Genomic DNA, 57,671 nt, shown 5'->3' on the forward strand with positions numbered 1-57,671 from the left:
CAACAAAGGTCTCCGGAGATACTATTATAAAATTCATTTCAAATTTTAATGTTCCGGGGGCGGTAATGAATTTTAACGCAAAGAGTATCTGCAATTATATTGCACTTCAAAATAAACATCATGAGTTAACCGAATGGACTATAGGTATTTTATCTCCGGAAGATAAAGAAGTGTTTGCTCAGATCGACGAGAAAGACTTTTGCTATACCCGCCGAAGTAGTGAGGTTGAAATAGAAAAGGATAAGATCAGGTTCGGCAAGGCCATTTTGAGTCCGACTCATGAGAAAATTGATTTGACAACAGAAGAGCGGTTAAGACTGGCTGAAACCGGAGGCACGCCAAAGGAAATCAGACAAGTGCGATCTGCAAAGAGAGGACTTTTACTGATCTATATTTTAAAAGGAGAGGATGAACAGGGGCATTCGTATGGTACCGAAGAAGATCCTGTTTTAGGCTTAGTCATGAGCTTTCCGAAAGGCAGGGAAACCCGCGAAGTGGAATATGTGATAGATGCGTTGATCGCTGAAAATATTTAATAATGGTATTAGACTACTTTAGAAACACCTGGGAAGAGTTATCAGGATTAAAAACCGATGAGCAACATTATGTTCTGAGCAAAATAATTCGTGAGGGTGTTCATTTGGGTATTGATAGTTATAAGGGCTCCCGGCTACTTGTGATTGAACTTGATCATGAGAACTCCAGAAATATTCTTATTACTGCACCTGCATGGAAAGGGATAAAATTTTCAGCATTTCCTTTCCAAAATAACAGGGGCGGTTTTTTTCTTGAACTCACCATTGATGGGTTTAGTGACATTTTTGAAGCCATAAGTTTAGACATTGTAACAGGTCTTGAAAATTCAGAGAAATCTGAAAGATATGAGATTGTCCGTTCGGTTATTGATAAGTGGAAAATGTTTTTCGACAGGAATAATGACGGAAGGTTGTCGTTGAGTCAGCAAAAAGGGCTATTCGGAGAATTATGTGGTCTGCATACCATATGTGATAAAATCGGAAGTATTGATTCGTTGAAGGCATGGGAGGGGCCTCTTAAAAAATTACATGATTTTAAATGTAAAGGAGGAAATCTGGAGATTAAATCAACGGCCTTTAATTCACCCCTCAAAGTCAGAATAACGAATGAAAAACAGCTGGATTCCGGGGGGCGTGATCTGCTTTTTCTGGCAGTGTATGTTTTACAGGAATCTGAGAATAAAGGAAAAACCTTAAAGGGCTTTATCCGGGAGCTTAGGGAGCGTTTTTCTGAAAACCCCATAGCCGCTCAGTTATTCGAAGATTTATTGGTAATGTCGGGTTATCATGACAGCAATGATATGCATTACGACATTAAACGCTATTTGGTAATGGATCCTGTTTTTTTTGAAATAAAGGAAGAGTTTCCGAAGATTACCGATGTGCCTGAAGGCATATTTGATGTGAAATACACCCTTGACCTGTCCGGATGCAGCGAATTTAAAACTGCGCCCGAAATGGTTTGGAACAAATTACTTAATTAGTTGTATGGAGAATATTGAAGAGTTTTATCAACACCTGATGCAGCGCATCTTTGCTGAATCCAATGTAGAAGAAGAGGAATTGTTTCAGGAACAGGTGTTTATAGATAATCTGATCGATGTTTTACATGATGCAGGGGAATTAAATAACGGTATCAGGTGTCAGCATAAAACCAGGGGCATAAAGATTGATGGTTATGACATCAACCCCGAACTTAATACTTTAGATTTACTCGTTGCCGATTTTAGGTCAGGAGAGGCTGCTATTGCTGTGGTAACCCCATCAGATTATAATCGTTCCTTCAAAAGAGCCCGGACATTTATTGACAGATGTATGAAAGATACGTTTGTTGATGGCATAGAAGAGTCGGCGGAAATACATGACCTTATTAGAACTGTCAGAGAGGAGTGGGACAACCTGAGACGTATAAGAATTATACTGATTACTAATGGGCAGGTTAAGAAGTTTGATGGATCGTCAGAGAGCCTTGAAGGGAGAATAGATGTATCTTATCAAATCTGGGATCTGAACAGAATGTATCGCTTTGTATCAAGCGGTAATAAAGGGGAGCCTATAAATGTCGATATATCTGCATTTATGGATCAACCTTTGAATTACGTCTCAGCGCCTTCTCAGGATGGTTCATATGATACCTATCTGTGTGTTATTCCCGGAACTTTTCTTTTTGACCTGTACGATAAATGGGGGACTAAGCTTCTGGAAAGAAATGTGCGTGCTTATTTGCAGGCAAGAGGTAAGGTAAATCGGGGAATCCGGAAGACCTTGAAAGAGGAAGGTCATATGTTTATGGCTTATAATAATGGCATAACCGTTACTGCGCAATCAGTGAAAATTATAGGGTCTCAGGATGGTAAATGTATTCAGGCCATTGAAGATTTTCAGATTGTAAACGGAGGTCAGACTACGGCATCCATATGGCATGCCAGATCAAAGGATAAGGCCAATCTGGTTGATGTTTATGTTCAGATGAAACTCACTGTAATTTCTGATGAGGAAACCTTGGATTCCATGGTTCCCTTGATCAGCGAATACTCCAACTCCCAGAACAAGGTAAATACGGCAGATTTTTCTGCTAATGACCCGTTTCATATCAATGTGGAAAAACTTTCCCGAAGGGTTTATGCGCCTGATACGGAAGGAGGGAACAATGAGACATTGTGGTTTTATGAACGGTCACGTGGTTCTTATGACGAGACCAGAAATCGTGAGAGAACCCCAGCAAGAATCAAAGCGTGGGATAAGATACATCCCAGGAGGCAAAAATTCGATAAGGTTCAACTGGCAAAACTTGAGAAAACATGGATGCTTCAGCCGCATGTAGTAAGTACCGGCGGTCAAAAGAATTTTTCTTCTTTCCAGTTGGATATCAAAGAGCAGGGTCTTCAGAAAGTAGATGAGAAGTACTTCAAAGAATTGGTTGCAAAGCTGATTATATGGAAGGAAGCAGAAAAAATTGTTTCAAGACAGGGTATTCCTGGCTACAGGGCTAATATCGTGACCTATACCTTGGCTTCCATTTTAAAACACACATCCAGAAGAATCAATTTGGCTGATATTTGGGAGAAGCAGGAGATCTCCCTTGCCTTTGAAAATACTGTTGATGCTGTGGCCTATAAAATAAGAGAGTTGATCACAGACACCGAATACAACGTGACAGAATATTGTAAGAAAAAAGTTTGCTGGGAAAAAATACAGGATAATAAGACCATTAAGGATACGATACCTACCAGCCTTAAAAAAGAGTTGATAAATGTGGCCCCTCCAACTTATACAAATACTACCACTTCTCCCATGATAAAAGTAAATGAAAAAGATGAACAAACTATAGAGCGGGTCAAACAGGTAGAATCGGCAATTTGGAAAAAACTATCAAGATGGGGAAAACAGACTGGGGCACTACAGACTTGGGAAAATGGCATATGTTATAGTGTTGGAAAAAGATTGTCGTATGGAAATGAACCAACTCTAAAACAGGCAAAGAATGCGGAGAAAATCTATGAGAAAGCTAAGAATCTTGGCTTTGATGCACAGAGTGAATTGGAATAATATAAATGAGATTTAAAGTTAATTAACTTGACTCATTCATAGTCATATCGGGAATAATGATTTCTTCCATATGACGATTTTTGAAAATGTTTGTAGAGTAATATCTGCATAATCGGGAGTGAACTTCCTATTCCATAGGAGGCAGAAATGAATTCTTTCTGGAGAAGGAAAAAATAGATAGCCATCGGAACAAGTTAAAATTGTTGAAGAAATGTATCGTATAGCAACCTGGAATCTGGAGCGGCCTAAACCGAATAGGGAAAAGACCCGGCTCGCGCTACATGCCATTAAAGTTTTGGATCCTGATATACTGGTGCTCACAGAGAGTTCAGATGCTGTTGATTTACCAGGTTACCATATGGTTTCTGCCGATTCTTTCCCGGATAAACCAGACGAGCAATGGGTAGCGATATGTTCCAAATGGCCCGTGGTGAAGCAAATTCCCACATTAGATTCCTGCCGAACCTGCTGTGCTGTTGTGAAGACTCCTTTTGGAAAAATAACGGTGTACGGCACAATTATCCCATATCATATGGCCGGAGTGAACGGGTCGAGATACGAAGACAGAGGGTATAAAGCATGGCAATGGCACTATAAAGATATTGCTGATCAAGGCATGGATTGGCAGCGAATCATCAAGGCTCACCCCGAATATCCGTTTTTTGTTGTCGGAGATTTTAACCAAACCAGGGATGGAGAGAAAGGAGGATATGGAACGATCAAAGGCAGAAAATTGCTTGCCGAAACCTTCGACAGTTTGGAGCTGAGGTGTTTAACTGAATTGAACTTAGCCAGGCTGGGCATGTTAAATGTTCACCCAAAGAAGGCAAAAGTCAGGAGAAATGTGGATCATATCGCAGTTAGCAGATTTTGGTTGGATAATATTGAAGATTTCCGCGTGGGAGCATGGGACGAGTTCACGGAAGGAGGGAAAAACATGTCTGATCATAACGGCGTGTATGTAGATTTTATTCCTTAGAACGTGCCGTTCCATTATTTTTCAGTTAGATGTTTCGTGTATTTTATCCTTTAATTCAGCATACTTTAAGGGGCTGGCAAGCTTCTCCAATTCTGATAACCCAATCTGACTTCTGTTTTCAAGAAGTGCGTTTAAGGTGTCTGTAGGGACGATATAAAACACCCACTGATCTAATGCCATGGGATTAATAGTTCGCTGATTCTTATGGGCCAGCAGGCAAAAAACATACATATCAGCTTGCCTTCTGACTTCCTCATCGTAAGTTTTAGTTTTATAATTATAGGCCTTACTGGGTTTTATAGAGAAGGACATTCTTGAAAAGCCATCCTGTTCCCATGATTGTATATAGGCTGAAGATTTCACTTCGATCTTTAATCCTTTATCGGTTATCAGGTCATAGGCATCCCATTCATTGCGAATCAGTGGCTCTTTTATTTCTAACGCCTGACGCACAATAAATTCTGCCAATATACCCCTTGTGGCATTCGAAAGGAGATCAGAGGAACTCCATTTCCAAAAATCCTGAATCTTCCAGTCTAAGACCTGGCCATTGTTCGTTGCTGTTTCTTCTCCGGTCTTTTGTTCGGCCTTTATGGAAGGTAAATGCTTCATATGATGAATATTTAATGCAGCAAGACCTCATTTTCAATAATCCAGTCTCTGATTCGATTTAGATTCTTTAATCCCTCTTCCGCTGCGGGTATTTGATCGTTAAAATTTTTTGTTCTGTCAATTACTGAAGAGTTCACTCTGATGGAAAAACTTTTGGTATGGGTTTTTATCTTAGCCCAATTGGGGAGTTGTCTGGTGAGGGTAGCTTTCACTTCCTCTGAATAACCGAAGAAAGTGGCATCGGTATTACCTTGCGCAAATTTGTGATAAAAGACGATGTTGTTCAATCTCCTGTCATACATCATAGGCCAGTCGCTTTGATGCGGAACAATGTCGGGACGTTTCATTTCCAGATCCGGATAATACTCCTCCCGGTACCGCCAGTAGGCATGCCAAAATGCCTGAACAGGCTCGGAGTTTACCGGATGATATCCACGTCTTAATTTTTCGATGGCAATTCTCAAAAGCTCACTCTTAAACCAGCTTCTACGGGTGCCAGTAGCTTTGAGTTGATCGGCTACTTCTTCATAGGTTACATAACTATCAAAATCATTTTGATTTTTACAATACAATTCAGGGGCGACTAAAATTGCAAAGGCAAGGTCACAGTCGTTTGAAGCAATATAGTTCTCAGATCTTTGTTTATAACGATGGTATTGTTCATCCTGAAAGCAGGCGTCGAGCTTATTTTCAATAAGAAGATATACCTTTTTATCATTTGAAAAATAGGAAAGAAGGATGTCTGTTTCTCCCAAGCCAAAGGCTGTTATGCTTTTCCAGGCACCTTCTGTTATTGTCAACTCAGGAAGATTTAACGAATGAACAAACCATTTCGCGAAAGCATCATGAGTGTTTAATTCCTCGAGCAAGAGTAAATCTATATCTCGTTCCTGTACAGATTCTACGGGTAAAATTGAACGATCCATGTTATAATTCAGATAGGGAAGCAGGACTAAGTATATGAGACTTCAGAAGGGATTTTAAATTAGGTATTATCCTTTATATTTCTGTTAATTTTCGGATTACCAGACAATATTTCGCTCCAACTGCTGCTCCTCTAATAAGGCAATGCAGCAAGTTAAAACAAGTTCCTTTTCATCACTCTCGTCAATCTTGATTATAAAAACCTATCCCTACTCCACTATCACCGTGTTTCTTTTAGGGTAGGTAACGGTATATTCCAATATCAATTCCTTTGTTTCAGATGGCGCCAGCGAGAGTTCCCAGGTGACGATTCCGGTAGATTCATCCAGTTGTCCGCCAGAAAGTTCTTCGATATCCACTTTGATCTCATCCAGGCGGGAGATCGGGGCCTGGTCTAATACCACCAGGTTGATGGTCGATGGTTTGTTGTTCCTGACTGTGATCTTCCAGCGGCGGGTCTCTTCCTTACGGCTGCCGATGAATCTTTTGTCGCTGAAATCCCGGTCTTTCTCCCGGTTCACCATGACATTTTTATCGCGCCCCAGCGACAGTTCCAGCTCTTCTGAGGCATATCGGGTGTCGAGCAGGGTCTTGCCCACATATGTGTTTTCAAAGAAGATGTTCGCCTCCCCGGCCAGGAGGTCATATTGTTCCCAATCTGAAATGCTGGCCAAAAGATAGGCTTCTCTTTCCACCTTGGGAACGGCATAGTACCGGTATGTAGCCGGCAAACTGTAGCGGGTCATCTCTACGGTCTTCCCCTGATTGTTCGAGGGTACCGAATAGGGCATATCGATCTTAAAATCGACCGTGGTCTGGTTGCGTACCGTTTCCAGCGGAATGCCCACAGCTTCTTCATCCTGAAGAATTAATCCCGCGGCCTTGCCTTCAAGAGCCCGGGCAATATCATTGTTTTTCCTGCCGCCATATCCCACTACCACTACTTCCTCCAGGGCCTGGGTGTCTTCTTCCAGGACCACGTTCTGCGTTGAGCTGCGTACCGGAAGATTCTTGGTTTGCATGCCGATAAAGGTATAGCTCAGGATGCTGTCGTCGCCGGGGATGGCCAGGGAGTAAAATCCGTCGAAATTGGTTTGGGTACCTATGCTGGTCCCCTTGACCACTACATTCGCGCCCGGTATGGGGTCACCATTCCGGTCTCTTACAAATCCTGATACCTCGTTGATATTGCGTTCGTAAGATGGGGGTCTGGAGTTATAATCCAGGTACCAGGTTTGCAGTTCCGGGGCTGTGCCTGAGGTGTTCGGATTGGCCGAAGAGAACTTCAGTTTCACATCCTTCCAGTCTACCCTGGTGTCCTGCCTTACGTTGGCATGGTAGACCAGGGTAACCGGCTCGTTCACATCCACCGCGCGAATGTCGTAACTCGGGTACCATCCGGCATTGTTCACCAGGTAGCTTACGGTGATCTTGGTACTTACCGGCTTATCAGATTTCACAACAACGTTCACTTCTCCGGGGGCGAAATCCTTATTGCTGAGAAGGGCGCGCAGCTGGTCTTCCACAGAGCGTTTTTCGTTTTGCAATTCCTCCAGCTTTTCCTGTCGCTTCAGTTCCTCCATTTTTAAGGAAGTCAGGGAGTTGCCGTAATAGTCAGAAGCGGTTCTCAGATCGGCGGCAGATACAGGTTGGTTCTTTCCGCCTATATCGCGGTTGTCTTTCAGAAAGCCCAGTTTTTCAGCAATGATCTCCAGGTGTGTGCTCTGCGTTTTGATCCGCCCGATGATATCGTCCAACTGCTTTTCCAGCTTTTTCAGATTCTGAGACCTCTCGATGGTATCGAGGAAGTTCTGCCGGTGTTCTGCTGACAAGATCATGATTTTCCGGTCTGCTGTAACCTGCAGGCTTTTCCCCTGAATAAAAGGCGAAAGGCCCACAAAGGAAATGTGGGTTGTTCCCGCCGGCAGTTCGATCTGCTTTTTACGGGTGATCTGGGCTCCTTCCATAAATACGGTCACCTCGCTGATCTCTGAAGTCACCTTTTTTTCGTTCGGATTTTGTGACAGCACCTGGAAGCAGGCAAAAACAGTGAGGCAAAGGAAAAATTGTTTCATAGGTTGATTAAAGTTTTGATAAGATAATGGATGGTAATTACGCCTTGAAAGAACGGCTTCAGGCTGAGATTTTCTCATTTAACTGCCTCCTCCCCATAATGAAATACAACAGGCTACCGAAGAAATTCGCAAAAAGCACAATGAGCACCCAGATCAGTTTGTCTTTGGAGTCAAAGGGTTTGCGAATGATGTCGATCAATGCGATGATGGGAAGAATAATACTTACGATCGTTAAGATAATAATGAGGCTTACTTGCCAGGGGCCGATCATTCCTAAGAAATGGGTCATGATTTTAAGTTTTAGGTTGTTGGTTTTAAATATAGAAAATTTTACGCAGAGAATGGAGAGTAGAGAATGGTTATTAGTGAGTGGTGAGTGGTGAGTAGGGAGTGGGTTTGTTGATTTCGTTTTTCAAATAAGACTTAGTAGAATGAATGGGGTTTTCATAAATGGTTATTTACTTTTTGCCATTGCCGCAAAAAGTAACAAAAAGGTCTAGTCCTTGAGTCCTCGGCCTTCCACAATTGGTTCGTCAACTAAACCAGCTGAACTCGGTATTCTAAGAATACCTCAAACAGCACCTGGTTTTTAACGTTGACCTCACCATGTGGAACCTGGCCTACAGACTCTAAAGGACCTGACTTTTCTATTTACGTGTTACTTCGCTTAGCGGATACCCTGCCACGTCAGGCAGGCTCACCTACGAAGCTAATAGGCGGGTCACGATACGTACTGTTTATCTGAAGGAAAAAATAATCCAACATCTATAACCTATCATTAATCCCTGCTGGCTCGATTTTGCTGGAAATATTACAGAAGGTCGGTTGCTTTCAAATTGTCTATTGAGGTAATTTAACAAAGTGGATCCTGGCTTGCGGAGCCTCAATGCGCCTAGCGCTACGTTTTGTTTATCTGAAGAAAAATCATCTAAAATCTATAACCTACAATTTACCATTTAAAATTCATCATTAATCCCTGCTGCCTAGATTTTGCTGGAAATACTAAAGAAGGTCGGTTGCTTTCAAATTGTCTTTTGAGGCAATTTCACAAAGTGGATCCTGGCTTGCGGAGCCTAATGCGTCTAGCGCTATGTTTTGTTTATCTGAAGAAAAATGATCCAACATCTATAATCCATAATTTATCATTTACAATTCATCATTAATTCCTGCTGCGGTGATTTCGTCGGAATTACCATATGGGTGATGATTTTTGGATCAAAAAAACCTTATTCCAATCCTGCTCGCAGCATGGGTGTTTCATAGGTATAAAAACCTTTCGGGGCGGTCACGGGACGGGTAAGACTTTTGCCTTTTCCGGTATGTGCTTCTATGTAAAACTCAATTCCAGAGCTTTCAGGTTTTAAAGGCAGTTCTGAATACCAGTGATTGTTCCCTTGCCATGGCTGCATTTCTTTCTGATTCCAGGTGCTTTCTCCCGATGTTCGCCATTGAAGGGTCAGGCTTAAAGTCTCCTGTTCACCTCCATAATCTTTCGCGCTGGCATAGACTATGGGTAAACCGGAAGAGGTTTCAACCGCAGGAGCATTTACAGACAGAAAGATCATCTGCTCATCCCAAACGGCACGGGTTCGGCAATGAATGGCATCTTCATAGCTCCATCCATGGTTCACGCCCCACTCCCGATAGCGGTCAAAAGGAAATTCAGACAGATAAGCCTCCTGATCCAGGAAGAAAGGAAAACCCTTTACTGTATACCCCGGCAGAACGGAACGCCAGGTATCGAGAGCGAGGGAATCTGATTCCAACCCATAGAGTGGCACGTATACATTTTTATTCAATATCAATGAATTGCTGTAGGCGGTCAGATATTCCACTCCATCGTCAGTCAGAAACGGTTCAGTTTTAATTCGTCTGATGGTGTAGGGTTGTCCGTAACTGTTCTTCAGGTTCTTCAGCGTATCGTTCACGATCTCTTCGATAATCGGGTGCGAAGGATGGTCTTCCGGTGGTTCAGCTACCAATAGGGTTCTTTCATCCACCAGCTTCAGCAAACAATCAATATGTTGTATCCCGTCTTTCTCAAAATTTGGGATAATCTGATAATTGGTTATGCCCAGTAAAGAATCAGCCCGCTGAAAGAATTCGTTATCCGAAACTCCGTTATACCGGTTCTCAGTGGTGAGAATACAGGTGGAAATCGCCGTGCCTGCGCCGTCAGTCAGCATATTTCCACCGGTGAGGGTGATCGGTACCTGATGGGTTTCAAAGCCCAGTTGCTTTGCTAAACTGTCGATATTGTGATCAGATATTTCACTGTAGTAAGTAGACCCATCCTCGTTTTGCTGCAGCTCCAGGGAATCATTACAGGCAAGATCAGAATACGGGTCAGAATTTTTAAAGGTGACATCTGCCAGTTTCATTTCTTCTTTATTGTTGAATACTGCCGATGGTCCCCAGTCCCTGAGCCAGAAGACGTCGTCATCAAAAGGCAGTTTAATAAAAGTCACCTTGTTCATGTCGATACCCCATGAAGTAAACCATTTACGGGCTTCAGCCTCACTGCTGTCATTTTCCACCACGGGATAGATATGTGTGTCTTTGGAAAGCTCGATGATAAGCGCCTTTGGAATAACCGGCGGACAAGCGAACATGACACCCTTGGCGGGTTCCCATTCGGCAGGAACACGGTAGGTGGTAAATTCATAGAAATTTTCTGCTGCCGGAAGCGCCTTTTCCTCCTTCTTCTCGCAGGAAATGAGAAGGCTCATCGCCAGGAGTATCAAACTCAGTCTTGAAATAGAAAGTATCATTGGGTTGGTTGTTGATTATTAAATATAGAAAATTTTACGTAGAGAATGGAGAATGGTTATTAGTGAGTGGTGAGTAGTGAGTAGGGAATGGGTGAGATGATTTCGTTTTCAAATGAGACTTAGTAGAATGGATGGGGTTTTCATAAATGTTCTTTTACTTTTTTGCATCGCCCAAAAAAGTAACAAAAAACGCTAGCCTTCGCTTCTCGGCGATCCGCTTAACGCTTGAACCCTAAATTAAAAGAACTCGTTCGCTTCGCTACCTCAAACAGCTTTTAATTTTACGGATTACTTCGCTTAGCGGATACCTCGCCTACGAAGCTAAAATGCAGGTCACGATACGTTCTGTTTATCTGAAGGAAAAAATAATCCAACATCTATAACCTATCATTAATCCCTGCTGGCTCGATTATGCTGGAAATATTACAGAAGGTCGGTTGCTTTCAAATTGTCTATTGAGGTAATTTAAAAAAGTGGATCCTGGCTTGCAGAGCCTCAAGGCGCCTAGCGCTACGCACTGTTTATCTGAAGAAAAATGATCTAACATCTATAATCTACCATCTAAAATCCCTCCTGACTTTCCTTTGTACTACTAACGACTCCCGATTCACGACTAACCAATTTTCCGTAACTTAATAGAGATCAACACCTTTATTATGAAATCAATCTCACTAACGGTTAACGGAACTTCCCAAACCCTGGAACTCGATCCGGGTACGCCCTTGCTGTATGTGCTGCGGGAGGAACTGGAGCTCAACGGACCGAAATTCGGGTGCGGACTCCAACAATGCGGAGCCTGTATGGTCATACTCGACGGAAAGGCTACTCCCTCCTGCGTGTTGCCGGTTGCTGCTGCGGAAGGAAAGGAGGTGGTGACCCTGGAAGGACTTGCGAAAGAAGATGGCACCCTCCACCCTGTACAACAGGCCTTTCTCGATGAACAGGCAGCCCAGTGCGGGTACTGCCTCAACGGAATGGTTATGCATGCCGTTTCGGTACTTGATGAAAATCCGGCTGCCGGGGAGGAAGAAATACGGGAAGCCCTCGATATCAACATCTGCCGCTGCGGAACCCACTCGCGTATCCTCAAAGCCATTCTTAAAGCCCGGAAGTCATGAGTACACGAAGAACTTTTATCAAACAGGCAGGAAGTATCACCGTTGGGTTTTCCCTGCTCGGCCCCCTTGCCTGTACGACCGAGGCGCAGAATAGCGCGCCCATCATTCCCGGAGGTCAGGTTGATGAAAATAAGATCGATGCCTGGATCAAACTACTGGATGACGGAAGTATACAGGTGATCACCGGGAAGATGGAACTGGGGCAAGGTCTTTCCACCGCCATCTTACAGGTAGCTGCAGAAGAACTCAACACTCCTTTTGAAAAGCTATCCCTGCAACTGGCCGAGACCGGGGTTACTCCCGATGAGGGGATCACCGCAGGAAGCCGGTCGATGGAAACCAGCGCTATGAGCGTACGACAGGCGTCAGCCTGCCTGCGGGAGATCCTGCTTGAGAAAACCGCTGAAAAATATGCAAACGAGATTGCCTCCCTGCAGGTGGAGAACGGACAGGTCTCAGGGGCCGGAAACACCTATTCCTTCAAAGAGATCCTGGACGGGGAGCAGGTGGAAAAGTCCGTTTTTGAACCTACGGAATACTACGGGAAGACCCGCCGGAAGTTTGTCGGACAACCCCTGAAGCGACCCGACCTGGAAAAGATGGTCAGGGGAGAGGCTTTTTATGTACAGGACCTGCGTTTTCCGAACATGGTGCATGCCCGCGTGGTGCGTCCGCCTTCTTATACCGCCTCTCTTAAAAGCATCGATGACTCAGGCCTGGCCGATAGTCCTGGTTATGTAAAACTGGTTCGCAGTGGTTCCTTCCTGGCCGTGCTGGCAGAAAAGGAATCCCAGGCGGTGGGATTGCAACGGTCGGTGAAGGGAAAAGTGACATGGGATACGGGACAGGAGTTAAAGCAAGCAGATGATCTTGCCTCCTTTGTGAAGTCCCTGCCTTCCGATACCAATGTGGATGAAGAGACAGGTGACTGGGCAGATGCAGCTTCGGGAGCTGCCATCACACTCGAGGCGACCTACGCCAAACCCTGGGTGATGCACGCAGCCAACGGTCCGTCATGTGCAGTGGCTATATTTGAAGATGACCAACTTCATATCTGGTCACACAGCCAGGGGGTATATCCGCTGCGGGAGACCATTGCCAACCTGGTCAAACTTCCGCAGGAAAAGGTGCATGTCAAAGGGGTGCCGGGATCGGGTTGTTACGGACATAACGCGGCAGATGATGTGGCGGCGGAAGCAGCCCTGATCGCCATGGAAATTCCCGGGCGGCATGTACGCCTGCAATGGATGCGGGAGGAAGAGCACGGCTGGGAACCTTATGGTACCGCCATGGTGATGGAACACCGGGCTGCCCTGGACAGCAACGGAAAGATACAGGGGTGGCAGTATGAGCTGTGGAGTGATGCCCATTCAACCCGCCCCACCTCGGGAGATCCGGCGAATCTCTTACCCGGCCGTTATGTGGAAGCTTCCTTCGGGACACCCGGACAAGGCTGGCGGGGAGGGGCCATTCGCAACGCCCCACCCATCTATCAAACCGATGCCTTTACACTGACCTCCCATATTTTTGAGGGCCCGCTTCGCGTTTCCGCCCTGCGCTCCCTGGGCGCCTACGCCAATGTTTTCTCGATCGAATGTTTTATGGATGAGCTGGCCGAAAAGGCTGACGTGGATGTTTTTACTTTCCGTATGAACCACTTGCAAGACGAACGTGCCATTGCCTGCCTGGAACGCTTGCAGGAGATGACTCAGGAGGTGAATCCTGCAGATAACCAGGGACTGGGAATCGGTTTTGCGCGCTATAAGAATTCCGCTTCCTATTGTGCGGTGGCGGCCCTGGTAGAGGTAACCGACGGAAACCCGGTAGTGAAGCAGATGTGGGGGGTGATCGATGCCGGGGAGTGTATCAATCCTGACGGACTTAAAAACCAGACCGAGGGAGGCATGATACAGAGTGCCAGCTGGACCCTCAAAGAGGCAGTCAAATGGAATGATCAGCACATAACCTCAGTCGACTGGCAGTCGTACCCGATGTTGCGATTCAAGGAGGTTTCCATAGTGGAAGTCGAGGTGATCGACCGGCCGGAACTGCCGCCCCTTGGCGCCGGGGAAGCTGCGCAAGGGCCTGCCGCTGCCGCGGTGGTTAATGGGATTTATTTTGCTACGGGAAAAAGGGTAAGGATTCTTCCAGTAGGGAGGTTAGGGTAATAGAATAAATAACAATATTAAAATCAATTTCCTCTACCCCGGCCCTAAAGGGCGGAAATTGATTTTCAGAATTTGAATTAATGGAAAAGAAAAAGAATTTAGGTCATGATTTAAGTATGTGGAAAGGAGCTAATGCTCAGACATTTTCAAAGGCAAGAGAGCTTAGAGGTAAAATGACGCCTACTGAAAATCTTCTGTGGAATGTTTTAAATGAGATACCCTTCAGGACCCATAAATTTAGAAGGCAGCATCCTTTTGGTCATTACATATTGGATTTCTATTCACATCAATTGAAACTTTCCATTGAGGTTGATGGAGAGTATCACCAGCAGGCAGATCAACTTGAATATGACAGAATGAGGACGGAATTTATCAATTTCCAAGGCATAAAAGAGATGAGATTTACAAATAGGGAAATCGAGGATAATCTCGAAGATGTCATTAAGCAAATACATGCTTTTATTGAAAGCTCCTCTTCCAAAACCCTTTAGGGAAGCCGCAGGCAGGGCTTTTTTGGAAGAGGAGGGATGCAGTGGAATCTATCCGCGTTTGGATGCTGTTGTCTTTAAGAAAGTTAAAGTAAGCGATAAAAGTCTGGGAGGTGTATTTTTTGTATTTCAATACCAGAGTGGATGCATAAGCTTCTGACAGTTTTTAATTATACGGGTTACTTCGCTTAGCGGATACCCTGCCACGGCAGGCAGGCTCACCTACGAAGCTAAAAGGCAGGTCACGAAACGTTCTGTTTATCTGAAGGAAAATGATCTAACATCTAAAATCTATAATTTATCATTACTCCTGCTACTTTGATATTTCTAGGAATATTAAAAAGGGTCAGTTATTCTAATAATTTAAAATATTTGAGAATCTGTCCTTGAAACCATGCAGGCGAGTTATCTGCTTAGCGCAGTGACCGTGAAAAGCCAGGTGCTGTTTGAGTCATGCTGAAAGCATGATGAGCCTGCCTTCCGGTAGGCAGGTTCAGCTGGCTTAGGGCACCAGCTATTAGAAGATCGCCGAATGGTTTAGGACTAGACTTTTTTGTTACTTTTTTTGGTAATGAAAAAAAGTAAAGGATTAAAAAGGGAAGTGTGTTTTTGGGTTTCGGTTTCAAGGTTATTGCATAAGCTTCCGACAGTTTTTAATTATACGGGTTACTTCGCTTAGCGGATACACTGCCACGGCAGGCAGGCTCACCTGCGAAGCTCAAAGGTAAATTGCGCTATGTGCTGTCTAACAGTGAAGGAAAAAACTCTATCTATAATTTATCATTTATAATTTACAATTCATCATTCCTTAATCCTTATCGAGTTTCCCGAGAATTTCCACCTTCGCCCTTTTATTGGTGACCATACTGCCTTTGGAGTCATATTTCATTTCGATGGATTTGACCTTTTCGTCTTTTTTACCGGGTACCTGGAACGGTACGGTGGCCATGCCTTTACTAAGTAATCCCGCGGTGGGTTCGAAGGTTTTGCTCTCTCCGCCTTCCATATTGATAGTGACCTCTCTGATCTGAACAGCGCCTTGAATGCATTTGATCTTGATCCAGTTGGCAGATCGTTCGTTACCCGTGAGACTGACCTTGTCGGTTTCCGCTTTGAACGCCACACTTTTTTCAGCCAGTTTTTTCCAGTTTCCATCTTGTGCCTGTACTGCAGGAACTGCTAACAGGAATAGCAGCAGCATACTAAATAGTTTCATGAATCTTATGTGTTAAAATTTAAATTAACACTAATTTACTGAATGTCAGGTAATTATCATAACATGAATTCAGAAAGAATCAGACGCATGATCGTTCTGTATTTGATCTCATTCAGGATTATATTGTACGATCTGTACCGGGGGTGGCCAGGAATGGGGAGCCTGCTTAGTGGTGAGCAGGTTAAAGGATGAGGTGGCACCTCCGAAATGCTCAGAGGGTACTTCGAATACCACGGTGCTGATGCCGTGGTAGCGTATTGCATAGCTGCACATCACACAGGGTTCCTTGGTGGTTACCAGAACAGCCCCCTTGAGGTCTTTGCCCACCACGCTGACCGCTTCCCTGATCGCTTCTATTTCGGCATGAGCCGTAATATCCTTTTTTCTGAGTGTGGCTTCTTCTCCCTTTGCGATGATGTTATCATTTCTTATGATCACGCAGCCCGCGGCTACTTCGCCGGCTGCAGCGGCTTTTCTTGCCAGTTTTTGGGCTTCTGATAAATAGGATTGGTAGTTATGGTGGTTCATAAGGTTCAACTTCTTCTTTAATTTAAGATTTTTTCACGACAGTCTCCAAGACTTTAAAATCAATTGGTTTTAATCTTAATTATCATGAATTATTCTATTACTTTTTTCCATTGATGAAAAAAGTAACAAAAAAATCTAGCCTTCGCTTCTCGGTGATCCGCTTTCCGCTTGAACCCTAAATTAAAAGAACTCGCCCGCTGAGCGGTCTCAAACAGCTTTTAATTTTTTACGGGTTACTTCGCTTAGTGGATGCCTCACCTACGAAGCGAAAAGGCAAATTACGGCACGTACTTATTAGCGGTGAAGAACAATCGACCATTTACAATTTATAATTTACCATTTATCCTTATTTGAGCTGCTCGATTTTACTGGAAATGCTACAGTAGGTCATTTCAGAACTAATTATATTTTTAAAAAAGGTCCATGAAACCATGCAGGCGAGTTATCTGCTTAGCGTAGTGACCTGTCGCAGTGTTAAATGAAATGTATTTTGCTACTTGAGTTAGGGTGAGGACTTTTCCAGTGGGGAGAATAAATAGAGAGTAGAGATTGAACTTCCCGATTTCTATCGGGAGGAAAAGGTTTCTTGAATTCGTTTTTCAAATGAGATTTAGTAGAAAGGATTGGCTTTTCAAGAAATTAGTTCTGTTCATTTTTTTCTTGATAAAAAAACGAACCAATCCCGAAACGTCGGGACAAGACTGTCTGTAGCATTTCTGAAAATCTACGGCACCCTCCGCCACGGGATAAAAAGAACTCACCTTCTTCGAAGGTTCAAACAGCTTTTTATCCTAAGGCCACCCCTGCTGCCTCGATTTTGCTGGAAATACTACAGAAGGTCGGGTGCTTTCAAAATGTCTATTGAGGTAATTTCACAAAGTGGGTCCTGGCTTGCGGAGCCTCACGGCGCTATAGGCTAAGTTCTGTTTTCCTGTGGGCAAATAATCTAACATCTACAATCTATAATCTACAATTTATCCTTTACCATTCACCATTCATCATTATTTAAATTTTTAGGAAAAACCCGTGATTGTATAGTGGTGTTGTTCATTTGAAATGGGGTAAATAAAAACCGGCGGAAGCTTTTTATAAGACTTCCGCCGACTTATTAAATTCAGCTTATACTACCTGAGGTTCTACTTCCACTTGTGGGAAATCGATAGGGATCTGAGTGATGTTATGCAGGTAGTTCATAACGATCTTATCAGCCACTATGAGTATGGTATCTATGAGGTTCTCATCGGTATATCCTGCCGCATAGAAGGAATCAATGGTTTCTGCGGAAGGTCTTCCCTGGGTTTCGGTTACTTCTTTGGCCAGGGCCGACAGGGCGCTGAACCTCGCATCAAAAGGAGCTGTGCCTCTTCTGAGATTTAGTATCTGTTCTCCGGTAAACCCGTTAAGCTTCCCTACAGCAGTGTGTGCCGCCAAACAATAGGCACACCCATTCACCTGACTTACGGCCAGGTTGATCACTTCTTTCTCTTTGTTTGAAAGGGAGGTTTTACCCCCTTGCAGCGTCAGATAATTTCCAAGTCCGTTCTTTGAATGCGCCATTAAGGCATACAGGTTGGGTACAAATCCCAGTTTGCTTTGCAACTGATCGAAGATCTGTTGGTTGTTTTCGCTTACTTCTTCTCTTTTTGGTACATTAAAATTTCTCATGATTTAATTAATTTAAAGGATTATGAATTTAAACAGACAAGTCTGTTTATATTTATTTAAAAAAATAGCATCTCAGATATACTGTCGATATTAGGGAATTTCTTCATTTTCTCAACATTGTTAATTTATAAACAGACAAGTTTGTTTATTACTAAATATTTTATTCACTGCATTCATTTATCAGCTTTATCATACATCCCAGTCCAGCAGTAATTCTGCCATTTCGCGGGAACGTTTGATAGGAAGGTCACTTTTAAAAAGGGCGCTTTCCATCAGGGAAGCTTCGTAGAGCAGATAGATCTTATCGCTGATCGCGTCGAGCTCGTGTACCTCCAGGTTCTCATCTATAAGCCTTCTCAGGTATAGTCGAAACCGGTTTTTCTGGCTGACGATCTCTTCGCGCATCATTTCATCATCTACCGGGATTTCTGCCAGGGTGTTGAGCGACCAGCATCCCCTGAAGTTTTCACCGTGAAAGATACGTTCAATAAAATCGAAGATCCCCAGCACCCGATCTCTTCCCGGCTCTTTCTCATCGAGGAAAGCTTTCAGGTTTTCCATCATCTGCTGATCCATTCGCTGCAGGTAGGCTACCCCCAGCTCCTCTTTCGACCGGAAATTCTGGTACATACTCGCTTTTGCCACTCCTGACTCTTCCAGGATCTGGTTGATACCGGTACGGTTGAATCCCTGTTTGTAGAACAGATCGCTGGCGGTTTCAATAAGTCGTTCTTTAACGGTTTTTGTTCTCATAACGATGGTTTAGACGTAAAGATACTTATGAACATACAAGTTTGTATGTTAAAGTTTTTATAAGGGTTGTTTTGGAGAGTAGAGAATAGGGAATAGGGAATAGGGAATAGGGAATAGAGAATAGAGAGTGGAGAATAGGGGGTATTATTGTTAAAAGGGTTATTCTGCTTTGTATAAGGATTAGCTTATTACTTTTTATGGGATTTATGTTAGGGAATTGGCTTTTCATGAATCTATTTGTTCATTTTCTTTGCTGGTCCAACCCCGAAGGGCTCACGAACACTTTAAGAAATATTGAAGCTGTGAGTAAAGAAAACGAACCAAAAGAAAGGACCTTCGCCCAGACTCCTCAGCCATCCACTATTTGTTCATCACCTAAACTAAATGAACTCGGCTTTCAGCCTCAGACAGCATTTAGTTTTACGGTGATTTCACAAAGTGAATCCTGGCTTACGGAGCCTCAATGCGCCTAGCGCTACGTTCTGTTTACCTGAAGAAAAATCATCTAACATCTATAATCTATAATCTATAATTTATCATTAATCCCTGCTGCCTCGATTTTACTAGAAATACTAGAGTAGGTAATTTCAGTACAAATTATATTTTTAAAAAAGGTCCTTGAAACCATGCAGGCGAGTTATCTGCTTAGCGCAGTGACCGGGAAAAGGCCAGGTGCTGTTTGAGTCATGCTGAAGGCATGATGAGCCTGCCTTCCGGTAGGCAGGTTCAGCTGGCTTCGGTCACAAGCTAATAGCAGATCGCCGAATGGTTTAGGACTAGACTTTTTTGTTACTTTTTTTGGTAATGAAAAAAAGTAAAGGATTAAATAGAGAAGTGTGTTTTTGGGTTTCGGTTTCAAGGTTATTGCATTGGTTGGGACCAGCTTTTAATTTTACGGGTTACTTCGCTTAGTGGATACCTCACCTGCGAAGCTAAAAGGCAAATTACGTTACGTTCTATTTGACGATTGAGAGCAATCTACCATCTACAATTTTTACCATTTATCATTATTATAGCTGCGTGATTTTGCTGGAAATACTACAGAAGGTGGGTTGCTTCCATAATTGTCTAGTGAGGTAATTTCACAAAGTGGATCCTGGCTTGCAGAGCCGAAGGGCACCTGAGGCAACGTCCTATTTAACAGTAAAAAATACCCTATAATTTATCATTCACAATTCACCATTCACCATTCTTATAATCCGGTCTTTCCGGGTATGAGAAGATCTATTAATAAAACGGATAGATCACCGGAATAAGCAAACTGGCTAAAATGAGGAAGATAAGGTTAAGGGGTGCTCCCACCCGGGCGAAATCCCTGAACTGAAAACTCCCGGCACTATAGATCATGGTATTGGTCTGATAACCGATCGGAGTAAGAAATGAGGCACTACCCGCGAAGGCGATTGTAAGTAAGATGGGCATAACATTAACGCCCATGCTTTCAGCTACCGAAAATGCGATGGGTACCATCAGGGCTGCCGATGCATTATTGCTTACCAGTTCTGTGAGCAGGGAAGTAGTCAGGTAGAAGACCGCCACGATGATCATGGGTGCGGCGCTCTCACTCATGGAACCGATTAACAGGTTACCGATTTGATCAGAAAGTCCGCTGCTTCCCATGGCTTCTCCCAGAGACAGGGAACCGGCCAGCAGGAAAATCACTTTCCAGTCGATCGCCTGGTAGGCTTCCCGGATCTCCATAACACCCAAAAAACACAGCAGTACCACGGCACCGAAGGCTGCGATCACGATAGGTACCAGTCCGGTAGAAGCCAGGATGATCACCGCGGCTATACAGGAAAGAACGATGGTCAGATTTTTTTTGTTGAGCTTCTTCACCTCTCTGACCCGTAAAGACAGAAAAGGGGCCTGTTGTTCATCACTGGCGTTTTTGATCAGTTCAGATCCTTCCAGGTTACTCAGTAGTACCAGCACATCCCCGGCTTTCAACTTAATACTTTCCAGATCTTTGAATTTCTTTTTCCCCCGCTGACGTATCGCGATTACCGACGAGCGGTATCGCTCCAGAAAATTGATATCCTTCAGCCGGGTATCGACCAGTTCAGAATTGGGTAAAAGTACGATCTCGTGTAACTGGGTCTCTTCTTCGGGAAACTCTTTTTCACTTTCAGATTCCCTGATCCGGATCTTTTCTTTCCGTATCATTTGACGAATGGTGGCGAGCTTTCCCTCAATGAGTAAAATATCATCTTTGTGCAGCTCCTCCTGGGTTTCGGGATCATTTTGAATCCTGCCATCCCGGTTGATGCGTTTGACCGTGATGTCTGAAGGTATCAGGTCTGCTATACACTGATTTTTTTCCTCTTCAAACAAGGCGGCTCTTAACCTTACCTCGGCCAGGAATTTCAATACGCCTTCCTGCTCCTTTAGCTCATCCTTTGAAGATCGCTCAGGTACCAGCTTCTTTCCAAAGAGCATCAAATAGATCATACCCACTGCGAAAAGAATGATGCCAAAGGGAAACATGGTGAACATTTTAAAGTCGTCGACCCCACGGTCGGCAGCCATCCCGCTTACCAACAGGTTGGTGGAGGTTCCTATCAGGGTGCAGGTACCACCGAAGATAGCAACAAATGAAAGCGGCATCAGAAACCTGGAGGGAGATTGCCCTGCCTTACGGCTGGAGGAATTGATAATGGGAATAAATGTGGCCACGATAGGGGTGTTGTTGACAAAGGCCGAGATACTGCCTACGATCCCACCCAGGCTCAGGATGGCTACAGCATATCCCTTTTCCAATAATTTGGTGATATAGGGAGAGATGTATTGGAGTACCTGGGTTTTAATGATCGCATGTGACAGTACAAACATAGCCGCCACGGTTAGTGTAGCCTGATTGGAAAATCCGGCTAACCCCTGATCTGCAGTAATCACACCTGTCAGCACCAGTACCACGATCACCCCGAGGGCAACCAGGTCAACAGGGAAATACTCTTTCAGGTAAAGAAAGAGGGTCATTAAGATCACGCCCAGCGTAATGTATGCATCTGCTCCCATGATGAAAAGCTACTGAAATAATAAAAAGGATGGAAATTATTCCGTTTAAGACAATACATCTCAGGGGATTGGCAAAGTCGGTACACCTTGTTCTATGGATGCCGCTTTTCCTGTATGGTTCAGCTGAGTGAAACCACCGCTCCCCGGTCATCTTTTTACAGAGTCTGATGTCTGCATGAATGCGTACCTGTTCTGAAAAAATTACTGTATTTATTTTACCGTCTTACGGAATTCCGTAAGGAATATAGTTTATAATCCCACATATTTGTCACCAGACTATAATCATTTAAAATATGCTTTGTTTAATGATGAATTAAACAAGGTTGGGGGGAAGAAGCCTTCGGTTCACGCCGAAGGCTTCTGTTTTTTTGGCAGGTCAGGTAGTCAGGCGGTCAAATAGTCAAGAGGTCAGATGGTCAGATAATTGGTATTTCCCTTCCTTCATGTAAGTTTAGAAGACAGGGCTTCTTGAACCACAGCAGACCTCCCTGATACGCTCCCCTTTTTAAGGGGAGCTGTATGAGCCGGCACGGCTCAGACTGAGGGGTTTTACTCATTCCATATCCCTTTTTAATAGCAATCACTAAGTCTCACTTCCACCCCCGAAACTTCGGGGCAGTGTGACACCGGGGGTTTTACTGTATACCTGCCTACCGGCAGGACCGCATAACTGCATAACCGCAGAACCGCAGAACCTTTATAAAGCTTCAGTAAAACACGACAGTGAGATCCCTCGTTTCACTCGGGATGACTCGTTCTTTTTCCGGGATAGAAGATCGATTCCGCTTTTTAATCCTTAACTCATAACCCGTAACCCGTAACCCTTAACCCTTAACCCTTAACCTTTTCCGCTACCTCTCTGGTTCATCTTTAATCCGGATAACATCATCAAAGAACCAGAATCTCCCTTTCTCATCCGTACCATGAATCACGACCCGGAAATCTCTGTAACCAAAATGGGGAAAGCTTATCTCCAGTGGGTTTTTGTTTTCCACAAACATCAGAGGATCCCAGTGCAGTAATCCGAAGTTCCGGAAAAAGGATCCGTAGACGTCGGTATAGGCGGGCATTTCATAAACTGAAGGGCGGTCGAAACCGGTCTGACTGACAACCGATTTCGATTGTGATGACGGATTTTCGGGTGTCCAGTCCTTTTTTGTAAAAATGCGAAATTCACCGCCGTCATTCCTGTTCCTGCGACGGTAATAAAGTTCATCGATGGCATCGACAGGAGTTTGCAGCACTACCGATGGATCTTTGTAATACCGGCCATCAACTATAATGGAAGGAAAAAGAAATCTTCCTCCGGAATAGCGCACATAGACCTCTCCGTCTCTCCAGGGAAGGGAGAATGCAGTGGGCTGAATGTAGGTTTTTACTATCCCGTAGCTACGTAACAATTGTTCAAGGGTGTTGTAACCCTGTAGACTGGAGTCGATCTTCCTCCCTTCATAGGCGCCCCTCAGGAAGGTGCGATAACGCAGTCGGTTGGCACTGACCTCTACTCCTTCCAGTTCAATGGCCTGGTCATTTCGAAAGATCCCCTGCTCTGACGGATCGTAATAGGTGAATGCGGGCGGTTTCGCCTTTACCTCTTTCCCTGGCCATACAAAGTCTGTTTGAGGAAAGGTTGCAAAGACGAGTGGTTGCTTCAATTTTTTGTCATCACTTCTGTAGACGTTAAAGTGAAGACGGCTGTTCCTGTATAGAGGAAGCCAACCCAGATCAAACTGCTTTTCCTGTTTCAGTTCCCGATTCAGAAAAAGCGCATTTTCATCTGATATCAAGGTCAGGGAGCTCCCCGGGAAGGCCCGGTCAAGTGTGATGCCTACCGGGAACCCATAGATATAGGAAGTCCGGTACTGGAAAAAAGCCGGATTGAAACGGTCTTCCACAAGGTAAGGGTCCGTATAAAAAGCTTCTTTGAGGCTCACAGCATTCCATCTGTTTCTGGAGAATTCCGGATATACCGCTACGCTGAAATTCCCGTTATTCCAGGCCTTTTCAGTTGGTTTAAAATGGAGGGTTATGGAATCAAGACCGCCACTGCTGCTGGTGAATCGCAAAGGGGATAGGTTTAAATCTTTTTCGAGCAGGATATCAGCAGAAGCAAGGATTTTGTTTTGGTGCAACAGTTGTACGACCAGCGGACCTGAAGGGATCTCATCAGCACCGAAGGAAAGGTTTTTAGTGCCTCGTTTCTCTTCCAGCGTGACTGAATGCTGCAGGCTGTCTGTTCTGCTCAGAACTTGAATGGTACAAGTCAACCCGGGAGATAAGCCGGAATATGATACGGAGGCTCTGAGTTCAGCAGATTGCGGTAAATATCGTAATTGAATACCGGCACCTTTGGTGAAAACCGGAGATAATTTTCTGGTGATCACGGTATCTGTGTTCCTGTATTCCAGATGGTATCGTTGCTGTGCCTCGGGGGTGAACAGCAGCAGATTCTTTTTGTCAGGCATTAACCTCCGGGAAAGGATGACTTCATCAGCCTGGTTTTTGAGGCTTACCACACAGGGTTCCTGCCTTCCGTTTCTCATAAATGAAACTTCAAGCGTGGCCGGAAATCCGCTTAATAGCCGGGGCTGCTTAAGATTAACAGTATAGGAATCTAAAGGGGTGTTGCCTGTGGTTGGACTGATAAGTGCTACCGGTTGTCTGAAAGGATTGGGTGCAGGAAGCGCGTTTGAATATTCGAAAGATGCCTCCAGCCAATAGGTGCCGGTTGCTAATGAATCCGGTAACTCAAAACTGTCTGTTGCATAGCCGTGACTGTAGTTCAGTACCCGGCTAAATACTGTTTGTCTGTTCCGGTCTGCCACCCGGAGGAAAAGATTCCGGTCCCGGGTCAGAGAACCACCTGTGAGGGGGTCCAGGGCATAAGCTTTGATTGACAGGGGTTCTCCCGGCGCCAGAATGGTTTTATTAAGATGAAGGTATACGGGCTCCCACAGACGTTCCTGGGCGTTCAGCAAAAGAGCGCAAAGTATGATGGTCCACTGGGCTATGCTTTTCACAGCGAGTTTTTCATAAAGGTAATGAATTGGTGAGATAGTGAGATAGTGGGGTAGTGAGGTGGTGAAGTGGTGAAGTGGTGAGGTGGTGAAATGGTGAGATAGTGAGGTGGTGAGGTGGTCAGATAATAATGGATATTCCCCTTCCTTCATGTAAGGTTATAAGAGAGGACTTTTTGAACCATAGCAGAACTCCCAGATACGCTCCCCTTTCTAAGGGGAGCTGTATGAGCCGGCACGGCTCAGACTGAGGGGTTTTACTCATTCCATATCCCTTTTTAATGGCAATCACTAAGTATCACTTCGACCCCCGATACTTCGGGGCAGTGTGACACCGGGGCTTTTACCGTATACCTGCCTGCAGGCAGGACCGCATAACTTTTTTAAGGGGAGCTGTATGAGCCGGCACGGCTCAGACTGAGGGGTTTTACTCATCCCGTATCTTCCCATAAAAAAACCTCCCACCAGCCGGCAGGAGGTCTTTTAAAGGTGAACCTAACACCCTGTCAAACTAATTTAAATCAATCCCATGTCTTTGGCGATGGCTACCAGGTGAATGGTGTTCTTTGCTTTGAGATATATCTTGAGTTTGTTCAGTCTTTTTTCAATACTGCTGAGGCTGGCAGGTTTGATGCCTTCGCCTTTGAATTTTTCTGAGATCTCGTCTTGTGAATAGCCGAGGGCCAACTGTTCCAGAAGGAGAATGTCGTAGTCTTCGATCTCCATCATGTCATCTCCATGAATCTTTTCTGAAATACCATCGGGATAATAGGTGTCCCCGTTCAGAACAGATTGCACGGCCTCTTTCATGAGTTGGGAGCTGTTTCTTCCCTTCATCACGTAGCCGTTTATTTGCAGGTCGTTATAAAAGCTGCGGATGCGAACAGGCCGGTCTTCAATCGAATACATCACGACTTTTGTGGGTAGATCTTCTTCCCGGATCTTCCTGACCAGTTCTGCTCCGTCTTCAATAGTTTCATTTCGGTGGTCTTCTTTGAAAGACAGGTCGGTGATAAGCAGGTCAAAGGGCTGCTTATCGATATGGGCCCGCTTCAGTTTCAGCCAGGCTTCGTCGCAGTATCTCGCCTGTACCACTTCAAAATTGAACTCTTCCTCGATCAAGCGAACGAGTCCGAGGCCAATACTGTCTATGTCTTCTGCTATGAGTACTTTTTTAATCATGTTTCGATGGTTACAGGGGGACACTGATGGTCGCTGTAAACCCTTTGCCGGGCCTGGAATCAAAACTAATACTTCCTCCAACAGATTCTATACGGTTTTCCGTATTGGCCAATCCGCCTGAATATCGCTTCCCGTTCAGAAGCGTTCCTTTTCCGTTGTCTTTGTATTCCACCAAAAGCTTTTTGCGTTCCTGTCTGAAGCTTATTATTACAAGGGATGCTTCTGCATGCTTGTGCATATTAACCATCATTTCCTGTAAAATCCTGTATAAAACAAGCTTTTTATGGTCAGACACATTTCCCATTTCAATTTGCTGTATGCCCTTGGTAAGCACATTGGTTTTTTTGCTTTGAAATTGCTGGAGCATGTCTTTAAGCGCCTGTTCATATCCTTCTTTCAGGGGTATCTGGGCATTCTGTTTTGAAATATCGCGGGTACGGCGGTAGATCGTTTCCAGACGCGTTAACAGCGGTTCCCTGTCCACTGCGGTATTCGATTCCACGTAGCTCATGGTGTGATAGACATCATTGGCCAGTTCATCGTGAATCTGTTTTGAGATCCGGTTTTCGGTACGGGAGATCTCTTCCAGTCTTTCTTTTAAATGTTTCGCTTTAACGATGCGCTGCCAGAGGAAGGTAATAATGAGCAGGGCTGCGATGACTATGGCCAGAACAAGGTTCCTGTTCTCAACACGTGCCAGCTCGAGTTCCCTTTCTGCTGCCTCCGTCTGAAGTTGCTGATTACGCTGTCGGTTCTCTTCAGCGTCGTACTGCACCTTAGCAAAGAGGTTCTGCTGCTTATTCTTTATAAAATCAAGGCTGTCTTTGAGGTCGCGATAGGCAAGTGCGTAGGTTCTGGCATCCGGGGCATTTTCGATAAGCTGACGAAGGGCGCGCAACTGCTCACGTGATTCTCCTTCCTCCCTGGCCAGTTGCAGGGCTTCTTCAGACAATTGATTGGCTTTGTTGAGATCTTTACCGGCATAATAGTCGGCCATGTGGATCTTGCTTGCGATTACACCGCTCAGGTCGTTCAGAGAGTCTCTAAGGCTCAGAGCTTTTTCGAACAGTGGGGCTATGGTATCTATCCCGGTTTTATATAGGGAGTAGGCCAGGTTATCTGTAATTCGGGCGCGTTCCATAAGGACTGCTCTGTTACTGTCTTCAAGGAGGCCGCTATTCAGGATGCTGTCAAGAATTACGATGGCCTGTTTGTAATCATCTTTTCGCATCAGGTTGACGGCCCTGTTATTTTCGATCACGGCGATTTCATAAGGAAGGGTATCGCCGGTCAGTACCCTTGCTTTCTGATACCAGTAATCTGCCTCCTCGAATTGCAATTGCTCACTGGAGGCGCGTCCGAGTCCGTTGTAAAGTTTATAACGAGTAGCATCAGGACCGCGGTCACCCAGGTATTCCAGTCCCTGAACGGCCATACGCTCTGCTGCTGCGTGTATTCCCATGTCCAGCAGCCTGATGGTGAGGTTATTGCTGAGTTTGGCTACCATGAGACTGTCGCCCATAGCTTTGTTGAGTTCTATGGCATCCAGATAAATGGCCTGCGAGGTGAAGACGTCGTTGTTTACACTGTGATAAAACCCCAGGCGCCACAGGGCATCGGCCAGTCTCAGGGAGTCCTGCCTGGCATGGGCCCAGTTCCTATATCGTTCGGCATAATAGAGCAGAGAATCCATGTTTCCCTTTTTTCGAAACAGGCGCATGCGTTGTATCAGCAGCCGGGGTTTCAGGGTATCGACATTATTCTCCTGAAGAAGTTGTGCATTGAGTTCCAATCCGGCATCATAGGCTTTCCTGGCAAGGAGGGTATCGACCTGGTCAAGCGCATTCTGAACTGTTCCGGATGAATCGGTACCTGTAACCGGCGGTTGTTCTGAACACCCCAGTACGAGTATTAGTAATAGGGAAAAGAGGCTATTTTTCATAGGTTTAAAAATAGGAGTTTTTGGTAATATGGGGATGGAGGTAAGGGGGTAATTGGGTAGGTAAACAGGTAAACAGGTAAACAGGTAAACAGGTATCCAGGTATAAAGGATACGATTAACCCGAAATTATGGATTGAAGCTCCTAAAGTTTTAAACCCAATCATGGATAAGAATCTTCAATACGAAAATATCTCAGTTTCGTTTGAAATGAACTTAGAAGTTGTAGAGGGAGATTTCTTTAAGAATCTCTGATACGCTCCCCTTATCAAGGGGAGCTGTCTGACGATATTCGTCAGACTGAGGGGTCTGCCGTTTCAGTTTGTCTTTTGCTTCCTTATCAGACCGTACCTTTCCCTGCTGTTGTCTTTAAATAGGTTTGTGATGTCATTTTTTTCAAAATGTGAGAAGCTCACTTCGACCCCCGAAACTTCGGGGCAGTGTGACAAGAGCCCATTTACTCATGTTATTCCATACCTGCATAACCGTATAACTGTATAACCGTATAACTGAGTAACCGACTAACGAATCATTAATCACATCACTTCCCTCCTTCCTGCAATTCCTGTATGCGTTGCGCGATGCGTTCTCCGATTTGAGCACCCCATTCTTGTCCGATCTGCATGGATTCAGCCATGATAGCCCCCATATTACTGGCATATTTGCTGCCTGCCGGAGTACGATAAAAGGTGATAAGTGCCTGAAGATCTGCCTCGGTCATGTATTTGCGATAGACCGGTGTGAGCATATGCAAGAGGTCGTTGATAGAGGTTTTTTTGAATTCGGCTTCCATTTCATTGATCACATGCGGTGGCAGGTTTCCCTGGCTGCGGTAATACGCCATAGATTGTGTGATGGCCGACTGAAATGCCTCTTCTGACCCGGAGACCTCGAACATGGTCTTCAGTGTTTGGGTGTAGGTGTCTTTTTCCTGGGCATAGCCGTAATTTACGGCAGCTATCAGGATCATGGTAAACAGGATTTTTTTCATGGGATGTGTTTTTACTGGTTTAGGTGTATGTTCGTTTTGTGTTATTACGCCTTATTTATTCTCATTCACCTTCATCCCGGATGCTTTTTTGGTTGAGGGGTGCTGAATAGCGGGTTAGGTCAAATATTGTGAATAAATAGCCGTCATTGCATTTTCATCTGAGTTTCTGATTGAATTCCCGTTTTATGAGATGTTTGAAGTGTCAGTTGCGGAGGCCTTTATTGGCAAGCCCGCCAGCTGGCTCCCTTTTCTGCCAACATGAAGGATCTCTAAAAAAGCTTTGTTTGTCAGCGCGCCTCCTGCCTACCAAAAATATAAGGTTTACTGAATCGTCAATTACTGCTCGGTCTTGATAAGCAACGGTAAAACCAATTCTACTTTTTGACCATCTCACCATCTCACCACTTCACTACCTCACCATCTAACCATCTCACTTCCCTACTGTCCTCCGATCGCCTCTCTTCTGTTCTCTTTCCTATAAAAAAGTCCCGGGTCGAAAATACGGCTCAGGTGTTCATCTAATGCAATGAGAATGCGCTGGCGCGACGGACGGGTTCTGAACTGGTTGCGGTTTTTGCGTACCACGACTTCGCTGAGAAGATACCTGCCGGACTGGCTGTCACGGTCATTGCCTTTTAGCCGGGTTTCTTGTGTGGAGTTCTCTCCCAGGTCATTATTGACCAGGTCAAAACTGATATCGCTAATGGTGACCTTGTATCCCTCTTCCTTGATCTCGACCTCGATCTGTGAAATAAAATCCAGCATACACCCACGACGGTTATTGATCTTTACCTGGGGGGCGGGTCCTGAAAACCCTTCCGAAGAAAGCGTTAGCTGAGAGGTAAAATAGATCTCATCAAAGGCTTCGGTCAACATATCCTTGATCTCTTGTTGTGTATAGGGAGCCGGGAAAGTGCGTTGCCAGATGACTTCACGATTCTGATCCAAATAGAAATTTCCGGCGGTATTGTCGGCGAACTGGGCAAGCGAGGTAAGAGAATACATGCCCAGTAACAGGAATAAGATAGGTTTCATAGGGATTGATTGGTTGCGCCCAAACCTAAAAAATTTATAAGAATTTTACTACCTTAACTGTAGTAGTACAGCGTTTTATTCGTTTAAGTGCTAAAATATTCAGACGAAAAGCTAGAATATAAGTAAAAGATTTAATAGGGGATACGGTCTTCCTTTTCGAGCCATTCCTTCATCATGTCATACCCTTCTTTACGTAATTTATTCTCCATGAGAATCTTACGGTCTTCCGGAGATTGCCCGATCTCCCTGTAGATGAATTCATCGTCAAATCCTACAGAAGCCGCATCGTTTTGAGTACAGGCATAGACCACCCTGTCGGGGCGACTCCAGTAAATAGCCCCGAGGCACATGGGGCATGGTTCGCATGATGTATACAACGTACAGCCGGAGAGATCGCCACGGTTCAGAAAATGACAGGCATCCCGTATCGCCACTATTTCTGCGTGTGCCGTTGGGTCGATGGTAGAGGTGACACGGTTGAAGCCGCGCCCTACGATTTCCCCGTTCATAACCACTATGGCGCCGAATGGTCCGCCGGAATTATTATGCATTCCCTTCCTGGCCAGATCGATGGCTTCTTTCATAAAACGTTCGTCATCAGAGTTACTCATTTATCGGATATTTAGGTTGGTTTGAACGCTAATTTATCATATATAACTGGAAATCAGTAAATTAAACTTAATTTATTAATTCCGGGATGCCTTTGTTCGATTTCATAATGATTCGATAAGCTTTGGTTAACACTTGCTAAATCAGACTCAGGTATTTTTGATCGATAATATCCTGCTATGAAAACGCTAATAATCCTTATTTTTTCAGGCCTCCTCCTTTGGGGATGTGAAAGTGATGATGACCTTTGTAATTGCCGGTTTTCGGCTGAGCTGAATGCCTATATTCCCGAGCCTTTCTTTCCTCAGGATGATGAGGTCAATGCTGACTTTTATACCAGAAAGCAGCTGGAAGATTTCGATGCACAATGTCGCGAGTTCTGCGAATAGAAAAGGTAAGAATTTACTTATGATATAGTAGTTTATATCGCTGTTTGCTACCATGTCTGCCTGTTCCTTACAGGATGAAATCTTCAAAAAACCGCTTTTGACCTACTAAATAGGCCGTTAGGCAACATTTACTGCTAAAATAAAAGGAGAATTCGGAATTTTACGCAATATTCTAATGTTGCACCCGAACCCTTGATCGCTGAACGACCTACATATCGTTTCCTTATAGTCTTTATGGCCTTCTTTCTCGCATGGATGCCTTTGGCAGCCCAGCAGGGAAAAATGCGGCGTGCCCAGAAAAAATTTGATCAGCAGAATTATGTACGGGCCATAGAGATGTATCGCGGGATAGCCGATAAAGGCTATGAGAGTATGGAACTCTATCAGAACCTCGGTGATGCCTGCTACTATATGAACGATATGGAGGGTGCCACCGCTGCCTATGAGCGGTACCTGGAATTGCAACCCCGTGTTGCCCCCGTGTATTACTATCGGTATGCGCAGGCTTTACAGGCCGTGAACAAGCAGGAAGCTGCGAGGGAGGCCTATTTAAAATACAGCGAGAACAATCCTGAGATCAGGGCAAAACTGGTTCGTAACAATAAGTACTACCTCGACTCAATAGAAGCGCGTTCAGGCCGTTACCAGGTGAGTAACCTGCCTCTCAATTCAGCCTATACCGATTATGCACCTGCCTGGTGGGGTGACGGACTGGTTTTCAGTTCTGCGCGGGATACCGGGTTTTTCGCTCAGAATCGTGATGTTCGTGCAGATCACTATTTTTCAGATCTGTATGTTGCCGAGGAAGCAAAAGTTACGCCTTCAAAAAAGGTAAGATTGTTTTCTGAGCATCTGAGTACGCGTTACCACGAATCTTCTGCTGCTTTTTCTGCGGAAGGAAAAGAGGTTTTTTTTACCAGAAACCGTGCAGAAGGGAAGAAGTTGCTGACCAATGAAAAAGGCGTTAGCACCCTGCAATTATTTCGTGCGCGGGGCGGGTCAAACGAAGACTGGGGAATAGCGGAAACCTTACCGGTCAACCATGAAGACTGGTCATCTGCCCACCCGGCGGTGAGTCCGGACGGGAAGTGGTTATACTTCGCAAGCGACCGGCCCGGCGGAATGGGAAATTCTGACCTGTATCGCATGGCCCTGATGCCGGAGGGTGGATACGGGGAGCCGGAAAATCTGGGGCCCTCGATCAATACCGAAGGAAAAGAAACCTTTCCTTTCATCGCGGCAGATGGCACGCTTTATTTTGCCAGCGACGGCAGACCCGGCCTTGGAGGGCTTGATGTTTTCAGAGCGCGGTTTCATGAAGACGGCACTGTGACAGTCACCAATATGGGACGTCCGGTGAATAGTGAAAGAGACGATTTCAGCCTGATCATAGATGCGGAAGCACGATCAGGCTTTTTGGCTTCCAATCGCTCCGGAGGGAAGGGAAGCGATGACATATATGCCTTCGATGCCGTGAAATGTGAACGTACTCTAAGGGGAAGGATCACCGATCTGTATGAAGGCTTTCCTCTTGAAGGGGTCAAAGTATACCTGAAAGGTGATGGTCAGCTTATAGATTCGGTTATCACCGATAAAACCGGACGGTATATTTTCCCGAAGGCTGATTGCTTTTTCAAGCTTTCCCTGGAAGCAAATTTACCTAAATACCGATCGGTATCTGTGCCTGCTGAAACAGGAGAAGTGTTTGATCTTGCCCTGCAGCCCGAAGAAACCAGGCTGGAGCGTGACCTGATGAATCTTACCGATCTCGAAGCGGTATATTTTGACTTTGACAGCTCCCGTCTTCGTGAAGAGGCCTTTGAGGAACTGGATCGTATAGCTGCCTTTATGCAGGAGCATGAAGAGGTGAAACTTCATATTGCCTCACATACCGATAAGCGCGGTAGTGCAGCGTATAACCAGAAACTGTCAGAGCGAAGAGCCGCTTCAACAGCTCAGTACCTGCTTGAAAAGGGTATTGATGCAGACCGGCTGATCGCCAAAGGTTACGGAGAATCCCAGGCAGAAGCCCGTTGTGCTGACAGTGCTTGTCCGCGTGAGGTGCATCAACAGTACCGTCGTTCAGAATTCGAACTGATTCTGCCAGATACGGCGATTCGGGAATAGGAGTTTGAGAACAGCGAATTGAGAGAGCACACCTTTCCTTTATGAGTTGACGGAAGGGGGCGTTATAATTCTTAGATAAATTAATCAATAATAAACAGATCCCTCGCCCTTTTCAGGAATCGGGATGACCATACTTCCAGTTGATGTTCCGGGAAATCATACCCTTTACTCCTAACCCATAACCGCATCCCCGTATCCCCGTGCCACTTCGACCCCCGCTACTTCGGGGCAGTGTGACAAAACTCGTATTTTCGCATAACCCCATATCCGCATCCCCGCATCCCCGTATCCCCGTATCCCCGCATCACTTCAACCCCTAAAACCTGCATTTCGTCTACTAGGGTCTGTTTTTACCTGTAATTCTTCTGAATTTTAATGTTGTAATTATCTCACAGAAAATGAAAAGCTTTCCAACTCTTATGCTGCTGCTACCGGTGCTTTTAACCGGTATTTGCTCTCTTGAAGCCCAGGAAGCCAGAATGAACCGTGCTGCCGAATACATGAGCGACAATAATTTTTATGAAGCGATCAGGACATATGAGAGGCTTTATGATAAAGGGTATGATGATCCGGAATTGTTGAGAAATACGGCTTTTTCTCATTACCAGCTTAACAATATGGAGGAGGCAGCACTTTGGTATGACCGCCTGCAGGATACCGTAAGTCTTGAGCCCCAGGAACTGCATCGCTTTGCCCACAGCCTGATGGGTGCCGGGAAAGAAGAGGAGGCTGTCAGCATTTTTAAAGAATACAGCACCCGTAGTGATCTTCCAAGTGCCCGGCTTATCAGGGAACAACCCGACTGGCTGGATGAGATCAGAGAACGGTCAGATCGCTACCGGGTGGCGCGTTTGAAGATGAATACCGATAAGGCCTATTTCGCTCCGGCCCTTATACCTGACACCATCGTGTTTACGGCCGCGAGCGACACCAGTGGTATGGGGAAACTTTTTGACGTTTGGACCCGCGACGGTTTTTATGATCTGTATGCCCTACCGGTTTCAGCGACAGCCGATCCCGAAGCTGTTACCAGCTTTTCGCCGGTTCTGAATTCTGTGTTTCACGAGGCCACGGCGAGCTTTACAGCTGATGGGAATACCGTTTATTTCACCCGCAACAATGCAGCCGGGAAACAGATTCGACGTAATGATGCAGGCGGCAGCACCCTGCAGCTGTTTCGCGCCAGGCGTTTGCCGGGTGGCAATTGGTCTGAGCCGGAGCCCCTTCCTTTTAACAGTGATGAATATTCGGTAGCACATCCGGCCGTTTCTCCCGATGGCAGCATGCTTTATTTTGCTTCTGATATGACGGGCGGATCGGGAGAGTCTGATATTTACCGGGTGGTCGTAAGAGCTGATGGAAGCTTTGGAGCGCCTGAGAATTTGGGTGAGCCTGTCAACACCGATGAAAAAGAAACCTTTCCTTATATCAGTCAGAGCGGTGACCTGTATTTCGCTTCCGAGGGTCATCCGGGTTTTGGCGGACTTGATATTTTCAGGGTGCTGTATGCTGCCGATGGAAGTATTTACCGCTTGCAGAACATGGGAGCTCCGGTGAATTCCAATAAAGATGACTTTGGGATCGTACTTGACGCTACCGGGCAGGGAGGATATTTCAGTTCTGATCGTGATGGAGGTCCCGGGGGAGATGATATCTTCAGGTTTGACAAACTGTTATGTTCACGAACCATTGCCGGTAGTCTTACCGACGCCCGCAGCGGGGAACCGGTGGGCGGAGCACAGATAACATTGTTTAAAGTAAGAGACAGTTCAAGGGTAGCGAGGGAACAATCGCTGGGTAACGGCGCTTACTTCTTTGAAGACACCGATTGTTATACCGACTACAGCCTCAGGGTGGAGGCCCCGGGTTATGAGTCCCTGGAACTGCGACTTCAGGAAGGGGACCAGGCAGATTATGCGCTTTCGTTAAAGCCGCTGTTCGAAGCGCCCGAAGCAGACCTGGCAGAGCTGCTGGATCTTGAAGCGGTATATTTCGACCTGAACAGCTCTTTCCTGAGGGAAGAAGCCTATGCCGATCTGGACAAGGTTGTTGCCTTTATGAAAGATCACCCTGAAGCTGAGTTGCAGGTCTATGCTTATACCGATACCACAGGTACAGCGGAGTATAATCAATGGCTGTCTGAGAGACGTGCAAGGCGTACCGCAGATTACCTGGTTGAAAATGGTGTGGCCGAAGACCGCCTTCACGTGGCCGGAAAAGGGGAATGGAATCCGCCGGCAGATTGTGAGGGAGCTGACTGCGAGAAGCCGGATTCCTTTTACAGAAGAACGGAGTTTAAGCTGGTCAGATAGTCATGTAGTCAGACGGTCAAACAGTCAGGCGGTCAAACGGAGAGATGGTCAGGTGGTGAAGTAGTGAGATAGTAAAGAAGTCGGGTGGAAAGGTGGTCAGATGGATTTTAATAAGTGTTAGGTGTAATTTTTGGCTCAGGTTCCCTATTCTTTAATGGGCTTTCCCATACAAGAGGTATTTCCTACGACATTTTGTGAATATGTTGTCCTTCCCCTTCCGGGGGAAGGTGGCAGCTCTTCAGAGCTGACGGCAAGGGGGCGTTTTACTTCAAGGAAAGGAAGGAGGAGCAGAAGGGATTTCTGATTAGCAGTCAATTTATCGTATCAACTCAAATAGAAATACCGTTCACTGATAGCTGTCCCGATAGCTACAATCTCATCCCGTAACTCCACTTCGAGCTGCGATCCTTCGGGGCAGTGTGACAATTGTGCGTTTGCCGTATCCCTGTATCCCTGTATAACCGTATAACTTTCTATGGTGAGGTAGTGAAAGAGTTAGATGCTGTCAACCGGGTTCCGTCATCCAGAGCGTAGCGAAGGATCTTACTGTCGATTAGTACTATATTCAAAGGGTTTAGAGTACACAATAAGCAGATTCTTTATATAAGTGACGAGGTCTCCTTCTCTCTTTATGGACGTGTAGTCTCACTTCAACCCCCGATGCTTCGGGGCAGTGTGACAATTGTATGTCATCGCATCTTCTTACAACTTCAACCCCGATCCCTTGAGGCAGTGTGACAAAACCCGTATTCTTGCATAACTGCATAACTGCATAACTGCATAACTGCATAACTGCATAACTGCATAACTGCCTAGTCCCTTAACTCCAGCAACCGCTTCACATATTTTCCGACCACATCGAATTCGAGGTTCACTTTGGTTCCCACGCGATAGGTTTTAAACAGGGTATGTTCATAGGTATAGGGAATGATAGCCACGCTGAATTCGTTCTTACCGGAATCGACCACAGTCAGGCTGGTGCCGTCGATGGTGATCGAACCTTTTTCGATGGTAACGTTGTTCAGTGAGGGGTCGTATTTGAAGCTGAAGCGCCAGCTGCCGTCTTCTTCGCTGATATCGGTACACTCGGCTGTCTGGTCTACATGCCCCTGTACGATATGGCCGTCAAGCCTTTCCCCCAGTTTCATGGCGCGCTCAAGATTCACCGCCTGTCCTTCCTGAAGTTCTCCCAGGGCTGTCTTGTCGAGGGTTTCCTTGATAGCGGTCACGGTATACCGATCTTCGTCTATGGCCACTACTGTTAGGCAGACCCCGTTGTGGGCAACACTCTGGTCTATACCCAGTTCGGGCGTCATCCCGCTTTTAATGGTGATATGCAGGTTTTGGTCTTCTTTCTGAAGTTTGACAACTTCTCCCAACTCTTCGATGATTCCGGTAAACATTCTCTTATAAATTAATTAAATTTGTTATGAACGCTTTAGCCTGTAAAGATAACTATTCCGGTTCATTCCGTTTTTAGCTTCAGGGGTTAAAGAGCAAATGTGGGATAGAAAAAATTGTAGTGAGATGAAAAATGATAACAAAATTCGCGTCGGTATATCCATGGGAGACCTTAACGGGATCGGCTGCGAGATTATTATAAAGACCTTCGAAGATCCAAGGATGCTGGACTTCTGTACTCCTGTGGTTTTTGGCTCCAACAAAGTCATTTCCTATTACGCCAAGGCGCTGAACGTCCAGTTACCCTTTCACGGGGTAGAGCAGGCAGAGAAGGCGGTTGATGGCAAATTCAATGTGGTCAACGTATGGCGGGACCAACCCCGTATTTCCCCCGGGGAAGAAACGACCGAGGGAGGTAAGTATGCTTTGAAATCTCTTAAGGCTGCCGTATTTGCCCTGAAGCATGAAAGTATCGATGTTTTGGTTACGGCACCCATCAGCAAACAAAACATACAGTCTGAAGAGTTTAAGTTTCCCGGTCATACCGATTACCTGGAGCAGGAACTGGGGGGCAATGCCCTGATGTTTATGGTGAGTGACGAGATCAGAGTAGGCCTGCTTACCGATCATGTTCCGGTAAAGGAAGTGAGCAGTCATATTACTGAGGAGCGTATTCGTAAAAAGGTTACGACCATCAATGATTCTTTGCAAACCGACTTCAATATTCGCAGACCCCGAATTGCCGTGCTGGGTATTAATCCGCATACGGGAGATAACGGGGTGATCGGCACTGAAGATGATGAAGTGATGCGCCCGACCATTCAGGCATTGAATGATGAAGGCATCATGGTTTTTGGTCCTTATGCAGCCGACAGTTTCTTCGGAAGCGGGAACCACAAGAAGTTCGATGCCGTCGTTGCGGCTTATCATGATCAGGGTCTCATTCCCTTCAAGACACTGGCTTTTGGGAAGGGAGTGAATTTTACGGCCGGACTGAATAGGGTGCGCACTTCCCCTGATCACGGAACGGCTTTCGAGATCGCCGGGCAGGGCAAGGCTGACCATTCTTCATTTGAAGAAGCCTTGTTCATGGCTATTGACATCTATCGCAATCGCAGTGAGAACGAGGAACTGCGGGCGAATCAGCTGAAAAAGCAGTCCATGAAGTTATGAACAAAAAAAAGTTGATAACGTTATTGTGGTAATAAAAAATTTATATCTTTGCACCCGCCTAAACCTTAAGGGTAAGGCAATTAAAAAACTGATGTTGACATGATGGCACTAAAGGAGTTCAATATTCCTTTCGTTGGGTTGAAGGAAGGGAAACACCAGTTTGAACACAAAATTGACAAAACGTTCTTTGAAGCTTTTCAGTTTGATGAATTTCACGACGCAAATGTCGCGGTCGAAATCGAACTGATCAAGAAGCCGAATATGCTGGAGCTGAGTTTTACGGGTGATGGAACCGTGAACGTCGATTGTGACGTGAGCAATGAGCCCTATGACCAGCCGGTAGATGCATCGCTGCATCTGGTGGTGAAATTCGGAGAGGAATACAACGATGAGAATGAAGACATTCTGATCATTCCTCACGGGGAACACCAGATTAACGTGGCACAGTACATTTACGAGATGATCGTATTGGCTGTACCGGCCAAGCGTATTCATCCGGGTATCGAAGATGGCAGTATGTCTTCTGAAATACTTGAAAAGCTTGAAGAATATCAACCTAAAGAAGAAAAGAATAACGGGGATACCGATCCGCGTTGGGATAATTTGAAGAAACTATTAACGGATAAATAATTTGTAACAATGGCACATCCTAAAAGAAGACAGTCGAAAACCCGCAGAGATAAAAGAAGAACGCACTATAAGGCGACTGCTCCTCAAATTGCTACAGATCCTACGACGGGTGAAGCGCATGTGTATCACCGTGCTCACTGGCATGAAGGAAAACTGTATTACCGAGGCCAGGTGCTTATCGATAATACTACCGAAGAAGTGGCCTAAGGCCATCATTTCGATTGAAAACTTAAACTCTCACTACGGTGAGAGTTTTTTTTATATTAAATTTTTGTATCGGGTAAAAAGCAATTATTTTGCGGCCTTATTCAGATAAAAATTAGTAATTTCAACAAATTTTTATCGATTTTTGCACGATTTAAAGAGAAATCTAACGCGATATGAATAAACCTAAAGCAGCGATCACAGCTGTAGGAGCTTATTTGCCGGAGTACGTGTTGACCAACAAGATACTGGAAACAATGGTCGATACAACCGATGAATGGATTACTACTCGTACGGGAATCAAACAACGCCATATATTAAAGGAAGAGGGCAAGGGTACCTCTTACCTCGCCATCAAAGCCGCCGAAGACCTGCTGAGAAAACGCGATCTCGATCCTGCTGAGATCGATATGGTCATAATGGCTACGGCCACCCCGGATATGCCGGTTGCAGCCACCGCTGCTTATGTAGCTACTGAGATCGGTGCGAAAAATGCTTTTTCATACGACCTGCAAGCGGCCTGTTCCAGTTTTCTTTATGGAATGTCTACCGCTTCTGCCTACATAGAATCAGGCAGGTATAAGAAAGTATTGCTGATCGGGGCAGATAAAATGTCTTCGATCATCGATTATACCGACCGCACCACCTGTATCATTTTTGGTGATGGTGCCGGCGCGGTGCTGTTTGAACCAAATGAAGAAGGTTTGGGCTTGCAGGATGAGTACCTGCGAACCGATGGGATCGGAAGGGAATTCCTGAAGATCGATGCAGGAGGATCGATACTTCCGGCTTCTGAAGAAACCGTCAGGGAAAAGAAACATTATGTGTTCCAGGATGGAAAGACAGTATTCAAATTCGCCGTATCCAATATGGCAGATGTTGCTGCCAGGATCATGGAACGCAATCAACTTACCAAAGATGATGTGCACTGGCTGGTACCTCACCAGGCCAATAAGCGAATCATCGATGCGACAGCAAACCGTATGGGGCTGGAGGCTGAAAAGGTGATGATGAACATACAGGAGTATGGAAATACCACCTCGGCTACCCTTCCGCTGTTGTTGCATGATTATGAACGACAACTGAAAAAAGGAGATAATTTGGTATTTGCTGCTTTTGGTGGTGGCTTTACCTGGGGGTCCATTTATTTAAAGTGGGCCTATAATGCTTAACAAACACACTAAAAACTAACAAGCACTATGGATTTAAAAGAAATTCAAAGTTTAATCAAATTCGTGGCCAAATCAGGAGCCAGCGAAGTCAAGCTTGAGATGGAGGACGTTAAGATCACCATCAAAACCACGACAGACGAGAAAAAGGGAGAAGCGACCACGTATGTGCAGCAGATCCCCATGGGGCAACCTATGCCACAGCAGCAACCTATGGCCGCACAACCTGCAGCCAGCGCTCCTGCTCCGGCAGAAGGAGAAGGCGCTGCTAAAAAGGACGAAGACAGTAAATACATTACTGTTAAATCTCCCATAATCGGAACCTTCTACAGAAAACCATCTCCAGACAAACCTTCTTTCGTTGAGGTGGGTGATACGGTATCACAGGGAGATGTACTGTGTATCATTGAAGCGATGAAATTGTTTAATGAGATCGAATCTGAGGTATCAGGAAAGATCGTAAAAGTACTGGTAGACGACAATTCACCGGTAGAGTTCGATCAGCCACTGTTCCTGGTAGATCCGTCTTAAGTTGAATCCTTTCTCCTGTCAGTCATTCCGGTATAGGAGATCGTAAAACTTTAATGATATGTTCAATAAAATACTTATTGCCAACAGAGGGGAGATAGCCCTTAGGGTTATCAGAACCTGTAAAGAAATGGGCATCAAGACCGTGGCGGTGTATTCGAAAGCCGATGAAGAAAGTCTGCACGTACGCTTTGCAGATGAGGCCGTTTGTATTGGTCCGCCACCGAGTAAAGACTCATACCTGAAGATCGCCCATATCATAGCCGCGGCCGAGATCACCAATGCCGATGCCATTCACCCGGGTTACGGATTCCTGTCTGAAAATGCAAACTTCTCACGTATCTGCCGCGAGCATGGCATCAAATTTATCGGTGCCTCACCTGAGCAGATCGAGAAGATGGGTGACAAGGCGACCGCCAAGGCTACAATGAAAGAAGCAGGTGTTCCTACCATTCCCGGTAGTGAAGGGCTGCTGAAATCGTATGAGGAAGCCAAAAAGATCGCCAAGGAAATGGGATATCCCGTGATGCTTAAAGCCACTGCCGGTGGTGGAGGTAAAGGGATGCGTGCCGTTTGGAAGGAAGAAAACCTTAAAAAGGCGCTTGAGAGTGCACAACAGGAGGCGGGTGCCGCCTTTGGAAACGACGGGATGTATATGGAGAAGCTCATCGAAGAGCCCCGACATATCGAGATTCAGATCGTCGGAGACCAGAACGGGAAAGCCTGTCACCTCAGTGAAAGAGACTGCTCGGTTCAGCGCAGACACCAGAAGCTAACAGAAGAGACGCCTTCACCTTTCATGACAGAAGAGCTCAGAGAAAGCATGGGGAAAGCCGCTATTAAGGCTGCTGAGTACATCAAGTACGAAGGCGCCGGAACTGTGGAGTTCCTGGTTGATAAGCACCGAAACTTCTACTTCATGGAAATGAATACCCGTATACAGGTAGAACACCCGATCACCGAACAGGTGATCGACTACGACCTGATACGCGAGCAGATAAAAGTGGCTGCCGGTATTCCGATCTCCGGGAAGAACTATACACCGAAACTGCATTCTATCGAATGTCGTATCAATGCTGAAGATCCGTATAACGACTTCAGACCATCCCCGGGCAGGATCACAACCCTGCATGCTCCCGGCGGACACGGAGTGCGACTCGATACTCACGTATACAGCGGATATATCATTCCGCCGAATTACGATTCGATGATCGCTAAACTGATCACCACAGCTCAGACCAGGGAAGAGGCGATACATAAGATGAAACGCGCCCTGGACGAATTCGTGATCGAAGGTATAAAAACGACCATTCCTTTCCACAGACAGCTGATGGATCACCCCGATTATATAGCGGGGAATTACACCACTAAGTTTATGGAAGACTTCAAAATGGCTCCGCCACAGGAAGAGGAATAAAATTTTCACATATACTTAAAAGCCCTTGCAATCGCGAGGGCTTTTTTATTGATAATCAGTAGATTATCTCATTCCTTTTTCTATCTTTAGTTTAGCTTAAAAACAATTTGGTGTATGGAGGCTACCATCAGGATTCCCTTGTCATACTGGGAGCTCGATCAGTATTTCAAAAACATTGATTATGCGGTGATCGGAGCAGGGATCGTCGGACTGAGTTGCGCGATGGCGCTGAAAGAAAAACATCCGGATGCCCGGGTTCTTGTGCTTGAAAGGGGGCTGCTCCCACAGGGAGCCAGTACCAAAAATGCCGGTTTCGCCTGTTTCGGGAGTATCTCTGAATTGCTGGACGATATGAATTTTCATACCGAAGAAGAGATGGTCGACCTGGTTCGACAGCGCTACCTGGGGATACAATTACTTCGCAAGACTTTGGGAGATAAAAGCATTGGATACAAGCCTCATAAGGGATATGAGCTATTTCTTAAAGGTGATCCTGATTTCTTTGAGGCCTGTCTGGAGAACCGTAAAAGGCTGAATAAGCTGCTAAAGCCGGTTTTTAAGAAAAAGGTCTTCAAGGTAAGAGAAAACGGTTTCGGTTTTGCCGGGATACAGGATCATTACCTGGTCAATACATTTGAAGGGCAGCTGAATACAGGAAAGATGATGAACAGCCTGTACAAGAAATGTATCAAAAAAGGGGTGAAGGTGCTGTTCGGAGTGGAATTGGAAGATTATGTACAGCTCAACGGGAAGGTGATCCTTAAAACTCCTCAGATCGAGTTTTCAGCAGATAATCTTTTGGTTGCCACCAACGGGTTTGCCGGAAGATTGCTGAATGAAGATGTCAGACCGGCACGGGCGCAGGTGCTAATTACGAGTCCTATTAAGAATCTCAAGGTAAAGGGCACTTTTCACCTTGACAAAGGATATTATTACTTCAGGAATATTCATAACCGTATTCTGCTTGGAGGCGGAAGGAATCTTGATTTTGAAGGCGAGAATACCGCTGATTTCGGAGAAACAGCAACCATTCAAAACCGATTGGACCAATTGCTCAGAGAAGTGATACTTCCCGGACAGGAATACGAGGTCGAACACCGGTGGAGCGGAATCATGGGTCTCGGTATCAACAAGGAGCCTATCGTAAAACCGCTTACCAATAATGTGTTCTGTGGTGTTAAACTGGGAGGTATGGGAGTCGCTATCGGCAGTCATACCGGGCACGCCCTGGCGAAGTTGGCGGTAAGTTAGGCGGTCCTGCCTGCGGGCAGGCAGTTATGCAGTTATACGGTTATCCGGGGGGGGTAGCAGCCGGTTATCAAAGACTTACATGGTTTAACTTTTCAGTCATCCAGAACGGAGGCGTCGAAGTCGCCGGAGAGAAGGATCTGCCTGATTATAAGTCAAACAGTCAGGTGGTCAGATAGTGAAAGGGTCAGGAAGGCAAGTCAGATAGTCCAAAGATATAATGGTTGAACGATAAACATTAACTTCAATAACCATAAAAGGCTTCAGCAGAAAACGATTTTAAGATCCTTCGCTTCGCTCTGGATGACTTATCTTGGTTTAATATTGAGAATAATTCAGAATACGTCATTGTTCAGAAACAGCCATTTGGGGTTAAATGATGTGATCAGGTTCATTTTCTTTTTTCTGGACCAGCCTTTCAATTCCTTTTCGCGTCGAATTGCATGATCAGGAATATCGAAGCATTCGTAGTATACCAGGTAGTAGCAGTTATATTTGCCGGCAAATGTCCTTTTGAGTCCCACACTGTCATCATAATGTTGTCCTATGCGTCTCTGAATATTATTAGTCACTCCTATATAAAGCACTGTTTTGTTTTTGTTTGTTAATATATAGAGGAAGTAGTTATGAAGCATCTCTAAATATAGTAAATATTCTATAGTGTAACCTACATGTGTCATCCAGAACGAAGGTGATGTAATCACCGCAGTGAAGGATCTGCCTGATTATAAGTCATAAAGTCAAACAGTCAGACGGTCAGCTAGTGAAAGGGTCAGGAAGGCAGGTCAGATAGTCCAAAGACGGATTTCTTTGAACCCCTATTTCCCCCTTATCCGGCGAAATAATTGAACCTTAATAATTCATAATTTTTCATTACTTCCCCATTACTCCAAAAACCATAGCTTTGCTGCATGAAGCGACTCCTGCGTTTTCTGGCTAAACTCATGGCATGGTTTGTATTGATAAGCCTGCTGTTGGTGCTATTCTATAAATGGGTTCCTGTGAAGCTAACACCCCTGATGGTCATAAGGGCTGTTGAAGACTATCGCAATGACCGCCCAGTTGCCTGGGAGCATGACTGGGAGACGCTGGAGAACATAAGTGACCACCTCGAACTGGCTGTTATTTGCAGCGAAGACCAGAAGTTCATGACCCATAATGGGTTTGACCTTGATGCTATCGAAGATGCATACAGGAAGAATCAAAAAGGAAAAAAGATCAGGGGTGGCAGTACCATCAGTCAGCAAACAGCCAAGAATGTCTTTCTCTGGCCCGGCAGAAGCTGGTTGCGAAAGGGTATGGAAGCCTGGTTCACCGTATTGATCGAATTGATGTGGAGCAAGGAGCACATCATGGAAGTCTATTTGAACAGCATCGAAATGGGTGATAATATCTATGGGGCAGAAGCCGCTGCCAGACATTGGTTCAATAAGCCGGCTTCGCGTCTTACCAGGGGCCAGGCAGCAGCCCTGGCAAGTATCCTGCCGAACCCGATTCGTATGAAACCCGTTCCTGAAACCGACTATATTTCCCGGCGCAAGAATTGGGTGCTGCGTCAAATGAATTATTTCGGACCCTTTCAATATCCGTAAATCGACAGAGTACTATGACCAAGAACGAACTATTCGATTCCTGCCTGGCATTGCTTCAGAAGAAGATTCGCTTGCAGGAAGAACAGATTGCTTCCCTGAGGGAGAGCCTGCAGCAGGAGACCAAGAGCAGTGCAGGAGATAAACACGAAACCGGCAGAGCCATGGTGCAGCTGGAAATGGAGCGTACCGGCGAACGGCTGAGGCTGCTGGAAGCTGATAAGCAATTACTATTGAAAATCAAACAACAGGCCTCTTCCGGCGATGCAGATAAGATAGGTGCCGGATCCCTGGTACATACAGACCGGGGGTATTACTTCCTGGCACTTTCTCTGGGAATCATAGATGCCGGCGAGTTTCAGGTAGTCGTTGTTTCGCCCGGCAGTCCGTTAGGCAACGCTATGCTGGGAAGATCTGTAGGTGAACGAATCATGGTTAATGGTCAGGGCCTCCTGATAAAAAAGATTGTTTAGGTTTTTCTAAAGGCCCATCGCTCCCCTTTATTCCATTGAGGAACCGAATTTCCGTAGTTCGGGATACCGCCATTATTTTTCAGCATGGTCGCCATATGCATCAGGTTATAACACATAAAAGTGAGGGTTCTGTTGGTGAATTCGGTATTGATGGCGTTCGATTCCTCGTCAAGGTAACTGGGCCCCGGGCCTACTTCACCGATCCAACCGCAGTCGGCCTGTGGCGGGATGGTAAAACCGATATGTTGCAGGGCATAAAGGATACTGCTTGAACAGTGTTTGATACCGTCTTCATTTCCTGTGATAACGCAACCTGCGGTCTTTCCATAGTAGATATACTGGCCTTTTTCGTTTTGCTTTCCGCTCATGGCATAGAGTCTTTCGATAAGTTTTTTCGCCTCAGATGATTTCTCACCCAGCCAGATCGGACTTCCGATGACCAGTATATCTGCGGCCATAACCATATTGAATATGGATTCCCATTCATCTTTTTCCCAGCCGTATTCGCGCATATCGGGATACACTCCCGGGGGTACGTCATGATCAACCAGCCTTACGATCTGGGTATCTACGCCTTCTCTTTCCATAAGATCGATGGCGTGCTGCATCAGTCCCCGGGTATGACTGGTTCGGGGTGACTTTTTCAGGGTACAGTTGATAAACAGGGCTTTGAGTTGGTTGAAATCGTACTCGGCCATAAACTCTGATTTTAATGGATTACCCTATAATTTACGGAATTTTAAGCAGATTCCGGGATGTCAGGATCGACGATATTCAAGGGCCTGCCGGTCAACAGAAAGTCTTACCGGGGTCCCGGGAGCTAAATATACCGCGTGGTGAAAGTAAAAGGTTCTTCTTCCTTTGTAGGCCGAGATCAGGTAATGGTTACCTTCGAACCAGGAGGCTTTTACCTTTGCATCCACCAGACCGGCCTCATCGTAAATCAATTCTGAAGGATAGACAAGCACATTCTTTTTTCCTTCAATACCTGCCATTTCCCCGGGCACTTCGTTTACCTCTCCGAAAAGGCGGGCGGTATATTTGTTAGGCGGATTTTTATACAGGTTTAACGGGGAATCGGCAGCCATCGTTTTGCCCTTTCTGAGCACCATGGTTTTGTCGGCAAACGAAAGACTGTCCTGGTTGTCATGCGTCGCCACGATACAAGCGATCTTGTGGTCTTTGAGATAGCTGAAAACGTTTCGTCTGAGGTTGTTCTTTCTGAAGTTATCGATATTGCTGAAAGGCTCGTCAAGCAGCAGTAATTCAGGGGGTTTGGCCAAAACCCTGGCCAAAGCGATTCGCTGCTGTTGTCCGCCGCTCAGTTCCGGCGGTTTTCGATCTGCAAATTCACTCATATCCACCAGTTCCAGTAATTCGCGAATGCGTTTCTGCTTTTTACGCGGATAAAAATTCGAAAGATATTTCCCGACGTTCTCTCCCGCTGTCAGCGATGGCATCAGGTCATAGTCCTGCGCCTGGTATTTGATAAAATCTTCACCGGGGACCAGGTTATACAGAGGTCCGAGAAGCTTTTGATCTTTCCAGGAGATGCTGCCCGAATCGGGATTCAGCAGGCCATAGATAAGTTTCAGCAGGGTGCTTTTTCCTGATCCGCTTTCTCCTATGATGCTGAGGTATTCTCCGGGTTGAAGATCCAGATTGATATGAGTGAGTACGGCTTTATCAGTATAGCTGAAACTTAATTTAGATACCTGTAGCATGGCAAACGATTGGATCAGCAAGGTACGTAATTATAAAAAGGAACATAAAAAAAGCCTCCGTACACAATCGGAGGCTTTTAGCAACATTCAAATAAAACGAGGGATCAGTCCTTCAACTCCTTCAGGACCGACCGGTCAGGTAATTCTTCATAGCCCATATTGTAGAGGGTAAAGCTGAAAATATCGGCATATTGTTCGATGGTCTTGCTCACAGGAGTCCCTGCGCCATGACCGGCATTGGTTTCAATCCTTATCAGCACAGGTGCTGTACCACTTTGTTTTTCCTGCAGTTCAGCTGCGAATTTGAAACTATGTGCGGGAACCACCCGGTCATCGTGATCACCGGTGGTGATGAGGGTTGCCGGATATGATTTGCCTTCTTTTACATTGTGAACGGGTGAATAGTTCAGCAGGTATTCAAACATTTCAGGACTCTGTTCTGAGGTACCGTAATCATAAGCCCATCCGGCGCCGGCAGTAAAGGTGTGGTAACGCAGCATATCGAGTACTCCCACTGCGGGCAGTGCTACCTTCATCAGGTCGGGGCGCTGGGTCATGGTAGCTCCTACCAGGAGTCCGCCGTTTGATCCTCCGCGAATAGCCAGACGGTCTGAGGAAGTATAGTTCTCTTCGATCAGGAATTCACCGGCAGCGATAAAGTCGTCAAATACGTTTTGCTTTTGCATTTTTGTCCCGGCATCATGCCATTTCTTTCCATACTCGCCTCCACCTCTAATGTTCGGCACGGCATAGATTCCACCTTGCTCCAGCCATACTGCCATGGCGGTGCTGAATGAAGGAGTAAGGCTCACGTTAAATCCGCCATATCCATAAAGAATAGTCGGGTTGTTTCCGTTTTTCTCCAGTCCTTTCTTGTAAGTGATAATCATCGGCACTTTCGTACCGTCTTTTGAGGTATAGAAAACCTGCTCTGAGGTATATTTTTCTGAATCGAAATTGATATTCGGCTTCCAGTAGAGTTCTGAATCTCCGCTGTCAGGTTCCAGTTTATAAATGCTTCCCGGGGTGTTGTAGTTGGCATAGGAATAATAGATGAACTCAGCATCTTCCTTACCATTGAAATTCCCCGCACTTCCAATGCCCGGGAGTTCGATCTCACGAACGCGGTTTCCGTCGTAATCGTATTGGTATACTTTCGAGACGGCATCGATCATGTATTCTGCAAAGATATAGCCCGCTCCTTTTGAAGCGCTCAGTACATGCTCTGTTTCAGGTATTACTTCGGTCCAGTTGTCAGGAGCCGGGTCGTCAATATCTGTCTTTACGATTCTTTTGTTGGAGGCATCAAGGTCTGTTACCAGGTAAAGGGTAGTTCCCTTGCTGTCGAATATTCCGGTTTCGCTCACCTCTTCCCCCATAATGGTCTTAAGGGGTGCATTTTCTACCGACAGGTCTTTAACAAAAAGCTTGTTACCCGCAGTTGAATTGGCCGCTGAGATAACCAGGAAACGATTGTCTTCGGTCACTCTTCCCTGAACATACCTGTGCTTTTGGGCTTCAGTCCCACCGAAGATCACTTCATCTTCAGCCTGGGGAGTACCCAGTTTATGATAATATAGTTTGTGCTGATCTGTTTTAGCTGAGAGCTCACTTCCTTCAGGCTTGTCATAGCTGGAATAGAAAAAGCCTTCGTTCTCTTTCCAGGAGATACCGCTGAATTTTACATCGGTGATGGTATCGCCTACCCTTTCTTTGGTTTCTGCGTCGATCACGATTATTTTTCTCCAGTCACTTCCTCCTTCAGAGATGGCATAGGCTGCCAGTTTTCCATTGTCAGAAAAACTCAGGCCGGCCAGGGAGGTCGTACCGTCTTCCGAGAATGTGTTGGGGTCCAGAAAGACCTCCTCATTTCCTTCAGCATCTTTTCTGTACACCACATATTGATTTTGCAGACCGTTGTTCTTCGAATAATAGGTGTAGTCACCTTCCTTGTATGGAGAGGTGATCTTTTCGTAGTTCCACAGATCTTTTAACCGCTCTTCGAGCTGGTCTCTGAAAGGAATTTCTTCCAGGTACCCAAAGGTGACCTCGTTCTGGGCTTTTACCCATGATTCGGTTTCGGCAGAACGATCGTCTTCCAGCCAGCGATATGGGTCTTTGATTGTTTTTCCGAAGTAGGTGTCGCTGGTATCAACCTTTTTGGTGGCGGGGTATTTCAAAGCAAGATCCTTTTTTTGTTCAGTGGTGTCGCAGGAAGCCACCAGGGCAGCTGCTACGATCAGGGTGTATATCTTATACATAGTTGATTAAATGTTTTTGGGAAAATAAATAAAAAAGAGCAGGCCGGAAGTACCTTGCAATTGCATTTAACAATTATTTAGCGCATTTGCTGAACCTATGACTTCTCATTTAGTTTAAGTCTGATTTGCAATAGCTTAACAAATCATAATTAACACTTCATTATAACGAAAAGTTGGGTTAAATTTTTGTTAATAATAAGCTTTCGGTTATATTCTGCGGCAAAATCATTAAACCATTAACTAAAAATGAAAAAAACGTATGTAAAATGGCTGGCAGGATGTATGATCGTGCCGGTTATGATGCTTTCCTGCTCCAAGGACAGTATTGACGGAACTGAAACTACCGCTCTTGACGGGGTTGAAACTGCTGCCACCGCTGATTATATCGTGGTGTTGAATACTAAAGTTACCGGTGATTTCGGACAGAAATTTACTGATTATACAGCTGCGAAGGCTGCTGTAAATGATGAGGCCAACAGAATTTTGAATGAAAGGGGAATTGTAGACGCATGGGTGAATCATGTATATTCAAAAGCTCTCAATGGATTCGTAGTCTCTTTAAGTGCTGCTGAAGCTGAAAAGCTACGGCAGGATGCACGAATCGATTATATCGAAGAAGATCAGATGTTCTCTCTGGCTCCTCCCCCCGGAAAGGGACCCGGAGGGGGAGATGACGGTGGAGGTTCCACTGGTCAGGAGACACCTTACGGAATCACACGTGTTAACGGGGTGAGCAACTATACTGGTTCGGGTGTGGCCTGGGTATTGGATTCAGGGATTGACCTGGATCACCCTGACCTTAATGTTGATGCTTCCCGTGGGTTCAATGCTTTTACTTCCGGTCGCGACAGCAAAAGTCTCGATGACGGAGATGGCCACGGAACTCACGTTGCAGGGACCATAGCTGCCATAAATAATTCTATAGGTGTGATCGGTGTAGCTCCCGGAGCTACGGTGATACCTGTAAAGGTTCTTGATTCAAGAGGGAGCGGCTCCTACTCAGGAGTGATTGCAGGTATTGACCACGTGGCTGCCAACGGAGCCCCTGGTGATGTAGCCAACATGAGTTTGGGAGGCGGTGCTTCTCAGGCCGTTGATGATGCGGTCGTCAATGCCGCTGCTCAGGGGGTGATCTTTACCATCGCTGCCGGAAACAGCGGGGCTGACAGTAATAACTATTCACCGGCAAGGGCGGAAGGTACCAATGTGTATACCATTTCTGCCATGGATAGCAGTGATAACTGGGCGAGTTTCTCTAACTATGCCAATCCGCCGGTAGACTATTGCGCACCTGGAGTGGCAATCTCTTCTACATGGAAGGACGGTGGTTATAATACCATAAGTGGAACCTCAATGGCTGCTCCACATGCAGCAGGAGTATTCCTGTTAGGCGCAGTTACCACCAGTGGTACCGTCAATGGTGATCCTGACGGAAATCCGGACCCGATCATTGTAAATGGAAACGGAGCATAATTCGCTTTGAATACAAAACATAAAAGGCTGCCATTTGGCAGCCTTTTTCTTTTTAGATGTGGTTTGAAAATTTAAACCAGCTTATTCTCCAGGAGGTACTCGGCGATCTGAACTGCATTGGTGGCAGCTCCTTTTCTGAGATTATCAGCTACGATCCACATGTTTAAGGTGTTCGGCTGAGATTCATCTCTTCTGATACGTCCTACGAACACATCGTTCTTTCCTTCAGCAAATGCCGGCATCGGATAGGTGTTGGTGTCAGGATTGTCCTGTACCGTAACCCCGGGTGATTCGTGTAGCAACCTGCGCACCTCTGATAAATCGAAGTCATTCTCGAACTGCACATTGACCGCTTCGCTGTGTCCGCCCACTACGGGAATACGCACGGCAGTAGCGGTAACCGCAATGTTCTTGTCGACGATCTTCTGGGTTTCCCGAACCAGTTTCATCTCTTCTTTGGTATAGCCGTTCTCTTCAAAAACATCGCAGTGAGGCAATGCATTACGGTGGATAGGATACGGATAAGCCATTTCTCCTTTGGTTCCCGCATATTCGTTTTCCAGTTGCTGAACCGCTTTGACACCGGTACCGGTGATCGACTGATAGGTCGAGACCACCAGGCGTTTGATCTTATATTTTTTATGTAAAGGCGCCAGGGCTACTACCATTTGTATGGTCGAGCAGTTGGGGTTGGCAATGATCTTATCGTTTTTTTCAAGCGAATGCGCATTGATCTCAGGGACTACCAGCTTTTTATCAGGATCCATTCGCCATGCAGAAGAATTATCGATTACGGTGGTGCCTGCCTCTGCAAAGAGGGGAGCCCATTCAAGGGATGTGGAACCTCCTGCTGAAAACAGAGCGATATCTGGTTTTTGAGCCACAGCTTCTTTTAAACCAATGACCTTAAAGGTTTTTCCGCGGAAAGCGATCTCTTTCCCTACCGAACGCTCTGAGGCCACCGGCAGCAATTCATCTATCGGAAAATTTCGTTCTTCAAGAACTTTTAGCATAACGGCACCGACCATTCCGGTAGCGCCTACAACAGCAACTTTCATGTAATGATTATTTTAATGCAGCAAATTTAGGTAATTGCCCAAGGTGGGCAACCAAAAAAAGGAAGGGCTTACATTTTGCAACAAAATGTTCTGATTTCAACAAAAATCTAAAAAAAAGACCATCCGGATTCCCCGGATGGTTTGGTTAAACTTGCTATCGTGTAGCGGATTGTCTCCTGTTCGGAGATATACTAAGAATTTTGTTTTTTCAATTCGTCTCTGATCTCCATGAGCAGTTCTTCCTGGGTCGGACCTTTCGGAGCAGCCGGAGCTGCTTCTTCTTTTTTCTTGGTCTTCTCATAGGCTCTCAGCAGGGCAAAGATACAAAATCCGATAATCACAAAATCGAGAATGGTTTGAATGAAGCTTCCGTAATTAATGGTAACCGCCTCTGTCACCGTTTCCCCGTTCTCGATTACGGCTTGCTTAAGCATGATCGAAAGGTTAGTAAAGTCTTTGCCTCCCAGCAGCAGTCCGATGGGCGGCATCAGGATGTCATTGGTAAAGGAGGTGACGATTTTTCCGAAGGCTCCGCCTACGATAACGGCCGTAGCCAGATTTACGATGTCACCTTTTAATAGAAATTTCTTAAAGTCTGAAAAAAATGCCATATGATAGTAGTTGGGTTTAGTGCTTCTAATGTAGTGATAATTATGGAAATAGTCGGTAAGTCAGGTAGTCAGGTAGTCAGGTAGTCAGGTAGATAGTTAGTGAGATGGTGAGATGGTGAGATAGTGAAGTAGTGAGATGGTGAGCGTTTACCCATTGTCACACTGCCCAGAGGTATCGGGGTGTCGAAGTGAGACTTACGGCATGCCAAAAACAATTCTTCCGGGATAAAACATAATTCTGAGCATGCCTGAATAAGGTTACCCTATTTCGGGTTAATATTTTATCTCCAATGTTTCCCTTTGCTTTACAGATAGGCTTTTAAGGTGTTTTTCAAATTCCATGGGTTTCATGTTTTTTAATGAACCATGGGGGCGCTCATAATTGTAAAGATAGATCCATTTATCCATTAATGAACGTGCCTGATTTAAACTGATACTGATGTTATCAAAGTTGATGTACTCGTTCTTTAATACGCCATTTAAAGATTCTGCATGAGCATTCTCCCAGGCCTTTCCTCCCATGCTGGGATTGATCTTGAAAGTGTCATACAGTCTTCTCATTTCTTTACTCCCATATTGTGAGCCTCGATCAGAATGAAAAACAAGTTGCTTTCGCTCTTTTTCACTTAAACCTTTTAAGGCATCTTTTAAGCTGGGAAGCACAGTTTCTTCGGTTTCCATGGTACTTGATAAGGACCAGCCTTTGATCACTTTTGAATACACATCCTGAACCAAAGTCAGATAATAAAACTGTTTATATCCTACCGGAATATAAGTGATATCGCTTACCCAGAGCTGATGTTTGTCGTTCAGTATCTTTCCCGACAACAGATTATCATACCGATATCCTCCAGCATAGGTCGTACGGCGATAACTGCGTTTTCTGGGCACCCTGAAGCCTTCATTAAGCAACAACGCTTCCACACGATCTCTACCCATTCCCTTGGGTCGGATCTCATCGTAGAGCTTTCTACAGCCCATTTTAGTGTGATCCTTTCGAAGCTCCGTAGCCATTGCCAAGATATACTGTTTGGTAGCCTCTTGAGCTTTTAATCGGGCTAATCGCTTATAAAATGCCTGTTTGGTGATCCCTATCATAGCGTACAGATCGTTCATCTTGTAGCTATGCGATGACTTGTCCTCACGAAAACGCGTTATGACCGTCGTTTGGACTTTTTTTCAATATCCACTCCTAGTTCAGAAGAGGCCACGTCCACCACCTGTTCAAGGTAATCGATCCGCATTTGTTTTTGCCCTAAAGCCCGCTCTAGCTCAGCTATACGCTGCTGTAGCTCTTTGTTCTTTTGAGAAATACTCTTCTTTTCCACCACGACTCGGGTTTGATTTTTATAAAGATCGGAATATTTCCGCAACCATTTATAAATGGCCGCAGGGCTTACCTGATAAATCCTTGATACTTGGCTTACACCTACTTTTCCAGACTCGATTTGCTTGACCAGATCCAGTTTCAGATCTAAATCGAACGTTCTCTTAGTTGCTACTTTTTTCATCGTTTAAAAAGGTTGTGAAAAAAGGCAACCTATATCAGGCGGAGTCATTCCCATAACCCTTAACCCTTAACCCTTAACCCTTAACTCATAACTCTTAACTCTTAACTCTTTACCCTTAACCCTTAACCCATAACCCATAAACAAAAAAAGCATCATTTATTTCCTCCAACCACCAGAACGATCTCTCCTTTAGGCGGATTTTTCTCGTAATGCTCCAGCAATTCAGCTAGCGTTCCCCGGCGGGTTTCTTCGTACAGCTTGGAAAGCTCACGTGAAAGGCTGGCCGGCCGGTCCTCACCGAAATAAGTGACCAGGTCGCCCAGGGTTTTTAAGATCTTGTGCGGTGATTCGTAGAAGATCATGGTTCGACTTTCTTCAGCCAATGCTTTCAGTCGGGTTTGTCTGCCTTTTTTAACCGGGAGAAACCCTTCAAATACAAAGCGATCATTGGGAAGAGCGCTGTTTACGAGGGCGGGAACAAAGGCTGTCGCCCCGGGAAGGCATTCGATATCGACACCGGCTTCGGCGCAGGAACGGGTGAGAAGAAAACCGGGATCAGAGATCGCAGGAGTGCCGGCATCACTGATCAGGGCAAGGGTCTCCCCCTGCTGTATTCTACGGGTGAGGGTGGCAACTGTTTTGTGTTCATTATGCATATGATGCGCAAGCATGGGCGTGTTAATATCGAAATGCTTGAGAAGCTTCCCACTGTTGCGAGTGTCTTCGGCCAGGATCAGATCAGCTTCCTTGAGTACATTGATGGCCCTGAAGGTCATATCATCAAGGTTTCCTATAGGTGTCGGAACGATATAGAGTTTTCCCATACTGTAAAGGTACGTTACTGCAGTAGAAAAATGAGAGCCTCAGGAAGCCGTCGTGCCTATTTCGGGACTTTTTCTTATCAACCAGGGGCGTACCTGTTTTCCCAGGAAATATGAAATCATCAGCAATACCAAGGCGATAATGGCTCCGCCACCTTGTCCGTCATTAGCCATATAGTGCGCTATGAAGGCCATCAGGAAATTAAAGAATAATCCGGCGTAGGCCCATTCTTTCAGGGTTCCACGTATGGGTGCCAGCAATGCAATGACGCCCAAAGATTTAGCGATGACCAGAAAATAGATCAGGTATGCGGGATATCCTAAATCTCCCATGACCGTTTTAACGGCTGCAAACTGGGTGATGTAATTAAATACTGAATATAACAGCAAAGCAGATAACAACCCTGTGGATACCCAGTATAAAACGGTTTTTATATTCATAGTAGCGGTGATTTAGGTGTTGAGGGGGGGATCCCGGAAGTCTATTCAAATTTTCGTGCGATCAGTTGCAGGAATCGAATTTCGTATTCTTCTTTACCCTCCCAGTTTTCGTGGTCCGGTTTTACCATTTGCAAGATAAAGTTCTCTGCAGCTTCATAATTCTGTAGGGTGTTTACCTGGGAGATCACCCGTTGATAATCCTCTGTATTGCCTCCGAAAAGATGCTTGATGAATGCCAGTTTATCGTTAAGACCAATCTGGAACCCCTTGTTCAAAGTGTCGTTCAGGGATCTTTTACGTGTTTTTACATCAGGACTATTCCCGGAAGCCATGTTTGGTGAGACGAATTCTATGTCGTTTTTCATGAATTCCTGTTCCGGCAGGATTCCTCTGAGGATCTCTTCAAGAGATTCTTCTTCCGGCATTTCTTTGACCATATCTTTAATGGTATCCATGACAGGAGTCATAAGGTCATCTTCATGGGCGTGCGGATTGTCTTCCGGCACCTCTGAATTACCTCTCAGTACGCGGTTTGCCAGGATTTCGAACCTGTCGGCTACCTCGCTTTTACCGTTGGCGGCAGGCAATTCACCGAAATGTTCTTCGATAAACCGCAGCAGGGTAAGGGCTTCGTACAAACGACGGGCCTGTTCCTGCATGGCGTCAAGGTTTTGTTTTCCTTTACGATTCAGAATGTTATGGGCAAGCGCCACCAATTCATTTTCAAGTTTTTTTCTCATCTGCAATTTTTTTGTGAACCTTCCGCACGATGACGGGAAATTATAAAAACCACTTTTTAATTTCAGCTAAAAGGTAATTAATTTTTCTGAAAGCCGTATTTGTGCTTCGTTTATATTACGGTTATTATAGATGTATTTGACCGGTTTTCAGAAATTTAACAACATTGAGATCTTTGCTCATAAAAACGTGAACAACTCTCATAAATTATGTAAGTTTGCCCCATACGGCAACTACTAAAGCCCTATATTTCACACCCATGTTTCTCGAGAATACAGTAAATCATGAAGAACAATTTGGCTGGATCGAAGTGATCTGCGGCTCGATGTTCTCAGGAAAGACCGAAGAGCTTATTCGCCGTCTTAAGCGCGCCCAGTTCGCACGCCAGCGCGTTGAGATCTTTAAGCCTGCCCTGGATGTTCGTTATGATGATGAAATGGTCGTATCTCACGATGCCAACGAGATACGTTCAACACCGGTGCCGGCAGCAGCCAACATCAGACTACTGGCCGACGGCTGTGATGTGGTGGGTATCGATGAGGCGCAGTTCTTCGATGATGAGATCGTTTCGGTTTGTAATGATCTTGCAAATAAAGGCATCAGGGTCGTGGTGGCCGGACTGGACATGGACTTCAAAGGAAATCCTTTCGGGCCTATGCCTGCTTTGATGGCTACCGCTGAATATGTTACCAAGGTGCATGCGGTTTGTACCCGCACAGGAAACCTGGCAAATTACAGTTTTCGTAAATCGGCCAATGACAAGTTGGTCCTGCTTGGAGAGACTGAGGAATACGAGCCTCTTAGCCGCGCGGCTTTTTATAAGGCGATGCTCCGGGAGAAAGTCAAGAAGATGGAAGTGAACAACCCCGAAGAATTTTCCGAAAAAAACCTGCCCCAGGATGAAAAGGGTTAAAGAGACCACCCTGCAGATCGACCTCGATGCCCTGACCCACAATTATCGATTTTTGCGTGCTAAACTCGATCAGCAAACCCGGTTTATGGCTGTGGTAAAGGCTTTTGCTTACGGAAGTGAGAGTGCCGCCGTGAGCAGACATCTGGAAGCCCTGGGAGTTGATTATTTTGCAGTCGCCTATACCGCCGAAGGGAAGGCTTTGAGAGAGGCCGGAGTTACGGCCCCCGTGCTGGTACTTCATCCGCTGCCATCTCATTTTGAAGAACTGGTCGAACACTGCCTTGAACCTGCCTTGTACAGTGAAAAGGTATTGAAGGAGTTTACAGAAACAGCCGAATCTCTGAAGCTTTCTGCCTATCCGGTTCACCTTAAATTCAACACCGGATTAAACCGTCTTGGCTTTGGTACCGATCAGCTCGGTCTCATCACGACACTATTGCAGCAAACCGGGGCTATCAGGGTGCGATCTGCCTTTTCTCACCTGGTAGCCTCAGAAGATCTCAGGGAAAAAGAATTCACCTTACAGCAGATCGGGACCTTCAGGGCTGCAGCTGAAAAATTGAAAGAGGAGCTGGGATATTCCTTCCTGCTGCACCAGTTGAATACTTCAGGTATTTTGAATTATGCAGCTAGCGCACAATTCGATATGGTTCGAAGCGGGATCGGGCTCTACGGCTTTGGTAATGACCCAAGGTTTCGACAAGATCTTAAGCCGATCATGTCTTTGAAAAGCGTGATCTCTCAGATACATGAATTGCAACCCGGTGATAACCTCGGATATAATCGTT

At 45.5% G+C, this 57,671-nt stretch carries 50 protein-coding genes (2 of these 50 only partly in view); 22 read left to right on the forward strand and 28 right to left on the reverse strand.

All coding sequences use genetic code 11. From position 1 onward, the window contains the following. From K7R10_RS14305 to K7R10_RS14320, 4 genes are all read left to right on the forward strand, one after another. On the forward strand, window positions 1–536 hold the final stretch of the coding sequence (locus tag K7R10_RS14305; protein WP_224485413.1) for a Z1 domain-containing protein. Its footprint begins 2,200 nt before the window's first position; 536 of the gene's 2,736 nt are visible here — the last part of the coding sequence; the start codon falls outside the window, past its left edge; its stop codon occupies window positions 534–536. Window positions 537–538: 2 nt separating this feature from the next. Then, the gene (locus K7R10_RS14310; RefSeq protein ID WP_224485414.1) at window positions 539–1,519 is read left to right on the forward strand and encodes a PD-(D/E)XK motif protein; all 981 of its coding nucleotides are present in this window, start codon (window positions 539–541) and stop codon (window positions 1,517–1,519) included. 4 nt (window positions 1,520–1,523) lie between these two features. Further along, the gene (locus K7R10_RS14315) at window positions 1,524–3,584 is read left to right on the forward strand and encodes an AIPR family protein (protein WP_224485415.1); all 2,061 of its coding nucleotides are present in this window, start codon (window positions 1,524–1,526) and stop codon (window positions 3,582–3,584) included. A gap of 211 nt (window positions 3,585–3,795) precedes the next feature. Then, the gene (locus K7R10_RS14320) at window positions 3,796–4,563 is read left to right on the forward strand and encodes an endonuclease/exonuclease/phosphatase family protein (RefSeq protein WP_224485416.1); all 768 of its coding nucleotides are present in this window, start codon (window positions 3,796–3,798) and stop codon (window positions 4,561–4,563) included. A gap of 21 nt (window positions 4,564–4,584) precedes the next feature. Here K7R10_RS14320 and K7R10_RS14325 read toward each other — a convergent pair whose 3' ends face one another. The 5 genes from K7R10_RS14325 to K7R10_RS14345 all read right to left on the reverse strand — a co-directional run bounded on the left by K7R10_RS14325 (window position 4,585) and on the right by K7R10_RS14345 (window position 10,945). Further along, window positions 4,585–5,175, reverse strand: a complete 591-nt coding sequence (locus tag K7R10_RS14325) for a hypothetical protein (RefSeq protein WP_224485417.1) — start codon at window positions 5,173–5,175, stop codon at window positions 4,585–4,587. An 11-nt stretch (window positions 5,176–5,186) separates the two neighbouring features. Further along, the gene (locus K7R10_RS14330; RefSeq protein ID WP_224485418.1) at window positions 5,187–6,101 is read right to left on the reverse strand and encodes a PD-(D/E)XK nuclease family protein; all 915 of its coding nucleotides are present in this window, start codon (window positions 6,099–6,101) and stop codon (window positions 5,187–5,189) included. Between the two features lie 207 nt (window positions 6,102–6,308). Continuing rightward, window positions 6,309–8,174, reverse strand: coding sequence for a mucoidy inhibitor MuiA family protein (locus K7R10_RS14335; RefSeq protein WP_224485419.1), 1,866 nt, complete (start codon window positions 8,172–8,174; stop codon window positions 6,309–6,311). Between the two features lie 58 nt (window positions 8,175–8,232). Beyond that, window positions 8,233–8,463 carry a PLD nuclease N-terminal domain-containing protein gene (locus tag K7R10_RS14340; RefSeq protein ID WP_224485420.1) on the reverse strand — a complete coding sequence of 77 codons (231 nt, stop codon included), beginning with the start codon at window positions 8,461–8,463 and terminating at the stop codon, window positions 8,233–8,235. A gap of 937 nt (window positions 8,464–9,400) precedes the next feature. After that, entirely contained in the window at window positions 9,401–10,945 is a 1,545-nt protein-coding gene (locus K7R10_RS14345; RefSeq protein ID WP_224485421.1) for an agmatine deiminase family protein, read from the reverse strand. A 656-nt stretch (window positions 10,946–11,601) separates the two neighbouring features. On the opposite strand from K7R10_RS14345, the gene K7R10_RS14350 reads away from it, so the two are divergent. From K7R10_RS14350 to K7R10_RS14360, 3 genes are all read left to right on the forward strand, one after another. Further along, window positions 11,602–12,063 carry a (2Fe-2S)-binding protein gene (locus K7R10_RS14350; protein WP_224485422.1) on the forward strand — a complete coding sequence of 154 codons (462 nt, stop codon included), beginning with the start codon at window positions 11,602–11,604 and terminating at the stop codon, window positions 12,061–12,063. Continuing rightward, on the forward strand, window positions 12,060–14,231 hold the full coding sequence (locus tag K7R10_RS14355) for a molybdopterin cofactor-binding domain-containing protein (RefSeq protein ID WP_224485423.1): 2,172 nt from the start codon (window positions 12,060–12,062) through the stop codon (window positions 14,229–14,231). The genes K7R10_RS14350 and K7R10_RS14355 overlap by 4 nt, the downstream gene beginning before the upstream one ends. 80 nt (window positions 14,232–14,311) lie before the next feature. Next, window positions 14,312–14,722 carry an endonuclease domain-containing protein gene (locus tag K7R10_RS14360; protein WP_224485424.1) on the forward strand — a complete coding sequence of 137 codons (411 nt, stop codon included), beginning with the start codon at window positions 14,312–14,314 and terminating at the stop codon, window positions 14,720–14,722. Window positions 14,723–15,527: 805 nt separating this feature from the next. On the opposite strand, the gene K7R10_RS14365 is transcribed toward K7R10_RS14360, so the two are convergent. The 11 genes from K7R10_RS14365 to K7R10_RS14415 form a co-directional block, all read right to left on the reverse strand. Beyond that, a complete protein-coding gene (locus tag K7R10_RS14365; RefSeq protein WP_224485425.1) occupies window positions 15,528–15,935 on the reverse strand; it encodes a DUF2541 family protein in 408 nt (135 codons plus the stop codon). A gap of 108 nt (window positions 15,936–16,043) precedes the next feature. Then, a complete protein-coding gene (locus K7R10_RS14370; protein ID WP_224485426.1) occupies window positions 16,044–16,463 on the reverse strand; it encodes a nucleoside deaminase in 420 nt (139 codons plus the stop codon). Between the two features lie 1,119 nt (window positions 16,464–17,582). Further along, window positions 17,583–18,128 carry a carboxymuconolactone decarboxylase family protein gene (locus K7R10_RS14375; RefSeq protein WP_224485427.1) on the reverse strand — a complete coding sequence of 182 codons (546 nt, stop codon included), beginning with the start codon at window positions 18,126–18,128 and terminating at the stop codon, window positions 17,583–17,585. 189 nt (window positions 18,129–18,317) lie between these two features. After that, window positions 18,318–18,881: a TetR/AcrR family transcriptional regulator gene (locus K7R10_RS14380; RefSeq protein ID WP_224485428.1), complete on the reverse strand. Its 564-nt coding sequence runs from the start codon at window positions 18,879–18,881 to the stop codon at window positions 18,318–18,320. 1,227 nt (window positions 18,882–20,108) lie between these two features. Then, on the reverse strand, window positions 20,109–21,899 hold the full coding sequence (locus K7R10_RS14385; RefSeq protein WP_224485429.1) for an SLC13 family permease: 1,791 nt from the start codon (window positions 21,897–21,899) through the stop codon (window positions 20,109–20,111). A gap of 851 nt (window positions 21,900–22,750) precedes the next feature. Further along, a complete protein-coding gene (locus tag K7R10_RS14390) occupies window positions 22,751–25,069 on the reverse strand; it encodes a hypothetical protein (protein ID WP_224485430.1) in 2,319 nt (772 codons plus the stop codon). 363 nt (window positions 25,070–25,432) lie between these two features. Next, the gene (locus K7R10_RS14395) at window positions 25,433–26,098 is read right to left on the reverse strand and encodes a DNA-binding response regulator (RefSeq protein ID WP_224485431.1); all 666 of its coding nucleotides are present in this window, start codon (window positions 26,096–26,098) and stop codon (window positions 25,433–25,435) included. A gap of 10 nt (window positions 26,099–26,108) precedes the next feature. Next, on the reverse strand, window positions 26,109–28,040 hold the full coding sequence (locus tag K7R10_RS14400) for an ATP-binding protein (RefSeq protein WP_224485432.1): 1,932 nt from the start codon (window positions 28,038–28,040) through the stop codon (window positions 26,109–26,111). Window positions 28,041–28,578: 538 nt separating this feature from the next. Beyond that, window positions 28,579–29,028, reverse strand: a complete 450-nt coding sequence (locus K7R10_RS14405; RefSeq protein WP_224485433.1) for a DUF2059 domain-containing protein — start codon at window positions 29,026–29,028, stop codon at window positions 28,579–28,581. 438 nt (window positions 29,029–29,466) lie between these two features. Further along, window positions 29,467–30,063, reverse strand: a complete 597-nt coding sequence (locus K7R10_RS14410) for a hypothetical protein (RefSeq protein WP_224485434.1) — start codon at window positions 30,061–30,063, stop codon at window positions 29,467–29,469. Between the two features lie 131 nt (window positions 30,064–30,194). Next, window positions 30,195–30,674 (reverse strand): nucleoside deaminase, encoded by a 480-nt coding sequence (locus tag K7R10_RS14415; protein ID WP_224485435.1) that lies wholly within the window; start codon window positions 30,672–30,674, stop codon window positions 30,195–30,197. Window positions 30,675–30,851: 177 nt separating this feature from the next. Between K7R10_RS14415 and K7R10_RS14420 the strand changes: the two genes are divergently transcribed. The 3 genes from K7R10_RS14420 (at window position 30,852) to K7R10_RS14430 (ending at window position 35,500) form a co-directional block, all read left to right on the forward strand. Next, entirely contained in the window at window positions 30,852–31,061 is a 210-nt protein-coding gene (locus K7R10_RS14420; protein WP_224485436.1) for a hypothetical protein, read from the forward strand. A 192-nt stretch (window positions 31,062–31,253) separates the two neighbouring features. Beyond that, window positions 31,254–33,188, forward strand: a complete 1,935-nt coding sequence (locus tag K7R10_RS14425) for an OmpA family protein (protein WP_224485437.1) — start codon at window positions 31,254–31,256, stop codon at window positions 33,186–33,188. A gap of 398 nt (window positions 33,189–33,586) precedes the next feature. Next, window positions 33,587–35,500, forward strand: coding sequence for an OmpA family protein (locus tag K7R10_RS14430; RefSeq protein ID WP_224485438.1), 1,914 nt, complete (start codon window positions 33,587–33,589; stop codon window positions 35,498–35,500). Window positions 35,501–36,312: 812 nt separating this feature from the next. Here the strand turns inward: K7R10_RS14430 and K7R10_RS14435 are convergent. After that, window positions 36,313–36,903 (reverse strand): riboflavin synthase, encoded by a 591-nt coding sequence (locus tag K7R10_RS14435; RefSeq protein WP_224485439.1) that lies wholly within the window; start codon window positions 36,901–36,903, stop codon window positions 36,313–36,315. Between the two features lie 124 nt (window positions 36,904–37,027). Here K7R10_RS14435 and pdxA point away from each other — a divergent pair, with 124 nt between their 5' ends. The 7 genes from pdxA to K7R10_RS14470 all read left to right on the forward strand — a co-directional run bounded on the left by pdxA (window position 37,028) and on the right by K7R10_RS14470 (window position 43,273). Next, window positions 37,028–38,074 (forward strand): 4-hydroxythreonine-4-phosphate dehydrogenase PdxA, encoded by a 1,047-nt coding sequence (gene pdxA / locus K7R10_RS14440; protein WP_224485440.1) that lies wholly within the window; start codon window positions 37,028–37,030, stop codon window positions 38,072–38,074. A gap of 99 nt (window positions 38,075–38,173) precedes the next feature. Next, window positions 38,174–38,704: a YceD family protein gene (locus K7R10_RS14445; RefSeq protein ID WP_224485441.1), complete on the forward strand. Its 531-nt coding sequence runs from the start codon at window positions 38,174–38,176 to the stop codon at window positions 38,702–38,704. A 9-nt stretch (window positions 38,705–38,713) separates the two neighbouring features. Beyond that, window positions 38,714–38,911, forward strand: a complete 198-nt coding sequence (gene rpmF / locus K7R10_RS14450) for a 50S ribosomal protein L32 (RefSeq protein ID WP_224485442.1) — start codon at window positions 38,714–38,716, stop codon at window positions 38,909–38,911. Window positions 38,912–39,084: 173 nt separating this feature from the next. After that, window positions 39,085–40,080 carry a beta-ketoacyl-ACP synthase III gene (locus K7R10_RS14455; RefSeq protein ID WP_224485443.1) on the forward strand — a complete coding sequence of 332 codons (996 nt, stop codon included), beginning with the start codon at window positions 39,085–39,087 and terminating at the stop codon, window positions 40,078–40,080. A gap of 27 nt (window positions 40,081–40,107) precedes the next feature. Further along, window positions 40,108–40,608, forward strand: a complete 501-nt coding sequence (gene accB / locus K7R10_RS14460; protein ID WP_224485444.1) for an acetyl-CoA carboxylase biotin carboxyl carrier protein — start codon at window positions 40,108–40,110, stop codon at window positions 40,606–40,608. Between the two features lie 58 nt (window positions 40,609–40,666). Beyond that, complete coding sequence (accC, locus tag K7R10_RS14465) at window positions 40,667–42,022, forward strand: acetyl-CoA carboxylase biotin carboxylase subunit (RefSeq protein WP_224485445.1); 1,356 nt, start codon at window positions 40,667–40,669, stop codon at window positions 42,020–42,022. Window positions 42,023–42,136: 114 nt separating this feature from the next. Continuing rightward, window positions 42,137–43,273, forward strand: a complete 1,137-nt coding sequence (locus K7R10_RS14470; protein WP_255610541.1) for an NAD(P)/FAD-dependent oxidoreductase — start codon at window positions 42,137–42,139, stop codon at window positions 43,271–43,273. A 332-nt stretch (window positions 43,274–43,605) separates the two neighbouring features. Here K7R10_RS14470 and K7R10_RS14475 read toward each other — a convergent pair whose 3' ends face one another. Beyond that, complete coding sequence (locus K7R10_RS14475; protein ID WP_370631322.1) at window positions 43,606–43,950, reverse strand: GIY-YIG nuclease family protein; 345 nt, start codon at window positions 43,948–43,950, stop codon at window positions 43,606–43,608. A 231-nt stretch (window positions 43,951–44,181) separates the two neighbouring features. Here K7R10_RS14475 and mtgA point away from each other — a divergent pair, with 231 nt between their 5' ends. Next, window positions 44,182–44,862, forward strand: coding sequence for a monofunctional biosynthetic peptidoglycan transglycosylase (gene mtgA / locus K7R10_RS14480; protein ID WP_224485447.1), 681 nt, complete (start codon window positions 44,182–44,184; stop codon window positions 44,860–44,862). A 14-nt stretch (window positions 44,863–44,876) separates the two neighbouring features. Then, window positions 44,877–45,332 (forward strand): GreA/GreB family elongation factor, encoded by a 456-nt coding sequence (locus K7R10_RS14485; protein WP_224485448.1) that lies wholly within the window; start codon window positions 44,877–44,879, stop codon window positions 45,330–45,332. Here the strand turns inward: K7R10_RS14485 and K7R10_RS14490 are convergent. The 3 genes from K7R10_RS14490 to K7R10_RS14500 all read right to left on the reverse strand — a co-directional run bounded on the left by K7R10_RS14490 (window position 45,329) and on the right by K7R10_RS14500 (window position 49,317). Beyond that, complete coding sequence (locus K7R10_RS14490; RefSeq protein ID WP_224485449.1) at window positions 45,329–46,030, reverse strand: flavodoxin family protein; 702 nt, start codon at window positions 46,028–46,030, stop codon at window positions 45,329–45,331. The two genes, K7R10_RS14485 and K7R10_RS14490, sit on opposite strands and share 4 nt — an antisense overlap. A 60-nt stretch (window positions 46,031–46,090) precedes the next feature. After that, window positions 46,091–47,056 (reverse strand): ABC transporter ATP-binding protein, encoded by a 966-nt coding sequence (locus K7R10_RS14495; RefSeq protein WP_224485450.1) that lies wholly within the window; start codon window positions 47,054–47,056, stop codon window positions 46,091–46,093. A 104-nt stretch (window positions 47,057–47,160) separates the two neighbouring features. Beyond that, a complete protein-coding gene (locus K7R10_RS14500) occupies window positions 47,161–49,317 on the reverse strand; it encodes a prolyl oligopeptidase family serine peptidase (protein ID WP_224485451.1) in 2,157 nt (718 codons plus the stop codon). A gap of 246 nt (window positions 49,318–49,563) precedes the next feature. Here K7R10_RS14500 and K7R10_RS14505 point away from each other — a divergent pair, with 246 nt between their 5' ends. Then, window positions 49,564–50,790 (forward strand): S8 family peptidase, encoded by a 1,227-nt coding sequence (locus tag K7R10_RS14505; protein WP_224485452.1) that lies wholly within the window; start codon window positions 49,564–49,566, stop codon window positions 50,788–50,790. Window positions 50,791–50,861: 71 nt separating this feature from the next. On the opposite strand, the gene K7R10_RS14510 is transcribed toward K7R10_RS14505, so the two are convergent. The 7 genes from K7R10_RS14510 to K7R10_RS14540 form a co-directional block, all read right to left on the reverse strand. Beyond that, window positions 50,862–51,848 carry an aspartate-semialdehyde dehydrogenase gene (locus K7R10_RS14510; protein ID WP_224485453.1) on the reverse strand — a complete coding sequence of 329 codons (987 nt, stop codon included), beginning with the start codon at window positions 51,846–51,848 and terminating at the stop codon, window positions 50,862–50,864. A 191-nt stretch (window positions 51,849–52,039) separates the two neighbouring features. Further along, window positions 52,040–52,459 carry a large-conductance mechanosensitive channel protein MscL gene (gene mscL, locus K7R10_RS14515; RefSeq protein WP_224485454.1) on the reverse strand — a complete coding sequence of 140 codons (420 nt, stop codon included), beginning with the start codon at window positions 52,457–52,459 and terminating at the stop codon, window positions 52,040–52,042. A gap of 273 nt (window positions 52,460–52,732) precedes the next feature. Further along, window positions 52,733–53,617, reverse strand: a complete 885-nt coding sequence (locus K7R10_RS14520; protein ID WP_224485464.1) for an IS3 family transposase — start codon at window positions 53,615–53,617, stop codon at window positions 52,733–52,735. After that, window positions 53,614–53,970 carry a transposase gene (locus tag K7R10_RS14525; RefSeq protein WP_203057171.1) on the reverse strand — a complete coding sequence of 119 codons (357 nt, stop codon included), beginning with the start codon at window positions 53,968–53,970 and terminating at the stop codon, window positions 53,614–53,616. Before K7R10_RS14525 ends, K7R10_RS14520 begins: the two co-directional genes overlap by 4 nt. Window positions 53,971–54,122: 152 nt before the next feature. After that, window positions 54,123–54,794 (reverse strand): 16S rRNA (cytidine(1402)-2'-O)-methyltransferase, encoded by a 672-nt coding sequence (gene rsmI / locus K7R10_RS14530; protein ID WP_224485455.1) that lies wholly within the window; start codon window positions 54,792–54,794, stop codon window positions 54,123–54,125. Between the two features lie 39 nt (window positions 54,795–54,833). Beyond that, window positions 54,834–55,232: a DoxX family protein gene (locus tag K7R10_RS14535; protein WP_224485456.1), complete on the reverse strand. Its 399-nt coding sequence runs from the start codon at window positions 55,230–55,232 to the stop codon at window positions 54,834–54,836. A gap of 41 nt (window positions 55,233–55,273) precedes the next feature. Then, window positions 55,274–55,972, reverse strand: coding sequence for a DUF8457 domain-containing protein (locus tag K7R10_RS14540; protein ID WP_224485457.1), 699 nt, complete (start codon window positions 55,970–55,972; stop codon window positions 55,274–55,276). A gap of 257 nt (window positions 55,973–56,229) precedes the next feature. Here K7R10_RS14540 and K7R10_RS14545 point away from each other — a divergent pair, with 257 nt between their 5' ends. Both K7R10_RS14545 and alr read left to right on the forward strand, forming a co-directional pair. Then, a complete protein-coding gene (locus K7R10_RS14545) occupies window positions 56,230–56,883 on the forward strand; it encodes a thymidine kinase (RefSeq protein ID WP_224485465.1) in 654 nt (217 codons plus the stop codon). Beyond that, window positions 56,870–57,671 carry the 5' portion of an alanine racemase gene (gene alr / locus K7R10_RS14550; protein ID WP_224485458.1) on the forward strand. Its footprint extends 326 nt past the window's final position, so only the first 802 of its 1,128 coding nucleotides appear in the window; it begins with the start codon at window positions 56,870–56,872; the stop codon falls past the right edge of the window. Before K7R10_RS14545 ends, alr begins: the two co-directional genes overlap by 14 nt.

This window comes from Robertkochia aurantiaca (assembly GCF_020166495.1).
In the GTDB taxonomy this organism is placed as follows: Bacteria; Bacteroidota; Bacteroidia; order Flavobacteriales; family Flavobacteriaceae; genus Robertkochia; species Robertkochia aurantiaca.

Coding starts and splice junctions, on each gene's coding strand:
- rsmI (WP_224485455.1), bottom strand. CDS start 54,794: ATGGGAAAACTCTATATCGTTCCGACACCTATAGGAAACCTTGATGAT.
- mtgA (WP_224485447.1), top strand. CDS start 44,182: ATGAAGCGACTCCTGCGTTTTCTGGCTAAACTCATGGCATGGTTTGTA.
- K7R10_RS14510 (WP_224485453.1), bottom strand. CDS start 51,848: ATGAAAGTTGCTGTTGTAGGCGCTACCGGAATGGTCGGTGCCGTTATG.
- K7R10_RS14320 (WP_224485416.1), top strand. CDS start 3,796: ATGTATCGTATAGCAACCTGGAATCTGGAGCGGCCTAAACCGAATAGG.
- K7R10_RS14335 (WP_224485419.1), bottom strand. CDS start 8,174: ATGAAACAATTTTTCCTTTGCCTCACTGTTTTTGCCTGCTTCCAGGTG.
- K7R10_RS14370 (WP_224485426.1), bottom strand. CDS start 16,463: ATGAACCACCATAACTACCAATCCTATTTATCAGAAGCCCAAAAACTG.
- K7R10_RS14420 (WP_224485436.1), top strand. CDS start 30,852: ATGAAAACGCTAATAATCCTTATTTTTTCAGGCCTCCTCCTTTGGGGA.
- K7R10_RS14490 (WP_224485449.1), bottom strand. CDS start 46,030: ATGGCCGAGTACGATTTCAACCAACTCAAAGCCCTGTTTATCAACTGT.
- accB (WP_224485444.1), top strand. CDS start 40,108: ATGGATTTAAAAGAAATTCAAAGTTTAATCAAATTCGTGGCCAAATCA.
- K7R10_RS14410 (WP_224485434.1), bottom strand. CDS start 30,063: ATGAAACCTATCTTATTCCTGTTACTGGGCATGTATTCTCTTACCTCG.
- K7R10_RS14385 (WP_224485429.1), bottom strand. CDS start 21,899: ATGGGAGCAGATGCATACATTACGCTGGGCGTGATCTTAATGACCCTC.
- K7R10_RS14310 (WP_224485414.1), top strand. CDS start 539: ATGGTATTAGACTACTTTAGAAACACCTGGGAAGAGTTATCAGGATTA.
- accC (WP_224485445.1), top strand. CDS start 40,667: ATGTTCAATAAAATACTTATTGCCAACAGAGGGGAGATAGCCCTTAGG.
- K7R10_RS14500 (WP_224485451.1), bottom strand. CDS start 49,317: ATGTATAAGATATACACCCTGATCGTAGCAGCTGCCCTGGTGGCTTCC.
- K7R10_RS14485 (WP_224485448.1), top strand. CDS start 44,877: ATGACCAAGAACGAACTATTCGATTCCTGCCTGGCATTGCTTCAGAAG.
- K7R10_RS14375 (WP_224485427.1), bottom strand. CDS start 18,128: ATGAGAAATTTTAATGTACCAAAAAGAGAAGAAGTAAGCGAAAACAAC.
- K7R10_RS14355 (WP_224485423.1), top strand. CDS start 12,060: ATGAGTACACGAAGAACTTTTATCAAACAGGCAGGAAGTATCACCGTT.
- K7R10_RS14415 (WP_224485435.1), bottom strand. CDS start 30,674: ATGAGTAACTCTGATGACGAACGTTTTATGAAAGAAGCCATCGATCTG.
- K7R10_RS14345 (WP_224485421.1), bottom strand. CDS start 10,945: ATGATACTTTCTATTTCAAGACTGAGTTTGATACTCCTGGCGATGAGC.
- K7R10_RS14505 (WP_224485452.1), top strand. CDS start 49,564: ATGAAAAAAACGTATGTAAAATGGCTGGCAGGATGTATGATCGTGCCG.
- K7R10_RS14400 (WP_224485432.1), bottom strand. CDS start 28,040: ATGAAAAATAGCCTCTTTTCCCTATTACTAATACTCGTACTGGGGTGT.
- K7R10_RS14535 (WP_224485456.1), bottom strand. CDS start 55,232: ATGAATATAAAAACCGTTTTATACTGGGTATCCACAGGGTTGTTATCT.
- K7R10_RS14475 (WP_370631322.1), bottom strand. CDS start 43,950: ATGACACATGTAGGTTACACTATAGAATATTTACTATATTTAGAGATG.
- K7R10_RS14470 (WP_255610541.1), top strand. CDS start 42,137: ATGGAGGCTACCATCAGGATTCCCTTGTCATACTGGGAGCTCGATCAG.
- K7R10_RS14380 (WP_224485428.1), bottom strand. CDS start 18,881: ATGAGAACAAAAACCGTTAAAGAACGACTTATTGAAACCGCCAGCGAT.
- K7R10_RS14365 (WP_224485425.1), bottom strand. CDS start 15,935: ATGAAACTATTTAGTATGCTGCTGCTATTCCTGTTAGCAGTTCCTGCA.
- K7R10_RS14430 (WP_224485438.1), top strand. CDS start 33,587: ATGAAAAGCTTTCCAACTCTTATGCTGCTGCTACCGGTGCTTTTAACC.
- K7R10_RS14395 (WP_224485431.1), bottom strand. CDS start 26,098: ATGATTAAAAAAGTACTCATAGCAGAAGACATAGACAGTATTGGCCTC.
- K7R10_RS14540 (WP_224485457.1), bottom strand. CDS start 55,972: ATGAGAAAAAAACTTGAAAATGAATTGGTGGCGCTTGCCCATAACATT.
- K7R10_RS14525 (WP_203057171.1), bottom strand. CDS start 53,970: ATGAAAAAAGTAGCAACTAAGAGAACGTTCGATTTAGATCTGAAACTG.
- K7R10_RS14360 (WP_224485424.1), top strand. CDS start 14,312: ATGGAAAAGAAAAAGAATTTAGGTCATGATTTAAGTATGTGGAAAGGA.
- K7R10_RS14545 (WP_224485465.1), top strand. CDS start 56,230: ATGTTTCTCGAGAATACAGTAAATCATGAAGAACAATTTGGCTGGATC.
- K7R10_RS14445 (WP_224485441.1), top strand. CDS start 38,174: ATGATGGCACTAAAGGAGTTCAATATTCCTTTCGTTGGGTTGAAGGAA.
- K7R10_RS14315 (WP_224485415.1), top strand. CDS start 1,524: ATGGAGAATATTGAAGAGTTTTATCAACACCTGATGCAGCGCATCTTT.
- K7R10_RS14350 (WP_224485422.1), top strand. CDS start 11,602: ATGAAATCAATCTCACTAACGGTTAACGGAACTTCCCAAACCCTGGAA.
- K7R10_RS14455 (WP_224485443.1), top strand. CDS start 39,085: ATGAATAAACCTAAAGCAGCGATCACAGCTGTAGGAGCTTATTTGCCG.
- K7R10_RS14435 (WP_224485439.1), bottom strand. CDS start 36,903: ATGTTTACCGGAATCATCGAAGAGTTGGGAGAAGTTGTCAAACTTCAG.
- K7R10_RS14390 (WP_224485430.1), bottom strand. CDS start 25,069: ATGAAGGAAGGGGAATATCCATTATTATCTGACCACCTCACCACCTCA.
- K7R10_RS14325 (WP_224485417.1), bottom strand. CDS start 5,175: ATGAAGCATTTACCTTCCATAAAGGCCGAACAAAAGACCGGAGAAGAA.
- K7R10_RS14340 (WP_224485420.1), bottom strand. CDS start 8,463: ATGACCCATTTCTTAGGAATGATCGGCCCCTGGCAAGTAAGCCTCATT.
- K7R10_RS14405 (WP_224485433.1), bottom strand. CDS start 29,028: ATGAAAAAAATCCTGTTTACCATGATCCTGATAGCTGCCGTAAATTAC.
- mscL (WP_224485454.1), bottom strand. CDS start 52,459: ATGGCATTTTTTTCAGACTTTAAGAAATTTCTATTAAAAGGTGACATC.
- pdxA (WP_224485440.1), top strand. CDS start 37,028: ATGAAAAATGATAACAAAATTCGCGTCGGTATATCCATGGGAGACCTT.
- K7R10_RS14330 (WP_224485418.1), bottom strand. CDS start 6,101: ATGGATCGTTCAATTTTACCCGTAGAATCTGTACAGGAACGAGATATA.
- rpmF (WP_224485442.1), top strand. CDS start 38,714: ATGGCACATCCTAAAAGAAGACAGTCGAAAACCCGCAGAGATAAAAGA.
- K7R10_RS14495 (WP_224485450.1), bottom strand. CDS start 47,056: ATGCTACAGGTATCTAAATTAAGTTTCAGCTATACTGATAAAGCCGTA.